Source organism: Micromonospora sp. NPDC048830 (assembly GCF_043198215.1).
Lineage (GTDB): Bacteria > Actinomycetota > Actinomycetes > Mycobacteriales > Micromonosporaceae > Micromonospora.
On record NZ_JBICUP010000029.1, the window covers coordinates 1 to 56,845 of the forward strand.

49 protein-coding genes and 3 pseudogenes are annotated in these 56,845 nt (G+C 73.4%); 19 read left to right on the forward strand and 33 right to left on the reverse strand.

Going from position 1 to position 56,845, the window contains the following annotated elements:
• Positions 1-88 precede the first annotated feature (88 nt).
• Complete coding sequence (locus ACGFIZ_RS22805) at positions 89-952, forward strand: hypothetical protein (RefSeq protein WP_393422235.1); 864 nt, start codon at positions 89-91, stop codon at positions 950-952.
• Positions 953-1,041: 89 nt separating this feature from the next.
• On the opposite strand, the gene ACGFIZ_RS22810 is transcribed toward ACGFIZ_RS22805, so the two are convergent.
• From ACGFIZ_RS22810 to ACGFIZ_RS22825, 4 genes are all read right to left on the reverse strand, one after another.
• Positions 1,042-1,359 carry an STAS domain-containing protein gene (locus tag ACGFIZ_RS22810; RefSeq protein ID WP_393422237.1) on the reverse strand — a complete coding sequence of 106 codons (318 nt, stop codon included), beginning with the start codon at positions 1,357-1,359 and terminating at the stop codon, positions 1,042-1,044.
• Positions 1,356-1,781: an ATP-binding protein gene (locus ACGFIZ_RS22815; protein WP_393422239.1), complete on the reverse strand. Its 426-nt coding sequence runs from the start codon at positions 1,779-1,781 to the stop codon at positions 1,356-1,358. Before ACGFIZ_RS22815 ends, ACGFIZ_RS22810 begins: the two co-directional genes overlap by 4 nt.
• 99 nt (positions 1,782-1,880) lie before the next feature.
• Positions 1,881-2,759: a DMT family transporter gene (locus tag ACGFIZ_RS22820; protein ID WP_393422241.1), complete on the reverse strand. Its 879-nt coding sequence runs from the start codon at positions 2,757-2,759 to the stop codon at positions 1,881-1,883.
• A gap of 155 nt (positions 2,760-2,914) precedes the next feature.
• Positions 2,915-3,619: a phosphatase PAP2 family protein gene (locus ACGFIZ_RS22825; protein WP_393422243.1), complete on the reverse strand. Its 705-nt coding sequence runs from the start codon at positions 3,617-3,619 to the stop codon at positions 2,915-2,917.
• A 144-nt stretch (positions 3,620-3,763) separates the two neighbouring features.
• Between ACGFIZ_RS22825 and ACGFIZ_RS22830 the strand changes: the two genes are divergently transcribed.
• The gene (locus tag ACGFIZ_RS22830; RefSeq protein ID WP_393422245.1) at positions 3,764-6,460 is read left to right on the forward strand and encodes a wax ester/triacylglycerol synthase domain-containing protein; all 2,697 of its coding nucleotides are present in this window, start codon (positions 3,764-3,766) and stop codon (positions 6,458-6,460) included.
• Positions 6,451-7,200, forward strand: a complete 750-nt coding sequence (locus ACGFIZ_RS22835; protein WP_393422247.1) for an SDR family NAD(P)-dependent oxidoreductase — start codon at positions 6,451-6,453, stop codon at positions 7,198-7,200. Before ACGFIZ_RS22830 ends, ACGFIZ_RS22835 begins: the two co-directional genes overlap by 10 nt.
• A gap of 28 nt (positions 7,201-7,228) precedes the next feature.
• On the opposite strand, the gene hpnH is transcribed toward ACGFIZ_RS22835, so the two are convergent.
• The 11 genes and pseudogenes from hpnH to ACGFIZ_RS22890 all read right to left on the reverse strand — a co-directional run.
• A complete protein-coding gene (hpnH, locus tag ACGFIZ_RS22840) occupies positions 7,229-8,233 on the reverse strand; it encodes an adenosyl-hopene transferase HpnH (protein WP_393422249.1) in 1,005 nt (334 codons plus the stop codon).
• A complete protein-coding gene (ispH, locus tag ACGFIZ_RS22845) occupies positions 8,230-9,189 on the reverse strand; it encodes a 4-hydroxy-3-methylbut-2-enyl diphosphate reductase (protein WP_393422377.1) in 960 nt (319 codons plus the stop codon). The genes hpnH and ispH overlap by 4 nt, the downstream gene beginning before the upstream one ends.
• A gap of 51 nt (positions 9,190-9,240) precedes the next feature.
• Positions 9,241-9,738, reverse strand: a pseudogene (locus tag ACGFIZ_RS22850) (hypothetical protein); the annotation flags it as partial.
• A 41-nt stretch (positions 9,739-9,779) separates the two neighbouring features.
• On the reverse strand, positions 9,780-11,732 hold the full coding sequence (gene shc / locus ACGFIZ_RS22855) for a squalene--hopene cyclase (protein ID WP_393422251.1): 1,953 nt from the start codon (positions 11,730-11,732) through the stop codon (positions 9,780-9,782).
• On the reverse strand, positions 11,732-12,739 hold the full coding sequence (locus ACGFIZ_RS22860) for a polyprenyl synthetase family protein (RefSeq protein ID WP_393422253.1): 1,008 nt from the start codon (positions 12,737-12,739) through the stop codon (positions 11,732-11,734). Before ACGFIZ_RS22860 ends, shc begins: the two co-directional genes overlap by 1 nt.
• Positions 12,736-14,106: a hydroxysqualene dehydroxylase HpnE gene (hpnE, locus tag ACGFIZ_RS22865; protein WP_393422255.1), complete on the reverse strand. Its 1,371-nt coding sequence runs from the start codon at positions 14,104-14,106 to the stop codon at positions 12,736-12,738. The genes ACGFIZ_RS22860 and hpnE overlap by 4 nt, the downstream gene beginning before the upstream one ends.
• A complete protein-coding gene (gene hpnD, locus ACGFIZ_RS22870) occupies positions 14,103-14,969 on the reverse strand; it encodes a presqualene diphosphate synthase HpnD (protein ID WP_393422257.1) in 867 nt (288 codons plus the stop codon). Before hpnD ends, hpnE begins: the two co-directional genes overlap by 4 nt.
• Complete coding sequence (gene hpnC / locus ACGFIZ_RS22875; RefSeq protein ID WP_393422259.1) at positions 14,966-15,823, reverse strand: squalene synthase HpnC; 858 nt, start codon at positions 15,821-15,823, stop codon at positions 14,966-14,968. Before hpnC ends, hpnD begins: the two co-directional genes overlap by 4 nt.
• Positions 15,824-15,960: 137 nt before the next feature.
• On the reverse strand, positions 15,961-16,341 hold the full coding sequence (locus ACGFIZ_RS22880) for a DUF1622 domain-containing protein (protein ID WP_393422261.1): 381 nt from the start codon (positions 16,339-16,341) through the stop codon (positions 15,961-15,963).
• A gap of 261 nt (positions 16,342-16,602) precedes the next feature.
• Positions 16,603-18,843 (reverse strand): proprotein convertase P-domain-containing protein, encoded by a 2,241-nt coding sequence (locus ACGFIZ_RS22885; RefSeq protein ID WP_393422379.1) that lies wholly within the window; start codon positions 18,841-18,843, stop codon positions 16,603-16,605.
• Positions 18,764-18,952, reverse strand: a pseudogene (locus ACGFIZ_RS22890) (hypothetical protein); the annotation flags it as partial. The gene ACGFIZ_RS22885 and the pseudogene ACGFIZ_RS22890, both read right to left, overlap by 80 nt.
• 481 nt (positions 18,953-19,433) lie before the next feature.
• On the opposite strand from ACGFIZ_RS22890, the gene ACGFIZ_RS22895 reads away from it, so the two are divergent.
• Positions 19,434-21,026, forward strand: a complete 1,593-nt coding sequence (locus ACGFIZ_RS22895; protein ID WP_393422263.1) for a GMC family oxidoreductase — start codon at positions 19,434-19,436, stop codon at positions 21,024-21,026.
• A gap of 84 nt (positions 21,027-21,110) precedes the next feature.
• On the opposite strand, the gene ACGFIZ_RS22900 is transcribed toward ACGFIZ_RS22895, so the two are convergent.
• The 4 genes from ACGFIZ_RS22900 to ACGFIZ_RS22915 form a co-directional block, all read right to left on the reverse strand.
• Entirely contained in the window at positions 21,111-22,190 is a 1,080-nt protein-coding gene (locus ACGFIZ_RS22900; RefSeq protein WP_393422265.1) for an enolase C-terminal domain-like protein, read from the reverse strand.
• A 4-nt stretch (positions 22,191-22,194) separates the two neighbouring features.
• Positions 22,195-25,323, reverse strand: coding sequence for an FAD-binding and (Fe-S)-binding domain-containing protein (locus tag ACGFIZ_RS22905; protein ID WP_393422381.1), 3,129 nt, complete (start codon positions 25,321-25,323; stop codon positions 22,195-22,197).
• Positions 25,324-25,343: 20 nt separating this feature from the next.
• Entirely contained in the window at positions 25,344-27,110 is a 1,767-nt protein-coding gene (locus ACGFIZ_RS22910; protein ID WP_393422267.1) for a thiamine pyrophosphate-dependent enzyme, read from the reverse strand.
• A gap of 222 nt (positions 27,111-27,332) precedes the next feature.
• Positions 27,333-27,515 (reverse strand): hypothetical protein, encoded by a 183-nt coding sequence (locus ACGFIZ_RS22915; protein ID WP_393422269.1) that lies wholly within the window; start codon positions 27,513-27,515, stop codon positions 27,333-27,335.
• A gap of 236 nt (positions 27,516-27,751) precedes the next feature.
• Between ACGFIZ_RS22915 and ACGFIZ_RS22920 the strand changes: the two genes are divergently transcribed.
• The 3 genes from ACGFIZ_RS22920 (at position 27,752) to ACGFIZ_RS22930 (ending at position 31,386) form a co-directional block, all read left to right on the forward strand.
• The gene (locus ACGFIZ_RS22920; protein WP_393422271.1) at positions 27,752-29,038 is read left to right on the forward strand and encodes an erythromycin esterase family protein; all 1,287 of its coding nucleotides are present in this window, start codon (positions 27,752-27,754) and stop codon (positions 29,036-29,038) included.
• 23 nt (positions 29,039-29,061) lie between these two features.
• Positions 29,062-29,565: a GNAT family N-acetyltransferase gene (locus ACGFIZ_RS22925; RefSeq protein WP_393422273.1), complete on the forward strand. Its 504-nt coding sequence runs from the start codon at positions 29,062-29,064 to the stop codon at positions 29,563-29,565.
• A gap of 237 nt (positions 29,566-29,802) precedes the next feature.
• Positions 29,803-31,386: a metallophosphoesterase family protein gene (locus tag ACGFIZ_RS22930; RefSeq protein WP_393422275.1), complete on the forward strand. Its 1,584-nt coding sequence runs from the start codon at positions 29,803-29,805 to the stop codon at positions 31,384-31,386.
• Positions 31,387-31,794: 408 nt separating this feature from the next.
• Here ACGFIZ_RS22930 and ACGFIZ_RS22935 read toward each other — a convergent pair whose 3' ends face one another.
• The 6 genes from ACGFIZ_RS22935 to ACGFIZ_RS22960 form a co-directional block, all read right to left on the reverse strand.
• Positions 31,795-32,895: a sugar-binding protein gene (locus tag ACGFIZ_RS22935; protein ID WP_347668978.1), complete on the reverse strand. Its 1,101-nt coding sequence runs from the start codon at positions 32,893-32,895 to the stop codon at positions 31,795-31,797.
• 50 nt (positions 32,896-32,945) lie between these two features.
• Positions 32,946-34,247 (reverse strand): multiple monosaccharide ABC transporter permease, encoded by a 1,302-nt coding sequence (gene mmsB, locus ACGFIZ_RS22940; RefSeq protein ID WP_393422278.1) that lies wholly within the window; start codon positions 34,245-34,247, stop codon positions 32,946-32,948.
• Complete coding sequence (mmsA, locus tag ACGFIZ_RS22945) at positions 34,244-35,791, reverse strand: multiple monosaccharide ABC transporter ATP-binding protein (protein ID WP_393422280.1); 1,548 nt, start codon at positions 35,789-35,791, stop codon at positions 34,244-34,246. Before mmsA ends, mmsB begins: the two co-directional genes overlap by 4 nt.
• Before the next feature lie 317 nt (positions 35,792-36,108).
• Positions 36,109-36,360 carry a flavin reductase gene (locus tag ACGFIZ_RS22950; RefSeq protein WP_347668981.1) on the reverse strand — a complete coding sequence of 84 codons (252 nt, stop codon included), beginning with the start codon at positions 36,358-36,360 and terminating at the stop codon, positions 36,109-36,111.
• Positions 36,360-36,656 (reverse strand): hypothetical protein, encoded by a 297-nt coding sequence (locus ACGFIZ_RS22955; RefSeq protein WP_393422282.1) that lies wholly within the window; start codon positions 36,654-36,656, stop codon positions 36,360-36,362. Before ACGFIZ_RS22955 ends, ACGFIZ_RS22950 begins: the two co-directional genes overlap by 1 nt.
• Positions 36,653-36,841, reverse strand: coding sequence for a hypothetical protein (locus ACGFIZ_RS22960; protein WP_393422284.1), 189 nt, complete (start codon positions 36,839-36,841; stop codon positions 36,653-36,655). Before ACGFIZ_RS22960 ends, ACGFIZ_RS22955 begins: the two co-directional genes overlap by 4 nt.
• 234 nt (positions 36,842-37,075) lie before the next feature.
• Between ACGFIZ_RS22960 and ACGFIZ_RS22965 the strand changes: the two genes are divergently transcribed.
• The 3 genes from ACGFIZ_RS22965 to ACGFIZ_RS22975 all read left to right on the forward strand — a co-directional run bounded on the left by ACGFIZ_RS22965 (position 37,076) and on the right by ACGFIZ_RS22975 (position 39,608).
• The gene (locus ACGFIZ_RS22965) at positions 37,076-37,894 is read left to right on the forward strand and encodes a helix-turn-helix transcriptional regulator (RefSeq protein ID WP_393422286.1); all 819 of its coding nucleotides are present in this window, start codon (positions 37,076-37,078) and stop codon (positions 37,892-37,894) included.
• A complete protein-coding gene (locus ACGFIZ_RS22970) occupies positions 37,882-38,082 on the forward strand; it encodes a DUF397 domain-containing protein (protein WP_393422288.1) in 201 nt (66 codons plus the stop codon). Before ACGFIZ_RS22965 ends, ACGFIZ_RS22970 begins: the two co-directional genes overlap by 13 nt.
• Before the next feature lie 209 nt (positions 38,083-38,291).
• Complete coding sequence (locus tag ACGFIZ_RS22975; RefSeq protein ID WP_393422290.1) at positions 38,292-39,608, forward strand: MFS transporter; 1,317 nt, start codon at positions 38,292-38,294, stop codon at positions 39,606-39,608.
• A 39-nt stretch (positions 39,609-39,647) separates the two neighbouring features.
• Here ACGFIZ_RS22975 and ACGFIZ_RS22980 read toward each other — a convergent pair whose 3' ends face one another.
• The gene (locus ACGFIZ_RS22980) at positions 39,648-40,352 is read right to left on the reverse strand and encodes a VOC family protein (protein WP_393422292.1); all 705 of its coding nucleotides are present in this window, start codon (positions 40,350-40,352) and stop codon (positions 39,648-39,650) included.
• Entirely contained in the window at positions 40,352-40,675 is a 324-nt protein-coding gene (locus ACGFIZ_RS22985) for a hypothetical protein (protein WP_393422294.1), read from the reverse strand. Before ACGFIZ_RS22985 ends, ACGFIZ_RS22980 begins: the two co-directional genes overlap by 1 nt.
• A 244-nt stretch (positions 40,676-40,919) precedes the next feature.
• Between ACGFIZ_RS22985 and ACGFIZ_RS22990 the strand changes: the two genes are divergently transcribed.
• On the forward strand, positions 40,920-41,339 hold the full coding sequence (locus tag ACGFIZ_RS22990; RefSeq protein ID WP_393422296.1) for a cold-shock protein: 420 nt from the start codon (positions 40,920-40,922) through the stop codon (positions 41,337-41,339).
• Here the strand turns inward: ACGFIZ_RS22990 and ACGFIZ_RS22995 are convergent.
• Positions 41,329-41,820: a hypothetical protein gene (locus ACGFIZ_RS22995; RefSeq protein ID WP_393422298.1), complete on the reverse strand. Its 492-nt coding sequence runs from the start codon at positions 41,818-41,820 to the stop codon at positions 41,329-41,331. The two genes, ACGFIZ_RS22990 and ACGFIZ_RS22995, sit on opposite strands and share 11 nt — an antisense overlap.
• Before the next feature lie 16 nt (positions 41,821-41,836).
• Here ACGFIZ_RS22995 and ACGFIZ_RS23000 point away from each other — a divergent pair, with 16 nt between their 5' ends.
• Positions 41,837-43,540, forward strand: coding sequence for an FG-GAP-like repeat-containing protein (locus ACGFIZ_RS23000; protein WP_393422300.1), 1,704 nt, complete (start codon positions 41,837-41,839; stop codon positions 43,538-43,540).
• A gap of 160 nt (positions 43,541-43,700) precedes the next feature.
• Positions 43,701-44,141 (forward strand): VOC family protein, encoded by a 441-nt coding sequence (locus ACGFIZ_RS23005; protein ID WP_347668026.1) that lies wholly within the window; start codon positions 43,701-43,703, stop codon positions 44,139-44,141.
• A 340-nt stretch (positions 44,142-44,481) separates the two neighbouring features.
• Here the strand turns inward: ACGFIZ_RS23005 and ACGFIZ_RS23010 are convergent, their stop codons facing one another.
• The 4 genes from ACGFIZ_RS23010 to ACGFIZ_RS23025 all read right to left on the reverse strand — a co-directional run bounded on the left by ACGFIZ_RS23010 (position 44,482) and on the right by ACGFIZ_RS23025 (position 50,742).
• The gene (locus tag ACGFIZ_RS23010; protein ID WP_393422302.1) at positions 44,482-45,078 is read right to left on the reverse strand and encodes an aminoglycoside phosphotransferase family protein; all 597 of its coding nucleotides are present in this window, start codon (positions 45,076-45,078) and stop codon (positions 44,482-44,484) included.
• A 265-nt stretch (positions 45,079-45,343) separates the two neighbouring features.
• Positions 45,344-47,785, reverse strand: coding sequence for a glycoside hydrolase family 65 protein (locus ACGFIZ_RS23015; protein WP_393422304.1), 2,442 nt, complete (start codon positions 47,783-47,785; stop codon positions 45,344-45,346).
• Between the two features lie 133 nt (positions 47,786-47,918).
• Positions 47,919-49,802 (reverse strand): adenylyl cyclase, encoded by a 1,884-nt coding sequence (locus ACGFIZ_RS23020; protein ID WP_393422306.1) that lies wholly within the window; start codon positions 49,800-49,802, stop codon positions 47,919-47,921.
• A gap of 319 nt (positions 49,803-50,121) precedes the next feature.
• Entirely contained in the window at positions 50,122-50,742 is a 621-nt protein-coding gene (locus ACGFIZ_RS23025) for a TetR/AcrR family transcriptional regulator (protein ID WP_393422308.1), read from the reverse strand.
• A gap of 111 nt (positions 50,743-50,853) precedes the next feature.
• On the opposite strand from ACGFIZ_RS23025, the gene ACGFIZ_RS23030 reads away from it, so the two are divergent.
• The 6 genes from ACGFIZ_RS23030 (at position 50,854) to ACGFIZ_RS23055 (ending at position 56,376) form a co-directional block, all read left to right on the forward strand.
• Positions 50,854-51,318 (forward strand): MarR family transcriptional regulator, encoded by a 465-nt coding sequence (locus ACGFIZ_RS23030; RefSeq protein WP_347668034.1) that lies wholly within the window; start codon positions 50,854-50,856, stop codon positions 51,316-51,318.
• Positions 51,315-52,955 carry an MDR family MFS transporter gene (locus ACGFIZ_RS23035; protein WP_393422311.1) on the forward strand — a complete coding sequence of 547 codons (1,641 nt, stop codon included), beginning with the start codon at positions 51,315-51,317 and terminating at the stop codon, positions 52,953-52,955. The genes ACGFIZ_RS23030 and ACGFIZ_RS23035 overlap by 4 nt, the downstream gene beginning before the upstream one ends.
• A gap of 500 nt (positions 52,956-53,455) precedes the next feature.
• Positions 53,456-54,049: a sugar O-acetyltransferase gene (locus ACGFIZ_RS23040; RefSeq protein ID WP_393422313.1), complete on the forward strand. Its 594-nt coding sequence runs from the start codon at positions 53,456-53,458 to the stop codon at positions 54,047-54,049.
• Positions 54,046-54,627, forward strand: a complete 582-nt coding sequence (locus tag ACGFIZ_RS23045; RefSeq protein ID WP_393422315.1) for a TetR/AcrR family transcriptional regulator — start codon at positions 54,046-54,048, stop codon at positions 54,625-54,627. The genes ACGFIZ_RS23040 and ACGFIZ_RS23045 overlap by 4 nt, the downstream gene beginning before the upstream one ends.
• Positions 54,628-54,704: 77 nt before the next feature.
• Positions 54,705-55,892 (forward strand): MFS transporter, encoded by a 1,188-nt coding sequence (locus tag ACGFIZ_RS23050; RefSeq protein WP_393422317.1) that lies wholly within the window; start codon positions 54,705-54,707, stop codon positions 55,890-55,892.
• 82 nt (positions 55,893-55,974) lie between these two features.
• Entirely contained in the window at positions 55,975-56,376 is a 402-nt protein-coding gene (locus ACGFIZ_RS23055) for a cell division protein CrgA (protein ID WP_393422319.1), read from the forward strand.
• Positions 56,377-56,634: 258 nt separating this feature from the next.
• Here ACGFIZ_RS23055 and ACGFIZ_RS23060 read toward each other — a convergent pair.
• Positions 56,635-56,751, reverse strand: a pseudogene (locus ACGFIZ_RS23060) (phosphotransferase); the annotation flags it as partial.
• Between the last annotated feature and the right edge of the window lie 94 nt (positions 56,752-56,845).

Below are 56,845 nucleotides of genomic sequence, written 5' to 3' on the forward strand. Positions count from 1 at the left end.
GCGGCGAATGGGCTATCCCTGACCTGCTCCGCAGGGGTTCCGTTTCCTCCCCACGGCTAAAGCCGGGGGTTTCCACGGAAGACATTCGATGAAGGACAATTTCACGAACGCGGTGGGCGACGCCGTCCGCTCGGTGCTGCTGTTCCTGCCCAAGGCGGTCGCGTTCCTCGCGATCCTGCTGGTCGGTTGGCTGATCGCCAAGGCCGTGCTCAGGCTCGTCGACAAGGTGCTCGAGCGGGTGCGCTTCGACCGGGCGGTCGAGCGTGGCGGCATCAAGACCGCCCTGGCCCGATCCCGTTACGACGCCAGCGACATCGTCGCCAGGCTGGCCTACTACGGGGTCCTGCTGGTCACCCTGCAGCTCGCCTTCGGCATCTGGGGCCCGAACCCGGTGTCCGACCTGATCCACGGCGTCGTCGCGTGGCTGCCCGGGGCGTTCGTCGCGATCGTCATCGTCGTGGTCGCCGCCGCCATCGCCAGGGCGGTCAGGGACGTCATCTCCAGCGCCCTCGGCGGCCTGTCCTACGGCCGGATCCTCGCCACCGGGGCCTCGGTGTTCATCCTCGGCCTGGGCGTCATCGCCGCCCTCAACCAGATCGGCGTGGCCACCACGGTCACCACCCCGGTGCTCATCGCCGTGCTCGCCACCGTCGGCGGCATCCTCGTCGTCGGCGTCGGCGGCGGCCTCGTCCGCCCCATGCAGAGCCGCTGGGAAGGCTGGCTCGCCCGCGCCGAGGAGGAGTCGCAGGCCATCGCCAGCCACGCCCGCGCCTACACCGCCGGCCGCCGCGACGCCGACGCCGCGATGACGGCCAGGCCGCCGGCCCAGCCCGTCGCCGGCGACCCTGTGCCGGCCATGCCGCAGGCCCGGCCGGCCGCCGACGAGTCCGTGGCGGCAAGCGACGAAGCCACCATGGTCATCCCGCCGGTCCGCCGCGGCGACTACCGCTGACCGGGCGCACGCGGCGACGACCGCCGGCCGGGCGGCTCGCTCCCAGCCAGCCGGGCGGCTCGCTCCCGGCCGGCCGGGCTGGCCGCGGGTCAGGCGGCCGTGCCGGCGGTCAGCACCTCGAACACCCCGATGACCTGCATCGTCCTGCGCGTGACGCCGCGCGGGTTGGTGGCCTGGAACGCGACGCCGCTGCTGTTCGCGGCCGTGCGGGCGTCCAGCAGCGCGCCGATGCCTGTGGAGTCGCAGAAGGTGACCCCGGCGAGGTCGACGACCAACCGCCCGGGCCGGCCCGCCGTGATCGTCTGCGTCACGCTGTCGTACAGCGTCTCGACCGTGGCCAGGTCCAACTCGCCGGCGAGGACCAACCGCACCGCCCCGTCGGCGTCGACGTGCCGGGCGACCTTCACCGCCGCTCCCCCCTCGCGCTGCCCGGCGAGCGCACGGGCCCGCCGGGGTACGGGCGCAACTCGACCCAGACCCGCTTGCCGCCCTCGTGATCATGCACGCCCCACCGCGCCGACAGGGCCTCGATCACCGCGATGCCCCGCCCCCCGACGCCGTCGGGGTCACGGCGACGGGGCACGACTGAGGAGCCGTCCGCGACCGAGAGCACGACCCTCCCCTCGTGGGCCTCGGCGGTGAGCTCCACGCAACCGCCCCCGTGGCGTACCGCGTTGGTGACGAGCTCGCTGGTCACCACCGCCGCGGCATCGAGCCACTCCTCGTCCCGGAAACCCCAGCCCTCGAGCAGGGCGGTCACCGCCCGACGTGCCGCACCGGGCGCGTGGATGCCGAGGGGCAGGTCGAGGTGGGCGGTCAGCTCGCTCATGGCCGACGAGATCCTGTTCTGCTGGCGGGTACTGACAGCCGCGAGTCCGCGATGCCATCGACGCGGTGGGACACTACCCGTCCGGCCACGTCGAGAAACCTACCCGTCGGTGGCGAGGGGCGCCCGCCGGGCGAGCAGGAAGACCGCGACGGCCACGACCGCGAGCCCGAGCACCTGGCCCACCGCGGCCCCGGCGCCGGTCATGATCCGCTCGTCCAGCCAGAACAGCCCGACCGCGATGGACACCAACGGGTCGGCGACGGTGATGGTCGCCAGGGCGGGCGCGCCCATCGGGCCGGCCTGGTAGGCGTTCTGGCTCAGCAGCACGCCGAACGGGCCGAGCACGGCGATGGCGTAGGTCTGCCACTGCCCGAACACCGACAGTGGGCTCGCCGCGAGGTGGAAGCCGAGGCTGCTGATCAGCCCGGCCGTCACGCCGTAGCAGACGCCGGCCGCGAGGGCCAGCGGCAGCGGGCGCCACCGGCGCTCCAGCCGCACCGCGGCCAGCAGGCACAGCCCCACCGAGACCACCACCGCGACGTTGAGCAGCAGGGCCGAGCCGACGGAGTCGAACCCCTGCCCCTGGCTACGGGTGGGCCGCGTGGCCGCCAGGAAGGCGGCGAGCCCGAGCAGGCACAGCGTCGACTCCAGCAGCAGCGGCGGGTCGGGCCGGTGGTGCTCGGCTGCGGCGAACACCAGGACGTACCAGATCAGCCCGGTCACCAGCAGGGGCTGCACCAGGATCAGCGGCGCCAGGCTCAGGGCCGCGACCTGCAGGGCGAACGCCGCCGCGGCCAGCACGACCGACCAGCGCCAGATCGGTACGCGGAACAGCCGCACCAGCAGCCGCGGCTGCCCGGCCCGTTCCTCCGGCACCTGGCGGGAGGCGCGGTACTGCAGCACCGAGCACGTGCCGAACGCGGCGGCGGCGGCCAGGGCGAGCGTCGCGCCGGCCGCCAGCTGACCCGTGTCGTTCACCGGTGCACCGCCGGGATGCCCCGTCCCTCAGGGCGGGGAGGAACGGCGGACGCCTCGTCAACCACGATCGTCCCGGCGGCCATACCGTCTCCTTGCGGTGTCGCGTGCGGGCCGGGCCTACCCGGCCCGACCGGGGGTAAACGCCGGTCGGCGCTTCAGGGCGGCCGCCGATCGAGGCGGCGCGGCAGCGGGAGGGTGCGCCACGGCAGCCGCAGGAGCAGCCGCGCGATCAGCAGCCCCAGCAGGTATCCGCCGATGCTGTCGGTGAGCCAGTGGTAGTTCAGGTGCGTGGCGCCGGTGAAGGCCAGCGGGCCGGGCAGCCACTGCAGCAGGCGGCGCGGCGCCGCCGCCAGATACGGTGCGAGCAGCACCGCCAGCACCGTGTAGTAGACGACGGCGTTGCTCACATGCCCGGACGGGTAGTACTCCTCCCAGCCGTCGCCGAACATGCGCGCCGACCCGTGGTGCGGGGCGCCCCGGGACGTCCACCGCTTCAGGCCGACGATCAGCAGCGTGCTCACGATCGGGGCCAGGCCGGACAGGACGATCGGGCGCACGGTGCGGTGCCGCCAGGCCAGCCAGCCGGAGACCAGCACGGTGACCGTGGTGAGCGGTCCGCCCTGACCGAACCCGTCGAGGATGCGCATCACCACGTACACCGGCGGCGGGCGGTGCGCGTCGCACCAGTCCCGCACGGCGATGTCCAGGCGCAGCAGCGGCGGCGACCAGGCCAGCGCCGCGGTGAGCGCGGCGAACGCGGCGACCAGCAGGGCGTCGAACCACCACCCGGCCGGGACGGGCGTCAGCACGGGTACGCCGAGCGGGCGGGGCCGCCGCGCCCCTGGTCGCCCCGTTGCCATGACGCCTCCCGGCAGTGCCGCCCGGCGGGCACCTGATGTCCGAAGATATCCCATCTATCCGTAAAGGAGTCGTTAAGCTGGTGAACGCCCTGGAGGGGCGACTCCCGGCGTCCCTCCCCCACCCACCGCCTGGGAGCGCCCGAGATGCCAGCGACCCCCGCGCCACCCCCGGCCGCCCAGCCGGGGTCCCGCGGGAGCCACCGGGAGGAGGCGCGGACGGGGGCGCCGGGCGGGGCCGCCGAGCCGCTGCCCCGGCGGGTGCTGGTCGTCTCGGCCGACATCGGCGGCGGGCACGACGCCACGGGGCGGGCGCTGGCCGAACGCGCCCGCACGCTGTGGCCGGGCAGCCGGGTGGGCTGGGTGGACACCCTCGACGTCATGGGCCCGGGGGTCGGCCGGCTGTTCCGGCGCACCTACGTCACCAACGTCGACGCGACGCCCTGGCTGTACGAGTTCTTCTGGGCGGCGATCTGGCGGTACCCCTGGTTCGCGACCGCCTCCAAGTGGTTCACCGGCGCCTGGGCCGGCCGGGGACTGGCACCGGTGGTCGAGGCGTTCGACCCGGATCTGATCGTCTCCACGTACCCGCTGGGCAGCGCCGGGTTGGCCTGGCTGCGCCGGCGTCGCGGCCTCGGCGTACCGCTCGGGGCGTGGGTCTGCGACTTCGCGCCGCACCCGTCCTGGGTCTACTCCGAGCTGGACCTGGACGTGCTGGTCCATCCGGCGGCGCTGCCGGTGGCGGCGGTCGCGGCACCGGGCGCGCGGCTGGGGGTGGCGGCGCCTCCGGTGCTCGACCGGTTCCGCCCCGGCGACCGGGCCGAGGCCGCCAGGCGCTGCGGTCTCGACCCGACCCGGCCGGCGGTGGTGGTCGCCTGCGGCTCGTACGGCTTCGGTCACGTGGAGGAGGCCATCGGCGCGCTCGTCGGCATCGGGGACGCGGTGCAGGTGGTGGCCGTGTGCGGGCGCAACGAGCGGCTGGTGGCGCGGCTGGCGGCGCTGGACGTTCCGCCCGGCCGGCTGCAGGTCCGGCACTGGGTCGACGACATGCCCACCCTGCTGCGGGCCGCCAGCCTGGTGGTGACCAACGCGGGCGGAGCCACGGCGCTCGAGGCGTGGGCCACCGGGACGCCGATCGTGATGTACCGGCCGATCGCCGCGCACGGCGTGGCCAACGCGGCGCTGATGAGCGCGGCCGGGCTGGCCGAGACGGCCCGCAGCCCGCAGGCCCTCGTCGCCTGCGTCCGCAGCCAGCTCTTCGGCCGGCAGCCCCCGGTCGCGCCCGCGTCCCATCCGCGCCTGCCGGACCTCGGGCTGCCCGCGCTGGCCGCCGCGCGGTCCCCGGCGGCCGACGACGCGGGCGCGGAACCTCGCCGGACGACCGCCCGGCCGGCCAGCTGGCCGCTGCGACCGCAGGACGCGTTCTTCCTGCACGTGCAGTCCGACACGGTCGCCCAGCAGATCGGCACGGTCATGGAGCTCGGGCCCCGGCCGGACGGCCGCCCGGTCGGCGCGGCCGACCTCACGGCGTTGCTGGCCCGGCGGCTGCCCGTGATCGCCAGCCTGCGCCGCCGCCTGGTCGACCGGGGGCGGTGGCGGCGGCCCGGCTGGGTGCTCGAGCGGTACGTCGATCCCGCCGAGCACGTCGAGGAGGTCCGGGTCGCGCCGGGCGACGACGGCGACGCCGCGCTGGACCGGTTCTGGTCCGAACCGCTGGCCGTCGACCGGCCGCCCTGGCGGATGCTCCTGGTCGGCGGCCTTCCCGGCGGGCGGACCCGGGTGGCCGTCAAACTGCACCACTGCCTCGGCGACGGGCTGGCCGCGATCGGCGTCCTGACCCGGCTGCTGGACCGTCCGGACGTCGCCGGGCCGGCGGCGCCCGCCGGGACGGGACGCGGGCCGGTGGCCGGGACCGGGCCGGTGGCCGGGACCGGGCCGGTGGCCGGGACCGGGCCGGTGGCCGGGACCGGGCCGGTGGCCGGGACCGGGCCGGTGCCCGTCGCCGCCGCGCCGCGGGGCGGGCCGCCGCTGCGGCTCGGCCTGGTCGCGCGCGGCCTGGCCCGGCTGGCCACGCAGGGGCCGGCGCCGGCCACCGGTTTCAACCGTCCGCTGCGCTCGCCGCGCCGCCGGCTGGTCACCGTGACCCTGCCGGCCGCCGAGGTGCTCCGCGCGGCGCGGGCCTGCCGGGCGCACGCCAGCGAGCTGATGCTCGCCCTCACCGCCGGGGCGCTGGACGTCCTCGACCCCCACGGGGCGCCGCCGCGGCTGCGGGCGATGTTCGCCGTCTCCGACAACCCGCGACAGCGGGCGCCCACCCAGGGCAACTGGACGGGTGCGGTCACCCTCGACCTCCCGCTGGGCCGGTTCCCGGCGCGGGGCCGGGTCGCGGCCGTCCAGCAGTCGCTGCGCGCCGCGCTGGGCAGCGGCGAGGCCGAGGCGGCCGGCGTGGTGATGCGGGCGATGGGCGTGCTACCCGCGCCGCTGCACCGGGCGCTGGCCCGGCGCGTCTACACCGACCGGCACCTCAACGTCGTCGTCTCCTACGTGTCGACGCCGTGGCAGTCGCGGCTGCTCGCCAGCGCCCCGCTGCTGAGGGCCACACCGGTCGTCGCGCTCGCCCGGGGCGTACCCGTCGGGGTGGGGGTGCTGCGGTGCGGGGACAACATCGACGTCGGGGTGCTGCTGGACGACCCGCTCGCCGAGGCCGGCGCGGCGTTCGTCGACGCGGTGCGCGCCGGGCTCGCCGAGCTGCTCGACGACGCCCCCGGGAGCGCGGCGGCGGACGGCGAACCCGCCCGGCGGCGCAGGGGCCCGGTCCCGCCAGGGGTGTCGCGGTGCGCCTGACCGGCGCGGTGGTCCTGGTCACCGGCGCGTCGTCGGGCATCGGGGCGGCCGTGGTGCGGCGGCTCGCCCGCGCGGGCAGCCAGGTCGTGGCGGCCGGCCGGGACCGGGAGCGCCTGGCCCGGCTGGCCGCCGAAACCGGCGCCGCCACGCTGCTGACCGACCTGGCCCGGCCCGGCGCGGGGCGGGACCTGGCCGAGCGGGTCCTGGCCCGGCACACCCGGGTGGACGTCCTGGTCAACAACGCCGGCGTCGGCTGGGCCGGCCCGTTCGGCGGCATGGCCGCCGCGGTCGCCGACGAACTGCTCGCGGTGAACCTGCACGCGCCGATCGAGCTGACCCGGGCGGTGCTGCCCGGGATGTGCCACCGGGGCGGTCACCTCGTGTTCGTGGGCTCGATCGCCGGCCGGCTCGGGGTGGGCGGCGAGGCCGTCTACGCGGCCGGCAAGGCCGGCCTCGACGTCTTCGCGCAGAGCCTGCGGCTGGAGCTGGCCCACCGCCGGGTCGGCGTCAGCGTGGTGGTTCCCGGGGTGGTCGACACGCCGTTCTTCGCCCGCCGGGGACAGCCGTACCGGCGCCGCCGGCCCCGTCCGCTGCCGCCGGAGCGGGTGGCCGACGCGCTGGCCGACGCGATCGTGCGGGACCGGGCCGAGGTCTACGTGCCGGGCTGGTTGCGCCTGCCGGTGGCGGTGCGGGCGCTGCTGCCGGGGGCGTACCGGCGCCTGGCCGCCCGGTTCGGCTGACGCGGCGCGGCTCCGGCGCGGCGGGGCGTCAGGTGTCGCGCGCCGCCCGCAGCGACTGGCGCAGCGAGGACATGGTCGCCAGCACGGCCGTCGGCTCGTACCCGCAGTGCGCCATGCAGTTCGCGCAGCGCGCGTCCCGGCCGCGGCCGTAGCTGTCCCAGTCGGTCGAGTCCAGCAGCTCGCGGTAGCTGGCCGCGTACCCGTCGGCCATCAGGTAGCAGGGCCGCTGCCAGCCCAGCAGGGAGTACGACGGGATGGCCCAGGCGGTGCAGGGGAAGTCGACCTTCCCCTCGAGGAAGTCCAGGAACAGCGGCGAGTGGTTGAGCCGCCAGCGGCGGCGCCGGCCCCCGGCGAACGCCTTGCGGAACAGCTCCCGCGTCTCCGTGACGCCGAGGAAGTGCTCCTGGTCCGGCGCCTTCTCGTAGGCGTACGCCGGGGAGAGCATCATCTCGTCCACCCGCAGCTCGTCGTTGAGGTAGTCGAGCACCTCGATCACGGTCTGCGGGGTGTCGGTGTTGAAGAAGGTGGTGTTGGTGGTGACCCGGAAGCCGCGCCGCTTGGCCTCCCGCACGGCGGCCACCGCCGCGTCGAAGACGCCGTCCTTGCACACCGCCGCGTCGTGCCGCTCCCGCAGGCCGTCGATGTGCACCGTGAACGCGAAGTACGGCGACGGGCGGAACTTGTCGATGTGCTTCGGCAGCAGGACGGCGTTGGTGCACAGGAAGACGAACTTCCTGCGCCGCACCAGCTCGGCGACGAGGGTGTGGATCTCCGGGTGCATGAGCGGCTCGCCGCCGGCGATGGAGACCATCGGCGACCCGCACTCCTGTACGGCGGCCAGGGCCTGCGCCACCGGCATCCGGCGCTTGAGCAGGTGCGCCGGCTGTTGGATCTTGCCGCAGCCCGCGCACTTCAGGTTGCAGGCGAACAGCGGCTCCAGCTCCAGCAGCAGCGGGAACCGCGTCCGGCCGCGCATCTTCTGTGCCACCAGGTAGCTCGCGATCCGCAGGCTCTGGCGCAGCGGCATGCTCATGGCTGCCGTACCTCCTTCGGAAGGGTGAAAGCGACGTCCTCGACGGTCGTGGTGTGCTCGCTCACCTCCCTCGCCCCGAGTGCGCCGAGCGCGGCGACGACCTCGTCGACCAGCGCGGGCGGCGCCGAGGCCCCGGCGGAGACCCCGATCGTGGTGACGCCGGCCAGCCAGCGCAGGTCCACCCGGCTCACGTCGTCGACCAGGTACGCCCGCGCGCCGGCCCGCTCGGCGACCTCCACCAGCCGCCGGGAGTTCGAGGAGTTGTCGGAGCCGAGCACCAGGACGACGTCGGCGCGCCCGGCGACCTCGGCGACGGCGCGCTGCCGGTTGGTGGTGGCGTAGCAGATGTCGTCCGAGCCGGGGCCGGCCAGGTCCGGGAACCGGCGGCGCAGCGCCTCGACGATCCCCGCCGCCTCGTCCGTGGCCAGGGTCGTCTGCACCAGGTACGACACCCGATCCGGGTCGTCGACCTGCACCGTCTCGGCCGCGGCCGGGTCGGACACCAGGCGGATCCGCCCGGGTGCCTCGCCGAGCGTGCCGTCGGTCTCCTCGTGACCGGGGTGCCCGATCAGCAGCACGGTGTCGCCCCGGCCGGCGAACCGGCGCGCCTCGGCGTGGACCTTCGTCACCAGCGGGCAGGTGGCGTCGATCACCGGCAGCCCACGGTCGGCGGCCTCCCGGCGTACCGCGGGTGCCACGCCGTGCGCGGAGAAGACGGTGAGGGCCCCGTCCGGAACCTCGTCGAGGTCGTCGACGAAGACCGCGCCGCGGGCCCGCAGGTCGGCCACGACCCGGGCGTTGTGCACGATCTGCTTGCGGACGTACACCGGGGGGCCGTGGCGGTGCAGGGCCTGCTCCACCACCGCGATCGCCCGCTCGACCCCCGCGCAGAAGGACCGGGGCGAGGCCAGCAGGACCCGCCGCAGGCCGCTGCCTGCCGCCGCCCACTCGGTCAGCGCCGCCGCCACGACCGGCAGCACCGCCAGCGCGGCGCGGACCCGGCGCAGCGTCGCCGGCCGGTACAGCGGCCCGGCGGCGGTGTCGGCGACCACGCGTACGCAGGCCGTGGGCCGGTCGGCGCACCCGGCCAGCAGCCAGGCCGACTCGCAGTCGGCGACCAGCGCGCCGGTCGCGGCCAGCCGGGCCCGGGTCGCGCCGTCGACCAGCCGGTCGGTGCTGAGCACGGGGCCGACGTGCACCCGCAGCCCGCGGCGGCGCAGGGCGGCGGCGAGCACGGCGGCGTCCGGCATCCGGACCGCACCCGCGGGGCCGTCGGGAGCCAGTGGATCGGCGCGCACCTCGCTGGCCACCACGACGTCGCCGGACGCCAGCCCGGGGGCCAGCCCGCCGCCGATGCCGGCGACGGCGACCGGGGTGCCGTCGCCCGGCCGGTGCGCGGCGGCGGACCGGGCGCGGCGTGGCCTGACGCCGGTGCGCCGCAGCGCCGGCCGGCCGCGCGGATCGTCGGCCAGTCCGCGCCGCAGCGCCGACGCCTCCGAGCGCATCGGTGCGTACAGCGTCCAGGACGGATGGTCCTCCGCTGCGTTCACGCCAACGCCTCGGCGTCGGGGCCGGCGGCGCGGGCGTCCAGGATGCGGCCGAGCGCGCTGATCGGGAAGACCAGCCGGTACAGGCCGTAGTTGATGTAGAAGTCGCCGGGGAAGCCCGTCCCGGTGTACTGGGGTTCGTCCCAGCCGCCGTCGGCGCGCTGCGTGGCGACCAGCCAGGCCACCCCGCGGGACGCCGGCTCCCCCGCGCCGTGGCCGGCGGCGTGCAGGGCGAGCAGCGCCCAGGCGGTCTGCGAGGCGGTGGACTCGCCGCGGCCGACCCAGGCCGGGTCCCGGTAGGAGCGCAGGTCCTCGCCCCACCCGCCGTCGGGGTTCTGGTGCGCGAGCAGCCAGTCGACGGCCCGGCGGATCGCCGGGTGGCCGGGCCGCAGACCGGCAGCCACCAGCGCGGGCACCACGGCCCCCGTGCCGTAGACGTGGTTGGCCCCCCAGCGACCGAACCAGGACCCGTCCGGCTCCTGCGCCCGCAGCAGCCAGGCCACGGCGCGGCGTACCGGCACCGTGTCGGCGAAGTGCTCCGCCGCCAGCGCCTCGACGATGTGCGCGGTCACGTCGGCGCTCGGCGGGTCGATGACCTCGCCGAAGTCGCAGAACGGCAGGTCGGCGAGCACCGCCCGGGTGTTGTCGGCGTCGAACGCGGCCCAGCCGCCGTCGCGGCACTGCATGCCGAGCAGCCAGCGGGTGGCGCGCAGCACGGCGGCGTCGGCCGGCACGTCGGTACGCCGCAACGCCATGATCACCTCGGCGGTGTCGTCGGTGTCGGCGTACCCGTCGTTGTCGAACTCGAACGCCCAGCCGCCGACCGGGGTGTGCGGCCGGCGTACGGCCCAGTCGCCGCGGACCTGGATCTCCTCGTCGAGCAGCCACGCGCCGGCCCGGACCAGGGCGGGGTGCCCGGCCGGCAGCCCCGCGTCGGACAGCGCGGTGACGGCCAGCGCGGTGTCCCAGACCGGCGACTGGCACGCCTCCAGCCAGCGCACCGGACCGTCCGGGGTCTGTTGGCGCACCGTGAACCGCTCCAGTCCGGCCAGGCCGGCCCGCAGGACCGGGTGGTCCAGCGGGTAGCCGAGCAGGTGCAGCGCCATCAGCGAGTACACCCACGGCGGCTGGATCCCGCCCCAGGACCCGTCGGCCTCCTGACGGGCCACGATCCACTCGGCGGCCCGGCGCAACGCGTTGCGGCGCAGCGGGCCGCGGGCGACCCGCTCGTAGCCGGCGGCGAGCCGGTCGAGACGGTGCAGCACGCCGGCCCGGGTGCGCAGCCGGGGCGGCCGGGGCGGCGCGGCCGCGACGCGCAGCTCGTCGACGGTGAAGCCGAGGTCGCGCACCGGGCGCAGCGCGCGGACGACGGACAGCGGGACGATGGTCTGCCGGGCCCAGCAGGCGAAGTCGTAGACGTTGAACGGCATCCAGGACGGCAGCAGCACCAGCTCGGGGGGCACGGCGGGCAGCCGGTGCCAGGGCCAGTGGCCGAACAGGGCCAGCCAGAAGCGGGTGAACACCCGGCTGGCGGCCAGCCCGCCGTGGGCGCGGACGAACGCGGCGGCCGACGCCATGTGCGGCGCGTCGGGCGCGTCACCGGCCAGCCGCAGCGCCAGGTACGCCTCGACGGTGGTGGACAGGTCGCCCGGGCCGCCGTGGAAGGTGGCCCACGCGCCGTCGGGCCGCTGCTGGGAGCGGATCCAGCGCGCGGACTCGGCGGTCTGCTCGGCGGTCCGGATGCCCAGGAACTGCCGCAGCAGCAGGTCCTCGGCGTCCATGGTGACGTTGGTGGCCAGGTCCCCCTTCCACCAGCCGGCGGCGTCCTGCAGGCCGAGCAGGTGGTCGCGGGCGCGGCGCAGCGCCGCCCGGGCGGCGTCGGACGGGGTCACGGCGGCGGGCGGGGCCTCGACGACGGACCCGGCCGGCTTCGGCGAGAGCAGGTCGGTCATCAGTGATCCCGTCCGGTGATGAAGGTGGCGATGTCCGCGAGTTCCCGGCGTACGTGCTCGGGCAGGTCCAGTTCGGCCAGCTCCGCCCGGGCCCGCTCGGTCTCCCGCGCCGCCCGCCGCCGCGTCCAGTCGCGGGCCCCGCTCGCCTCGACCAGCCCGGTCGCGCGGGCCACGTCGTCGTCGGTCGGCGGCGCCGGTGACCGGTACAGCTCCGCCAGGTCCTGGGCGGCGCTGCCGCCGCCGGTCAGCGCCCGCACGACGGGGATGCTGCGTTTGCGGGCCCGCAGGTCGGCGCCGACGGGTTTGCCGGTGCGCCGCGGGTCGCCCCAGATGCCGAGCAGGTCGTCGACGAGCTGGAAGGCCAGCCCGAGGTGGAAGCCGAACCGGGACAGCCCGTCGACCAGCCCCGGCGGCCCGCCGCACAGCAGCGCCCCGAGCGCGCACGAGCCGGCCAGCAGCGCGGCCGTCTTGTTGCCGGCCATGCCGAGGCACTCGTCGAGCGTGACGTCGTCGCGGCGTTCGAATTCCAGGTCGGCGGCCTGCCCGCAGATCAGGGCCCGCACGTCGACGGCGAGCCGGCGCACCGCCGCGCCGCCGCCGGGAGCCTCGGCGAGCGCCTCGTGGGCCAGCCCGATCAGGGCGTCCCCGGCGAGGACGGCCGGGCCGACCCCGAACACGGTCCAGGCGGTGGGTCGGTGGCGGCGCTCGGTGTCGCCGTCCATCACGTCGTCGTGCAGCAGCGAGAAGTTGTGCGCCAGTTCCACCGCGGCGGCGGCCGGCACGCCGGCCCCGGGTTCGGCGCCGGTGGCCTGGGCCGACAACAGCGCCAGCGCCGGACGCAGTCCCTTGCCCTGGCAGGCCGCCGGTGTGCCGTCGGCGTTCCAGTAGCCCAGCTGGTAGCCGGCGACGAGGCGGTTGGCCGGGTCCAGCCGGTCCAGCAGCGCCCGGATGGCCGGTTCCACGTGGGTGGCGACCAGGGTGGTGCTGTCGCTGCGGGCGATGGTCATCGTGCGGCCTCCGTGTGGTGTCGGGGCCGGGACGCGAGCTGGCGGGCGACGACGTCGGCGGCCTGCTGGCCGCTGCGCACCGCGCCCTCCATCGTGTCCGGCCAGCCCGTGTCGGTCCATGCGCCGGCGAGTACCAGCCCGGGCAGGCCGGTGGCCGTGGCCGGCCGGTACGCCCGGGTGCCGGGCGCCTGCCGGAAGGTGGCCCGCGGCTCCCGGGTGACGAACGCGTCGCGTAGCGGGGTGTGCCGCGCGGCGGGGAACAGCGCGGCGAGCGCCGCGCGTTGGGTCGCCACCAGCTCGGCGGTGGGCCGCTCGAGCTCGGCGTCGGCGGCGGACAGGGACACCACCACGTACTGGCCGTCCTCCGGGTCCGGCCGCGTGAAGATCCACTGCGCCGGGGACTCCACGGCGGCGGCCATGGTCAGCCCGGTGATCGGGCGGGTGTAGCGCAGGTGCACGTTGACGATCGGCGCGGCGCCGAGGCGGTGCCAGTCGCGGGCGGCGGGCGCGGCGGCCGGCGGGACCAGCGCGGCTGCGACCTGGTGCGGCACGGCCAGGACGACGGCGTCGGCGGCGATCTCGCCGGCGTCGGTGCCGACGCGGAAGCCGACGGGTTCGGGGTGGATCCACCGGACGCGGGCGCGGGTGTGCACCCGGGCGCCGAGCCGGTCCAGCAGCCGTCGGGCCGGGGCGGCGTGCAGGTCGGTCAGCGGGACCAATGGCCGTCCGATGTCGCCGGCGTCCGCGGCCTCCAGCAGCCCGGTGCGGAACACCCGGGCGGCCAGCGCCAGGGACGCCCGGGCGCTGGGCAGGTTCAGCGCGGCCACCGTCACCAGGTCCCAGAACCGACGCACGGCGCGGGCGTCCTGGCCGTGGTCGGCGAGCCAGTCGCCGAAGCTGCGCGCGTCGGTCTCGGGCAGGTCGGGGTCGACGTGCCGCAGCGCGGCGGCGGCCCGCAGGGCGGCGAGCCGCTGCGCGGGGGCGAGCGGCCGGTAGCCGGCCAGCGCGGGCAGCAGGTGCGCCGGCGCCGGCAGGCGGCGGCGGGTCAGCAGGTGCGGGGGCCGCCCCGGCAGCAGCACCGGCACCGCGAACCGCGGCTGCACCCGGGTGCCGGCGGTGGTGCCGAGCCGGTCCAGGAGGCCGCGGTAGGCGTCGTAGCAGCGGAGGAAGACGTGTTGGCCGGTGTCGACGGTCAGCCCGTCGCGGCGGAAGGAGTAGGTCGCTCCGCCGAGTTCCGGGCGGCTCTCCAGCAGCGTCACCGGCAGGCGCAGGTCGGCCAGGCGGATCGCGGCGGCAATGCCGGCCAGGCCACCGCCGATGACGCACACGCTGCCGGCTCCGCCCGGCGGCGGGCCCGGGGCGCTCATCCGGTGCGCCCGACGAGGGCGCGTGCGGCGACCCAGGCCTTCTCCCGCCCGGGCAGCGACACCCGGCGGTGGGTGACGGCGAGGGGGTCCGCCGCGATCCGGTCGAGCAGCCGGCGGTAGATGCCGGCCATCGCGGCGGTGCAGGCCGCGCTGCGCCGGTCCAGCAGGGGCAGCAGCCGCAGCCCGGTGTCGTACCACTGCGCGGCCCGGCGCGCCTCGAAGCGCACGAGCGCGATCAGCCGGTCGGGCGGGTCGGCGAACCGGGTGCCGTCGAGCCGGAGGGCACACCCGAACCGGTCCAGGTCCTCGGCCGGCAGGTAGGTCCGCCCGGCGGCCCGGTCCTCGAGCAGGTCGCGCAGGATGTTGGTCAGTTGCAGCGCCACGCCCAGCGCGTCGGCCAGGGGCTGGGCCCGGCCGGGGTCGACGGCGCCGAACACGCCGAGGGACAGCCGGCCGATGGACCCGGCCACGCATCGGCAGTACCAGTGCAGTTCGTCGAAGGTGGCGTACGCGCGGCCGGTCACGTCGGCGGCGCACCCGTCGACGAGTTCGTCGAACGCCGCGAGCGGGATCGGCATCCGGGCGGCGGCGTCGGCGAGCGCGGTGAGCACCGGGTCCCGGCCGTCGCCGGGCAGCACGTGCAGCTCGGTGCGGGTCCGCTCCAGGCGGTCGAGCTTCTCGTCCGGCGGCAGGGTGCCGTCGCCGATGTCGTCGATGCGCCGGGCGGTGGCGTAGATGGCCGAGAGGGCGCGGCGCTTCGCCGGTGGCAGCAGCCGGATGCCGTACGCGAAGTTGGCGGCCCGGCTGCGGGTGATCTGCTCGCAGCGCCGGTAGGCCGTGTCGACGTCGCAGGTCGCGGTCATCCGGCGCTCCTCACGGTGGCGGACAGCCAGCACAGCAGGACGCGCCGGCCCCGGGGGCGGACGGTGGTCCGCAGCGGGTCGTGGTCGGCCGCGGCCAGCGCGTCGAGGGTGGCCCTGCCGCCGGCCAGGTAGCCGCCCACCGCGAGCCGCGCCCAGCCGTGCAGGGCCGAGACGAGCGGGGCGCCGGCGTCGAGCCACGCCCGGGCCCGCTCCGCGGAGAACTCGACCAGTTCCCGGAGCTGGCGCCCGGCCGTGGGGCGGGCGAGGTCGGCCTCGGTGACGCCGAACCGGGCCATGTCCTCCGCCGGCAGGTAGACCCGGCCGCGGCGGTGGTCCTCGGCCACGTCCTGCAGGTGCTCGACGATCTGCAGCGCCGTGCACACCCGGTCGGACAGCGCGATCCGCGCCGGGCTGTCCTGCCCGAAGACGCGCAGGACCAGTTCGCCGACGGGGTTGGCCGACAGGGTGCAGTACTCGACCAGCTGGTCGAAGGTGGCGTAGCGGGTCACCCGCTGGTCGGCCCGGTTCGCCTCGACCAGCCGGACGAGCGCGTCGAGGGGCAGCCGGCACTCGGCCACGGTGGGGACGAGGACGCGGACCGCCGGGTGGGTCACCCGGCGGCCGGCGTAGAGCAGGCGCAGCTCGGCCTCGACCTCGTCGAGGGCGGCGAGCCGGTCGGTCGGGGCGGGCAGGGCCTCGTCGCCGAGGTCGTCGACCTGACGGGCGTAGGCGTAGAGCGCGAGCAGGTGGCGGCGGTACCGGCGGGGCAGGATCCGCAACGCGACCGGGAAGTTCTCCCGTGTCCGGGCCTGCTCGACCCGGCGCGCCGGAACGACGGCCGCGCTGTGGCTCATGTGCGTTTCCTTCCTGCCGGGCACGGGGCCGCCGGTGTCTGCTCGTCCGGGCACCCCCAGAACCAGCGCGAATTCACCTTAACCAGCCTGTTCCGCTGCAATTCTGCGATTCGCGCCAAATCCCCTGACCCGGGCGGTCAGCGCGGCGGCCCCGCCCTGGTGTCCGCCGGTGCGGGCCTCCTCGGCTGCCACGGCCAGCGCCCGTCGAGTTCAACCTCGAGCGAGAAGCTGAGGAAGGTCCGCACCAGGACGATCAACGCCAGCACGCCGACGCTGCGGAAGCTCGGGGCGACCGCCACGGTCCGGATGATGTCGCCGCCGACGAGCAGCTCCAGGCCGAGCAGGATGGCCCGGCCCACGGCCTGCCGGTACGGACGGTAGAGGTCCATGACCCGGCGGGTACGCCAGCAGCGGTAGAGGAAAAGAGCGGAGGCGCCGGTGACGCCGACGGCGATGACCAGTACGCCCGTGAGATCCAACAGCGTCCCGACGCGCTCGATGAACCCCCTGGTCGGCACGCTGTCGCCTCCGGCCCGCGCTGTCGCCCGGCCCGACCCGTTCCTGGGCCGGTTCTCCTCCACCATCGCGTACCGCCGCCGGGCGCGGGCGGCGTTCCGGGCTTCCCGCGGAAACCGGGCCGGCGGGGAGGCGACTGGTGGCCCGGCGCCGGCCCCGCACGGCGAGGCGAGGCGAGGCGAGGCGAGGCGGAGGTGCCACGGCAGAGGCCGGGGCCCCGACGTCAGACCGGGGCCCCGGCTGGTCGGTCCGCGGGCGGCGGATCAGAGGTTGAGCGTCCAGCTGTTGATGTAGCCGGTGTCCGCGGTGGCCGCGTCCTGGACCCGCAGGGTCCAGGTGCCGTTGCGGGCCTCCGAGGAGAGGTCGACCGTGTACGTCTGGTTGATGTTGTCGGTGCCGCCGCCGGCCCGGTTGTGCAGGACGTACGCGCTGCCGTCCGGGGCGACCAGGGTGACCACCAGGTCACCGATGTAGGTGTGCACGATGTCCACCGCGACGGTGCTGGTCGCCGAGGCGTTGCCGGAGCAGCCGCTGATGGCGATGGTGCTGTTCACCGTGCTGTTGTCCGGGATCGTCACGTCGGTGCCGTTGGTGCCGGTGCAGCCGGGCGTGCCGTCGCCGGTCAGGTTCAGCGTCCAGCTGTTGATGTAGCCGGTGTCCCCGCCGGCGGCGTCCTGGACCCGCAGCTTCCAGGTGCCGTTGGCGACCTCGCTGGACAGGTTCACCGTGAACGTCTGGTTGATGTTGTCGGCGGCGCCGCCGGCCCGGTTGTGCAGGACGTACCCGGTGCCGTCCGGCGCGACCAGGGTGACCACCAGGTCACCGATGTAGGTGTGCACGATGTCCACCGCGACGGTGCTGGTCGCCGAGGCGTTGCCGGAGCAGCCCGAGATGGTGATCGAGCTCTCCACGGTGGTGTTGTCGGGGATGGTGACGTCCGTGCCGTTGGTCTGCGAGCAGCCGGGCGGGCCGTTGACCGTCAGCGTGTACGACGTGGTGTTGGTGGTCACGGTGCCCCGACCGGTGATGGTCACCGCGTAGGTGCCCGGGGCGGTGCTGCCGGTGGTGCTGATCGTCAGGGCGGCCGAACTGCCGGAGGTGACCGACGACGGGCTGAAGGTCGCGGTCGCGCCGGTGGGCAGGCCGCTGGCGCTGAGGCTCACCGTCTGCGGGCTGCCGATGGTGGTGGTGGTGCCGACCGTCGCGGTGACGGAGCTGCCCGGGTTGACCGAGCCGGAGTTCGGCGACACGCTGATCGAGAAGTCCTGCGTCGGCGGGACGATGTTGCCGACGTAGAGCAGCTTGTTCGGCGAGCCGGTGCCGGGGCTGGTCACGACGCCGTTGGTGGCGTCGTTGACGAGCTTGTCGCGCACCTGCTGCGGCGTGTACGACGGGCTGGCGGTGAGCACCAGGGCCGCCGCGCCGGCGACGTGCGGGCTGGCCATCGACGTGCCGCTGATGGTGTTGGTGGCGCTGTCGCTGGTGTACCAGGCCGAGGTGATCCCCGAGCCCGGCGCGAAGATGTCCAGGCAGGTGCCGATGTTGGAGTAGCTGGCCCGGGCGTCGTTGCTCTCGGTGGCCCCGACGGTGATCGCGTTGGGGGTGCTGGCCGGGGACTTGCCGCAGGCGTCCGAGGCGGTCTCGTTGCCGGCGGCGACGGCGTAGCTCACGCCGTCGGCGATCGACCTGGTCACCGCGTCGTTGGTGGCCTGGTCGAAGCCGCCGCCGAGGCTCATGTTCGCCACCGCGGGCTGGCCGGCGGCGTGGTCGCCGGTGACCCAGTCGATGCCGGCGATGACCTGGGCGTAGGTGCCGCTGCCGCCGCAGTCGAGCACCCGGACGCCGACCAGGTTGACGGTCTTGGCCACGCCGTAGCTGGTGCCGCCGACCGTGCCGGCCACGTGGGTGCCGTGCCCGTTGCAGTCGTCCGCGGCGCCGCCGTCGATGGCGTCGAAGCCGCTCACCGCGCGACCGCCGAAGTCGCTGTGCGAGAAGCGGATGCCGGTGTCGATGATGTACGCCTTCACGCCCGAGCCGGTGTTCGGGTAGGTGTAGGAGCTGTTCAGGGGCAGGTTGCGCTGGTCGATCCGGTCCAGGCCCCAGGACGGCGTCGGCGACTGCGTGCCGGCGAGCGTCACGGTGTGGTTCTGCTGGACGTACTTCACCGACGGGTCGGCCGCCAGCCGCCTGGCCTGCGCCGCCGACATCCGCGCCTCGAAGCCGCGCAGGGCGTTCTGGTACGTCCGCTCGACCGTGCCGCCGTGCCGACCGACCAGCGTCCTGGCGTTGGCGGCGACGGCGCTGCCGGCCACGCCGTCGTCGAGCACCACGATGTACGAGTCGGTGACCGCGGTCGGGCCGCCGGCGCGGAGGATCTGCCCCTCGGCGGGCGTGGCGAAGGCGGGCGTGGCGAAGGCGTGCGTGGCGAAGGCGGGCGTGGCGAAGGCGGGCGTGGCGAAGGCGGGCGTGGCGAACGCCGCGGCGGCGACGGTCGCGGCGGCCACGGCCGCGACCCGCCAGTGGCGCCCGGATGATCGTGCGAGCCTCATCTACCCTGTCTCCCTCTGTTACCTGATCGTGCGCGCATGGCGCATCAATCGATGAGTGTTGCAACAGTGAGGCGATCCTAGGCCGACGTCGGTCGATTGTAGAGATATATGATTCTCGATCGATTTACCGTATGCTGGGCAGTTCCATCAATCCCCGTCGCAGTCTCCACCGGAAGCCGGGGGCAAAGGTTTCGGGCGGTTGACAGTCTCGAAACGATCGACCGCGGAGGGATTTGTCCCGCAGCCGATCGTGCCGCCGCGCCCGCCCGACCCGCGGGTCGAGCTTTTGCGCGTACAGGCGGCATTTCGAGTGACGCCGGCAGATATGCCGCGCCGCCCAACCCATCCGCCCTCTCGGGAAATAGCCGACCAGCCACGCGGAAAGGCGAAGAAGACGGACGACATCCCAGAAAAGCGCCCGTTCACGGGAGCCGACGGGCTGGACGGGGACCGGCTCGCCGCGCCGCGGCAGGCCCACCTTCTCCGATAGGTGACCGACGAACTACGGTGTGTGCGGCGTTCGTGCCCGTGGACGGGAGTGCCTTGTGGAGGAGTTCGACTACATCGTGGTCGGTGCGGGCTCGGCCGGGTGCGTGCTGGCCAACCGGTTGACCGAGGACCGCCGCACCCGGGTGCTGCTGATCGAGGCCGGCGGTTGGGACCGCAGCCCGTTCGTCCGTGTCCCCAAGGGTTTCAGCCGCCTGATGGACGACCGGCGCACCGCCTGGCACTACCCCGCGCAGGCCGGGCCGGCGCACGAGGAGGTCTGGCAGCGCGGCCGGCTGGTCGGCGGGTCGAGCTCGATCAACGGCATGGTGTACGGCCGCGGTGACCGCCCCGACTGGGACGAGCTGGAGCGCCGCGGCAACCCCGGCTGGGGGTGGGACACGATGCTGCCGATCTTCAAGCGGCTGGAGGACAACCCGCTCGGCGCCGCCGACGTGCGCGGGGCCGGCGGACCGCTGCGGCTGTCCACCGCGACCGGCACCGACGAGCTGTGCGAGGACGCGATCGCCGCCGGGGAGCAGCTGGGCTGGCGCCGGGCGGACGACCTGAACGGCGGCGACGACGAGCGGATCGGCTACGTCATGGCGACCATCCGCGACGGGCGCCGCAGCAGCGCGGCCGACGCCTTCCTGCACCCGGTCCGGGACCGGCCCAACCTGACCGTCGCCGTGGACACCCTCGTGCTGCGGATCCTCGTGGACGGCGGCCGGGCCGTCGGGGTACGCGCCCGGCGGCAGGGGCGGACGGTCGACTACGCGGCCGCCGCCGAGGTCGTCCTCGCCGCCGGCGCGCTCGCCACCCCGCAGTTGCTGCAGCTCTCCGGCATCGGGCCGGCCGACACGCTGCGCCGCGCCGGGGTGGAGGTGCTGCTCGACCGCCCCCGGGTGGGCGCCGGGCTACGGGAGCACCGGGCGGTGCCGACGCAGTTCCGGCTGGCCGCCAGGGGCGGCTACAACCACGTGCTGGGCCGCCCGCTCGGCCAGGCGCGGGCCGCGCTGCGCTACCTGCTGACCCGCCGCGGGCTGCTCGCCCTGCCGGTGCACGACGTCGGGGCGTACGTCCGGTCCGGTCCGCAGGCCGAGCGTCCCGACACGACGCTGCTGGTCGCGCCGTTCTCGGCGGCCCCACAGCGTCCGGGACGCGCGCTGGAGCTGGAGACCGAGCCGGGGCTGATGGCCCTGGCCACGGTGACCCGGCCGGACAGCGAGGGCAGCCTGGCCATCACGTCCGCGGACCCGGAGGCGCCGCCGCGCATCGTCGCCAACTACTTCGACACCGCGCACGACCGGCGGGTCATGGTGGCCGCCCTCCGCCGGGTGCGGGAGCTGTTCGCCACCGGGCCGATCGCGAAGCGGATCTCGGCGGAGACCCTGCCCGGGCCCGAGGTGCAGGACGACGACGAGATCGTCGACGCGGCGGTACGGCTCGGCTACTGCGGCTACCACGCGGTCGGCACCTGCGCGATGGGCCCGGACGACGAGTCGGTGGTGGACCCGCGGCTGCGGGTGCGGGGCGTGGACGGGCTGCGGGTCGTCGACGCCTCCGTGCTGCCGGTGCTGGTCTCCGCTTACCTCAACGCCCCGGTGATGGCGCTCGCCTGGCGGGCCGCCGACCTGATCCGCGCGGCCTGATCCCGGCCCGGTCTGGTGCCGGGGGCGCCGCGAGGGCGCCTTCGTGCACCACTCCGCCGCCGACACCCACGTGCGGGCGGCGGCTCAGCGCACCCGGTACGCCTCGGCCTCGGCCGCGCGCAGCTCCAGCCCGTTGCCCGGCCGGTCCAGCGGCACGGGCGCGGCGCCCCCCGTCGCCGGCACCGCCCCGTCGAACAGCATCGACTCGATGCGGACGTGGTCGTGGAACCACTCCAGGTGCCGCAGGTTCGGCGTCGCGGCGGCGACCGCCAGGTGCTGGTGCGGGGCGCAGTGCGCGGAGACCTCCAGCCCGGCCGCCGCGGCCACCGCCGCCGCCCGGAGGAACTCGGTGATCCCGCCGCAGCGGGTGACGTCGATCTGGAGGCAGTCGACGTACGGGGCCATCCGGTGGAAGTACGCCAGGTCGAAGCCGTACTCGCCGGCCGTCACGTCGGGCAGCACCTGGTCGCGGACCAGCCCGAGGCCGGCGAGGTCGTCGGAGCTGACCGGCTCCTCGTACCAGCGCACGTCGAGGTCGGCGGCGGCCCGGGCCACCCGGATCGCCTGTTTGCGCTGGTAGGCGCCGTTGGCGTCGACGTACAGCTCGGCGGCGTCGCCGATCGTGCGCCGCGCCGCGGCCATCCGGGCCAGGTCGCGCGGCACCTCCGTCCCGCAGGACCCACCAATCTTGATCTTGATGCGGGGGATGCCCTGGTCGTGCACCCAGGCGGACAGCTGCCCGTGCTGCCGCTGCGCGTCGTACGTGGTGAACCCGCCGCTGCCGTACACCGGGACCCGCCGGCGGGCCGTGCCGAGCAGTCGGGCCAGCGGAAGCCCGTGCCGGCGGGCCTTGAGGTCCCACACGGCGCAGTCGGCGGCCGACAGCGCGAGGCCGGCGATCCCGGGCCGGCCGGCGTTGCGCAGCCGCCGCCGCATGCTGGACCAGGCGGCGGGCACGTCGTCCGGGTCGAGGTCGGTGACCACGGGGGCGAGCAGCTCCGTCACGACCGGGACGACGGCGGCCGGCCCGTACGTCCAGCCGATCCCGTCGTGCCCGTCGGCCTGCGCACGGACCAGCACCATGATGGTGTCGGTCCAGGCGAGGGTGCCGTCGCCCTCCGGCGCGTCGGTCGGCACCCGGTACGCGGCGGCGCTCAACCGCACGGCGTCACCGGCCCGACGCCGCACGCCGCCGTCCGCCGCGCCAGCGGGCGGCCAGCGCGGCGACGGGCGCGAGCGCGGTCGCGCCGACGAGGCCGGCGGCGAGCAGCCGCGCGGCCCGGGACGGCGGCTCGGGGCGTTCGGCCCACCGCCGTTCGGGTCGGCCGGTCACCGGCTCGCCGCGCAGGCCGGCGCGGAGCAGTTCGGCGAGGTGGATCGCCGTGCGACCGCCGGCGGCGCCCTGCTCGACCTGGGTCCGGCAGCTGAACCCGTCGGCGAGGACGACGTCGGTGTCGGCGGCGTCGCGTACGGCCGGCAGCAGCACGCGTTCGGCGCACGCCTCGGAGACCTCGTAGTGCCCCTGTTCGAAGCCGAAGTTGCCGGCCAGGCCGCAGCAGCCGGAGTCGAGGAACTCGGCGCGCACCCCGGCGGCCCGCAGCACCTCCTGGTCGGCGGCGGTGCCGAGGATCGCGTGCTGGTGGCAGTGGGTCTGGATCAGCGCGTGCGCCGGCGGGGCGGGCGGCCGCCAGCCGGGGGTGTGGTCGCGCAGCAGCTCGGCCAGGGTGACGGTCTGCTCCCGCAGCTTGTCGACGTCCCGGTCGTCGGGGAACAGCTCGCGGGCGTCGCTGCGGAAGACGGCCGTGCAGCTCGGCTCCAGCCCCACCACCGGTGTGCCGGCGCGCAGGAAGGGGCGCAGCACCGTCAGGGTGCGCCGCAGCACCCGCTTGGCCGTGCCGAGCTGTCCGGTGGAGATCCAGGTCAGCCCGCAGCAGACCGGTTGGGCCGGGACGCGGACCCGCCAGCCGGCCGCCTCCAACACCTCGACCGCCGCCCGGGCGACGCCGGGGTGGAAGTGGTTGGTGAACGTGTCCGGCCACAGCAGCACCTCGCCGCGCGCCCCGGTCCCGCCCGGCGTGCGACGGGCGAACCAGCGCTGGAAGGACTCGGTGGCGAAGAGCGGGATGTCCCGGCGCCGGTCGATCCCGCCGGCCGCCTTGGCGATCCGGCTCAGCCCGGGCGCGTGCGCCAGGGCGTTGACCGCCCGCGGCGCGTACGCGGCGGCCACGGCCGCCGCCGGCAGCCAGCCCATGGAGTAGTGCGCGCGGGGGCGCAGCCGGCCCCGGTAGTGGTGGGACAGGAACTCCGCCTTGTAGGTGGCCATGTCGACGTTGACCGGACAGTCGGCCTTGCAGCCCTTGCATGCCAGGCAGAGGTCCAGGGCGTCGTGCACGGCCTCGGAGCGCCAGCCGTCGCCGATGACGCCGCCCCGGGCGGTGCCGTCGAGCATCTCGAACAGCAGCCGGGCGCGCCCGCGGGTGGCGTGCTTCTCCTCCCGGGTGACCATGTAGGACGGGCACATCACCCCGCCGTGCTCCCGCCGGCACCTGCCGACGCCCACGCAGCGCAGCACGGCCCGGCCGAAACTGCCGGAGTCGTCGGGATAGCGGAAATGCGTGTCCACGTCACCGTGGTTGTAGTCGACGCCGAGCCGCAGGTGGCTGTCCAGCGGGTACGGGGCGGCCAGCTTACCCGGGTTCATCCGGTCGTCGGGGTCGAAGATGGCCTTGAACTGCCCGAACGCGCGGATCAGCCGGTCGCCGTACATCTTCGCCAGCAGTTCGCCGCGGGCCTGCCCGTCGCCGTGCTCGCCGGAGAAGGAACCGCCGTAGGAGACCACCAGGTCCGCGGCGCGCTCGACGAAGGAGCGGAACTGGCGTACGCCCTCGGCCGTCGTCAGCTGGAACGGGATGCGGGTGTGCACGCAGCCCTGCCCGAAGTGCCCGTACAGCGACGCCTGCTCGAAGCCGTACTCGTGGAGGAGGCGGTCGAGGTCGCGCAGGTAGTCGCCGAGCCGCTCCGGGGCGACCGCCGAGTCCTCCCAGCCCTCCCAGGTGTCGGGCTCGCCGGGCACCCGGGCGGTGGCCCCGAGCCCGGACTCGCGGACCGCCCACATCTGCTCCTCGTCCACCCCGCCGTCGAACCGGTGCACCGTCGGCCCGCCGTCGCCGCGCAGGGCGGCGAGCATCCGGTCGGCGGCGGCGTCCGCCTCGGCGAGGGTGTCGCCGCCGAACTGCACCATCAGCCAGCCGCCGCCGGGGGGCAGCTTGTGCAGTGCCTCCGGGTGCAGGTGCTTGCGCTTCTCGAAGTTGATCAGTTTGTCGTCCAGGCCCTCCAGGGCGATCGGGCCGTACGGCAGGATCCGGGGGACGTCGTCGCCGGCCGCGGCGATGTCGGGGTACGACAGGAACACCAGCGACTTGGCCGGCACCACCGGCACCAGCCTCAGCCGCGCCCGCAGCACGGTGACCAGCGTGCCCTCGGAGCCGACGAGCGCCTGCGCGAGGTGGAAGTTCTTCTCCGGCAGCAGGCTGTCGAGGTTGTAGCCGGAGACCCGGCGCGGAATGTGGGGGTAGCGACCGCGGATCTGGTCGGCGTACTCGTCGCGCAGCGCCCGCAGCCGGCGGTACAGGTCAGCCTCGCGGCCGCCGCGCCGCTGGATCTCCGCGTACCGCTCGTCGGTGGTCTCGCCTACCCACATGCGGGTGCCGTCGTAGAGCAGCACCTCCAACTCCACGACGTTGTCGACGACCTTGCCGGCGCGCTGCGCGGTCGACCCGCACGAGTTGTTGCCGATCATCCCGCCGATCGTGCAGTTCTCGTGGGTGGACGGGCGCGGGCCGAACTCCAGCCCGTGGGGGGCCAGCAGCTCGTTGAGGGTGTCGAGCACGATCCCCGGCTCGACGAGGCAGGTGCGCGCCCGCTGGTCGACCTCCAACAGCCGGTGGCAGTACTTCGACCAGTCGATCACCACCGCGACGTTGGTGACCTGCCCGCCGAGGCTGGTGCCGCCGCCGCGGGACAGCACGGGCGCCCCGTGCCGCCGGCAGACGGCCACGGCGGCCGCGCCCGCGTCGGGCGTACGGGGCACCACCAGGCCGAGCGGCACCTGCCGGTAGTTGGAGCCACCGGTGGCGTACGCCGCCCGGGAGCCGGCGTCGAAGCGGACCTCCCCGTCGACCTCGGCGCGCAGGTCGGCGGCCAGCGCCGCAAGGTCGACGTCGCGCGCCGGCTCGGGTGGCCGCAGGACCGGATCGGGCAGCGACACCCGGCTCGCGGTCGAGACCGCCCCGCGCACCGGACCACCGTCGCGGCGGCTCACGACCGCAGCTCGTTGATCTTGTCGCGGGCGACGGATGCCAGGGTGGCGACCTTGTGCGGCTGGCCGCGCAGGAACGCCTCGGTGAAGTGCTGCGCCTGCTCGTACCGGACCTTGCCGGGCATGGGCGGCTCGTTCGGGTTGACGTCGCAGTCCACCAGCGCCGGACCGGGGTGCGCCAGTGCCTCGCGGATCGCGTTCGGCAGCGCCTTCGGGTCGGTGACCTTGGCGCCGTAGCCGCCGCAGGCCCGCGCCCACGCGGCGAAGTCGGCCTCGGGCTGGCGGTGCCGCACGGCGTACTCGGGGTAGCCGAGGACGATCTGCTCCCAGAGGATCTGCCCGTACGAGTTGTTGTTGTTGACGACGACCTTGATCGGCAGTTCGTGCCGCACGGCGGTGAGGAACTCGGCCATCAGCATGGCGAACCCGCCGTCGCCGACGAAGGCGATGACCTGCCGGCCCGGGTACGCCCGCTGCATGGCGATCGCGTACGGCAGGCCCGGGGCCATGGTGGCCAGGTTGCCGGAGAGGTAGAACTCGCGGCCGCCGCGGATGGTCCAGTGCCGGGCCGCCCAGGTGGCGATGGTGCCGGAGTCGCACGTCAGGATGGCGTCGGAGGTGGCCGCCGCGTCCACGCAGCTCATCAGGTACTGCGGGGCGATCGGGTGGCGGCCCGGGTCCTGCAACGAGACCATCTCCGTGCGCCAGGCGCCGTGCGCGCGCTGGTACTTCTCCAGGAACGACCGGTCCGATCGGCTCTGGAGCATCGGCAGGAGCTGCTGCAACGCCAGCCGGGCGTCGGCGGTCACCGCCGCGTCCACCGGCAGTCGCAGGCCGACCAGGCTGGGGTCGACGTCGATCTGCACCACCCGCGCCTGGCCGGGAGAGGGCAGGTACTTCCCGTACGGGAAGGACGTGCCGACCATCAGGAGGGTGTCGCACTCCTCCATCAGCTCCTCGCTCGGCCGGGTGCCGAGCAGGCCGAGGCCACCGGTGGTGAGCGGGTGGTCGTCGGGCACCACCATCTTGCCGGGCAGCGTCTTGACGACGGGGCTGGCCAGCTTCTCGGCCACGGCGAGCACCTCGTCGCGGGCGCCGCGCGCGCCGACGCCGACCAGCATGGCGACCTTCCTGCCGGCGTTGAGCACCTGCGCCGCCCGGGCCAGGTCGTCCTGGGCCGCCGGCGTCGGGGGCTGCGACAGCACCGGGCTGCTCATCGGCGGCTCCCCCGGGCTCACGTGCCGGTAGGGGTCCTGACCGGCCGCGGCGACCTGGACGTCGTTGGGAAAGCTGAGGTGCGACACGGTCCGCTTGGCCAGGGCGTTGCGGACGGCGATGTCGACCACCCCGGGCACCTGCTGCGGGTTGGTCACCATCAGGTTGTAGTCGGCCACGTCGTGGTACAGCAGCGGGGTGTGCACCTCCTGCTGGTAGCGCGACCCGAGCACCGAGGTCTCCTGCATGCCGGTGATCGCCAGCACGGGCGTGTGGTCGAGCTTGGCGTCGTACAGGCCGTTGAGCAGGTGGATGGCCCCGGGGCCGGACGTCGCGACGCAGACGCCGAGCCGGCCGGTGGCCTTGGCGTAGCCGGTGGCCATGAAGGCGGCCGCCTCCTCGTGGTGCACCAGCACGAAGGTCAGCTTCTCCCGCTGCCGGCGGAAGCCCTCCATCAGGCCGTTGATGCCGTCCCCGGGCAGCCCGAAGACGGTGTCGACGCCCCAGTCCACCAGTCTCCGGGCCAGGCTCTCCCCCACGATCTCCTGCACGTCAGCCTCCTGATCCCGGCGTTCCGCCCGCCTCGGTCCGTCCCGGCCGGCCTCGCAGCCGCACCGGTTCCGAAGGGCGGCAGGCAGATCCTATTAGCGGCAAAAGTCCGGATAGGCCGTTCGGCCGGACACCCGCACGATCGTGGCGACGCCGGCCCGCTGCCCGCCCCCCGCGGCCCTCGGACCGAACCCGACCCGTCACCCGCCACCCAGAGCACGCCGTCAGCCACGCCGGGTCGCCCGCAGCACCAGGAAGCCGACGGCGGCCCCCGCCGCCGCCGCGACGAGGCTGCGCACGGTGACCACCGAGCGCAGCTTCGTGAGTCCCTGTCGGGGATCGACCATCGCCCCGGCCACGTTGCCGGCCGCGCTGACGGCCATGTCGCCGATCCGGCCCCTGTTCATCGCTGCGCCGCCTTCCGCCCGCCCGCTGGACGTCGGCGGCTACCCACCCGGCAGCGATGCAAACGGGCGGCACGGCCGGCGTCACCCGGTGTGCGCGGTCGACCGCCCCGCATGGCGGCACCGCTGCCGGGTAAGCCACCCCGTGTCGACCCGACCGGGCCCGCCGCGCGTGCGCGTGGGGCCGCCCGACCGACCTCGGCGACACGGACCGGCAGCCGACGTACCGGGAGTGAGCGATGGGACGCTACGACGACGAGGTGACCGGGCTCGCGGCGCCGCTGGCCGACCCCGGTGACCTGGACGTGCTGTTGGACCGGGTGGGCGACGCCCGCGTGGTCATGCTGGGCGAGGCGAGCCACGGCACGCACGAGTTCTACACCTGGCGGGCGGCGATCAGCCGACGGCTGATCGAGGAGAAGGGCTTCTCGTTCGTCGCGGTCGAGGGCGACTGGCCGGACTGCGACCGGGTCGACCGCAGCGTACGCTGCCTGGCCGGCGCGCCCGACGACCCACGCGAGGCCCTGGCCACGTTCGAGCGGTGGCCGACGTGGATGTGGGCCAACGAGGAGGTCGTCGACTTCACCCGCTGGCTGCGCGTGCACAACAGCCGGGTGGACGAGCCCGCCCGCGCGGGCTTCCACGGGCTGGACGTGTACTCGCTGTGGGAGTCGCTGCGCGAGATCCTCGTCCACCTGCGCGAGCACGACCCGGAGCAGGTGCCGGCGGCGCTCGCCGCCTACCGCTGCTTCCAGCCCTACTCCGAGGACGCGCAGCAGTACGCGCTGGCGACCCGGCTGGTGCCGAACAACTGCGAGAACGAGGTCGTCGACCTCCTCGTCGCGCTGCGCGAGCGGGCCGCGGCCGACGGCGCCGGGTTCTTCGGCGCGTGGCAGAACGCGGAGGTCGTCGCCGGCGCCGAGCGCTACTACCGGACGATGGTGCGCGGCGGCCGGGAGTCCTGGAACGTCCGCGACCGGCACATGGACGACACCCTCGACCGGCTCCTGGCGCACTACGGGCCCGGCGCGAAGGGGATCGTCTGGGCGCACAACACGCACGTCGGCGACGCGCGGGCCACCGACATGGCCGACGCGGGCGAGGTCAACATCGGCCAGCTCGCCCGGGAACGGTACGGCGCGGAGCAGGTCGTGCTGGTCGGCTTCGGCACCCACCACGGCACCGTGGTCGCCGGCGACGCCTGGGGCGCGCCGGTGGAGGTGATGCCGGTGCCGCCGGGCCGGCGACACTCCCTGGAGGAGGTGCTGCACGGCGCCGCGCCGGCGCAGGCCCTGTTCGTCTTCCCCCGCGACGGCCGACCCGACCTGCTCACCGACGAGCTCGACCACCGGGCGATCGGCGTGGTCTACCACCCCGAGCGGGAACGCTGGGGCAACTACGTGCCCACCGTGCTCGGCGAGCGGTACGACGCCTTCTGCTGGGTCGACGAGTCCCAGGCCGTGCGGCCGTTGCGCGTGCGCCCCGCGAGCCTCGCCGAGCCGGAGACGTACCCGTCGGGCGTCTGACCCCGGACCCGTAGCCTGCGGGAATGCGTACGCAGGGGATCACCGTGGTGCCGATGGCCGACTGGCACGCCGAGGCCGTCCTCGACATCTACCGGCAGGGCATCGCCGGCGGCGACGCCACCTTCGAGACCAGCCCGCCGAGCTGGGAGGACTTCACCGCCCGCCGGCTGCCGGGCCACCGCCACGTCGCCGTCGACGACCGGGACCGGGTGCTGGGCTGGGTCGCCTGCGCCGCCGTGTCCGACCGCGGCGTCTACGCGGGAGTCGTCGAGCACTCCGTCTACGTCCGTCCCGACGCGCAGGGGCGAGGCATCGGCCGGACGCTGCTGCGGGCGCTGATCGCGTCCACCGAGGCGGCCGGCATCTGGACCATCCAGTCCGGCGTCTTCCCCGAGAACACCGCCAGCATCGCCCTGCACCACGCCTGCGGGTTCCGTACCGTCGGCGTCCGCCACCGCCTCGGCCGGCACCACGGCAGGTGGCGCGACGTAGTGCTGCTCGAACGCCGCAGCCCCACCGTGGGCTGACACACCAGACGGTCTGGCGCCGGCGTACGAGCGCAGGGCACGCCGCCAGGCCAGCGTGGCCAGCACCACCGCGCCGGCCGCCACCGCCGGGGCCAGCAGCAACAGGTACGCGTCGAGCCGGCCCAGCAGCGCCGCGGGCGATCGTGGGCACCAACGGCGCCCCTCCATCCGGGTCGGCACTCCCGGCCGCGCCACTCGGGCCCCCGCGGCGGATCCGGCGGCCCGCATACTCACTGCGTGACGTTGCTGTGCGAGCCGTACCTGCTCGATCCGGGGCCCGACGGGGTCCACGTACTGTGGCACACCGAGCAGGCCGGCAGGTGCCAGGTCGCGCTGGTCGGCGCCGGGGTGCCGGGGCTGACCGAACGGCAGGCGCACGCCGCCGCCACCGGCCCCGCCGACGCGGGCCCGGGGTGGCGGCGGTTCCGCGCCGAGACCCGCCCGCTGTCGCGTACCCGGGAGGACGCCGGGTCGTCGGTGCCGGGCCGGACGTACGCCGGGGTGACCCGCCGCCCGGTGTACCGGCACCTGGCCCTGATCGGCGGGCTACCGGCCGGGCGCAGCCCGTACCGGGTCGTGTCGGTCGACGACGACGGCCGCGCGAGCGTCACCGCCGCCCACAGCCTCGCCCCGGCCGTCCCGCCCGGGCGGCCGGTCCGGCTGCTGCTGACCAGCGACCACCAGCTCATGCCGATGGTCCCCGCGAACCTGACCAAGGTCGGCGAGACCGCCGGCACCGCGCTCGACGGGGTGCTGATGGCCGGGGACATGGTCAACGTCCCGGACCGGGCCAGCGACTGGTTCGACAGCGCCCGCCGGCCGGCGTTCTTCACCAGCTTCGCCGGCCGGGCCGACGGCCGCTGGCCGGGCGCGCCGATCCTGCCGAACACCCCGCTCTACCCGGCCATCGGCAACCACGAGGTGATGGGACGCTGGTCGCAGACCGCGTCGCTGGAGGAGCAGTTCAACGATCCGCAGCCCGGCGCCTGGGACGTCACCACGTACGAGGAGCTGTTCCCGGTGCCGCGCAGCGACGCGGGCGGGCCGCGCTGGTGGTCGCGGACCATCGGCGACGTCCACCTGATCGCCCTGTTCGCCACGACGATCTGGCGTACGCCCAAGCTCACCGGGCGGGGCAGGTTCCAGGAGGCCGCCGGGGACGTCGACCGGCCGGAGCGCTGGGGGCACGGCCAGTTCATCTTCGAGCCGGTCGCCCGCGGCTCGGCCCAGTACCGCTGGCTCGCCGCCGAACTGGCCTCCCCCGCGGCGCGGGCGGCCCGGTACCGGGTGGTGATGTTCCACCACCCGAGCCACGGGCTCGGTCACCACTCCGCCCCGCCGTTCACCGATCCGGTGCCGACGATCGGGCCCGACGGGATCACCTACCACTACCCGCAGGCCGACGACCACATCCTGCGCGACGTCGAGCCGCTGCTCGACTCCGCCGGGGTCCACCTGGTCCTCAACGGACACTCGCACGTGTGGAACCGGTTCCGCAACGCGGCCGGCGTGCACTGGCTGGAGACGTCCAACGTCGGCAACAGCTACGGCGCCTACGACGTGACGTCCGGCCGGTCGCGCGAACTGCCGGACGGGTACGTCCAGCAGGGCGACCCGGGCGGCCTGGCCCCGATCGTGCCCACCGTCGCGCCGCTGGCCGGGCCCGACGGCGCCGTCCTGCCGTACGTGGCGAGCAACGACATCACCGCCTTCACGCTGCTGGACACCGCCGACGGGATGGTCCGCTCGTACCGCTTCGACACCGTCGACCCCGACGCCGAGGTGGTCCTGTTCGACGAGTTCCCTCTCGCCGGGCCGTGACCCACGCCGCTCCCGGAAGGGATACGGGCCCATGCCGCGCCGCACGCGGCGCCGCATGGGCCCGGTCACCGTGTCAGACCCCGGGCCAGGAGATCGGGCCGGTGCCGAGGTAGTCCGGGTTGACCATACCGGTCTCTCCGCCCTCCTCCGGGCAGTCGGCCCCCTTGCACGTCTTCAGGGTGGGCCCATCGTGGCTGCTCAGACCTCCTGGGATCTGCCTGGCGGGCCGTCGCGTCGCCGCGGAAGATCCGCCCACGGGTTGAGTCTCGGATCAGCCTGCGGGCTGGCCTCCGCTCAGACCGGCGGCGGACGACGGGCCGGCGCGGGTCGCCCGTACTCGACGACGAGGGGTCCCGGAGCGGGTGCTCCGGGACCCCTCGGCCGTCAGCGGCTAGCCCGCGGCGGCGCTCACTTGGTGAGCGGCGCGAGCTTCGGGTCGTTGGCGTACGCCTCGGCCGCGTTCGCCTTGGTGACGGCGAGCGGCGGCAGCAGGTACGTGTCGACGACCTTGACGCCGTTGTTGTACGACTTGGTGTCGTTCACCTCGGGGGTGTTGCCGGCCTGCAGGGCCTTGACCATGGCGATGGTCTGCTTCACCAGGTTCCGGGTGTCCTTGTTGATGGTCATGTACTGCTCGCCCGCCATGATCGACTTGACCGACTCGACCTCGGAGTCCTGGCCGGTCACGACCGGAATCGGCTTGCCGGCACCCTTGATCGAGGTGATGATCGCGCGGGCGAGGGTGTCGTTCGGGGACAGCACCCCGTCCAGTTCCTTGTTGCCGTACGTCGAGGTCAGCAGCTGGTCCATCCGGGCCTGCGCGCCCTCGGCCTTCCAACCCTGGATGGCGGTCTGCTTGACGTCGGTCTGCTTCGAGGCGACGACCACGTTGCCCTTGTCGATCTCGGGCTTGAGGACGTCCATCGCGCCGTTGAAGAAGACGCCGGCGTTGTTGTCGTCCGGCGAGCCGGAGAACAGCTCGATGTTGTACGGGCCGTTCGGCTTCTTGGCCTTCATGCCGTCCAGCAGGGCCTGGCCCTGGAGCTGGCCGACCTTGAAGTTGTCGAACGCGACGTAGTAGTCGAGGTCGGGGGTGTTCAGGATGAGCCGGTCGTAGGCGATGACCTTCGCGCCGGCCGCGTGGGCCGCGGCGACCTGGGTCGACAGCTGCGCGGCGTCGGTCGCGCCGATGACGATGACCTTGGCGCCCTTGGTGACCATGGCGGTGATCTGCGCCTGCTGGTCGGCGACCGTCGTCGACGCGCCCGCGTACTGCACGTCGCTGGAGAAGCCGGCCTCCTTCAGGCCGTTGACGAACAGGTCACCGGCGAGGACCCAGTTCTCGGAGGTCTTCGACGGCAGGGCCACACCGATCAGGGCGTTGGCCGCGAAGCCCTTGCTGTCGCCGCCGGAGCTGCCGGACTCCTCGTCGCGGCCCGAGCCGCAGGCGGTCAGAGCGAGCGCGGCGATGGCGCCGATCGCCACCGACTTACCGAGCAGTTTGCGCATGGGGAGTGCTGCCCTTCTACGGAGTGATACGGGGGTTTGTTCGGTACCCGTCAGCCGGCGGACACCGTGGTCGGGGCGCGCTTCTCCCCCGCGGTGGCGGAGGAGGTGGGCGTGCCGGAACCGTCTCGGCGGAACGAGCGGGTGATGCTGCCGATGACGGAGAAACGTCCCTGGCGCTTGTTGTAGACGTCGAGCGCGACGGCCAGCAACAGGACCAGGCCCTTGATGATCTGGACGCGGTCGGTGCCGACGCCCAGCAGTTGCAGGCCGTTGTTGAGCACGGCCATGACCAGACCACCGACGATGGAGCCGCTGATGGTCCCGATGCCGCCGGAGACGGCCGCGCCGCCGATGAAGACCGCGGCGATCGCGTCCAGTTCCCAGCCGTTGCCGTCCTGCGGGCCGGACGCCGCCGATCGGGCCACGAAGATCATGCCGGCCAGCGCGGCCAGGACGGACATGTTCATCATGACCAGGAAGTTGACCCGCCTGAGCTTCACGCCGGACAGCTCGGCCGCCCGGGAGTTGCCGCCCACCGCGTAGATGTGCCGGCCGCCGGCCGTGTTGCGGGTGTAGAAGGAGTACGCGAGGACCAACGCCACCAGGATGATGCCGGAGACGGGAAAGCTGGTGCCGACCCGGCCGCTGGCGAAGCGCAGCGAGACGAACACGATCACGCCGACCATCACGGCCATCCGCAGGATCGCGATCCACATCGGGGCCGCGTCGGCGTGCATCTCGTGGCGGGTCCGGCGCGCCTGGAACTCCCGCCAGACCACGGCCGCGCAGGCGGCCAGGCCCAGCAGCAGCGTCAGGTTGTTGTAGCCGGTGTCCGGCCCGGTCTCGGGCAGGAACCCGGAACCGATCACCCGGAAGCCCTCGGGCACCGGAATCGTGTTCGCGTTGCCGATGAACTGGTTGCCGCCCCGGAACAGCAGCATGCCCGCCAGGGTGACGATGAACGCCGGCACCCCCATGTAGGCGACCCAGAAGCCCTGCCAGGCGCCGATCACCGCGCCGATCGCCAGGCCGAAGAGGATGGCCACGGGCCACGGCAGCGACCACTCGAACATCGACTTGGCCACCAGGATGCCGGCGAACGCGGCGACCGAGCCGACCGACAAATCGATGTGCCCGGCGACGATCACCATCAGCATGCCGATGGCCAGGATGAGGATGTACGAGTTCTGCTGGAACAGCGCGATCAGGTTGTCCGATCGCAGGGTCAGACCGTCGGTCAGGATCTGGAACAGGACGACGATCGCCACCAGCGTGAAGATCATCCCGAACTGGCGGGCGTTGGAGGTGGTGCCTCCGAACAGGTTCTTCTGAAGGTCCTTGATCCGGCTCATCGTGTCTGCATCTTCTTCGTCGAGGTCATGTGCTTCATGAGGGTCTCCGGGTCCGCCTCGGACCGGGCGATCTCGCCCGTGATGGTGCCTTCGAACACGGTGTAGATGCGGTCGCAGAGCCCGATGAGCTCGGGCAGCTCCGAGGAGATGACGACGACGCCCTTCCCCTGGTCGGCGAGCCGCTGGATGATGCCGTAGATCTCGTACTTGGCGCCCACGTCGATGCCGCGCGTCGGCTCGTCGAGGATCAGCAGGTCCGGGTCCGTGAACATCCACTTCGCGAGGACGACCTTCTGCTGGTTGCCGCCGGAGAGCTTGGCGACGCCCTCGTCGACCGTGGGGGTTTTGGTCCGCAGCTCCCTGCGGTAGGCCTCGGCGGCCTTGTACTCCTTGACCTCGTCGAGGACGCCGTGACGCGAGATCTTGGACAGCTTGGCGGCCACCGTGGACGTCTTGATGTCGTCGAGCAGGTTCAGGCCGATCGCCTTGCGGTCCTCGCTGACGTACGCGAGCCCGTGGGCGATCGCGTCCGCCACCGACTTCAGCACGACCTCCTTGCCGTCCTTGACGATCGTGCCCGACTCGTACACGCCGTAGGAGCGGCCGAAGACGCTCATCGCCAGCTCGGTGCGGCCCGCGCCCATCAGGCCGGCGAAGCCGACGATCTCGCCGCGGCGTACGGCGAAGCTCGCGTTCTTGCAGACCTGACGCTCGGCCGAGATCGGGTGCCGGACGTTCCAGTCGCGGACCTCGAAGAAGACGTCGCCGATCTTCGGCGTGTGGTCCGGGAAGCGGCTGCTCAGCTCGCGGCCGACCATCCCGCGCACGATCCGGTCCTCGTCGACGCCGTCCGCCCTGACGTTCAGGGTCTCGACCGTACGGCCGTCGCGCAGGATGGTGATCTGGTCGGCGATCGCCTCGATCTCGTTCAGCTTGTGCGAGATCATGATGGAGGTGATGCCCTTGGACCGGAAGCCGCGCAGCAGGTCCAGCAGGTGCCGGGAGTCGGTCTCGTTCAGCGCGGCGGTCGGCTCGTCGAGGATGAGCAGCTTCACGTCCTTGGCGAACGCCTTGGCGATCTCCACCAGCTGCTGCTTGCCGACGCCGATGTCCTTGACCAGGGTGTCCGGGTCCTCCCGCAGGCCGACCCGCGCCATCAGGTCGTGCGCCATGCGGTTGGCCGCCTTCCAGTCGATCGCGCCGCGCCTGCGCGGCTCGTTGCCGAGGAAGATGTTCTCGGTGATCGACATGTGCGGGATGAGCGCGAGCTCCTGGTGGATGATGACGATGCCCGCGTGCTCGCTCGCCCGGATGTCGGAGAACCGGGTCTCCGCGCCCTGGTAGATGATCTGGCCCTCGTACGTGCCGTACGGGTAGACGCCACTGAGGACCTTCATCAGGGTGGACTTGCCGGCGCCGTTCTCGCCGCAGATCGCGTGGATCTCGCCCTCGCGCACCACGAGGTTGACGTCGGCGAGGGCCTTGACCCCGGGAAACTCCTTGGTGATGGCGCGCATCTCCAGGAGGATCGGCACGTCGCTCATGGTTCGCACCACCTCGCCACCGTCATCGGTGCCTCCGAAGGGGATGACCTTCACTGGTTTTGTTGCCGACGGCAACGTATTGCCAACCGGTGGACATCCGCAAGCCATCGACGGGTAAACCAGGTAACAATCCGGCAATGTCGGCGACACCGCAGGTGCGCCAGCCTCCCACCCGGCCCCCCGCACCGCACCCCGGCGCGCCGACGCTCACCGGCGGGCCGCACCGGTCGGACCGTCCAGTGCGGATGCGCCCCTCCCCCGGTCGGACACATCCCCTACGGCATCCTAGGAGGCTAGTGGGTATCGGGTGGACGGGCTCAGCCCCGGGCGCGGGCCCAGGTGAGGAAGCGGTCGGTCAGGTCCGGTGGCACGGCCTGGTCGTGGAGTTGGGCGAACTGGTCGCGGGCCTCGGCCATGAGGGTGCCCAGGTAGACGAGGAGCGCGGTGCGGTTGCCCCGGTACTCGCTGAGCAGGGACAGTCGGGCGGGTTGGCAGGGCCATTCGGCGCCGCAGTTGCGGCATCGCCACAGCGGGCGCATGGGCGTGTGCGGGACCGTCGGCCGGGCCATCAGCGCAGCCTCCGTGCGGTGGCGCGTGCCTCTTCGTCGGTCAGGGGCAGGAACCACAGGAAGCGTTTGACGATCTCGGGCGGTTCGGGGCCTTCGGGTCGGCCGCGCAGGTCGCGGATGGCCTGCGGCACCAGGATGCTGAAGCCGGGCAGGAGCGCCCGACGCAGGGCGGCGTCGATCGGCAGGTCCGTCCACGTCGGGCACGGCCAGGGCTGTGCGCACGCCACGCAGATCCAGTGCGGGCCGGCCGCGTAATGGGCGGCGAAGACGACGACGGTCAGCGGATGCGCCGTCACGAGTGCCGCCCGCCGTTCGCCCGCCGCTCCTGCCCGGGGGTGACCCGGCCGGCGCGGCCGGGGTCGTTGGTCGGGAAGACGTCGGTCGACTGCGTCATCCAGCCCGGCAGGTTCCTGCCGCGCTGCCGTTTGGGTAGCGACGGCAGGGCCTTCATCCGGCACCGGAACAAGCGGATACGCATCATCGACCTCCTCGGATAGCTGGAACCGGGGCCGCCCCGCAAGGGGGAAAGCCAGGGCGGCCCCGGGACGGAGTCCGCCCCAGCAATTTCTCGGCGTGGAGCGGGTCCGCATGCGTGACAGTCTGGTTAGGACACGACTACTGTCGGAACGCGCGCGTCGCATCCGCGCAGGTCGGAAGGGTGGATGGGCGCCTCCGAAAGTCTCGCCGGCACAATCGAGCAGGAATTGGGGAATTGATGGGGACCGCCAGCGACTACGTGCTCAACGAACTTCGGCTGCTCCGGGCGTCGCTCGGATTGAGTCAGGAGGAATTCGGCCGGACCATCGACTACTCCGGCTCCCATGTCAGCTCTGTCGAGACGGGCGGGCGCCCGCCGACGAGGGAGTACATGGAGGCCGTCGACCGCGCGCACGACCCCGCGTATCAGCCCGGCCGGGAGGGCCGGTTCATGCGGATGCTGCGCGACCTGGCCAAGCTGGACGTGACGCCGATCTGGCTGCGCGAGTGGATCGGGTTCGAGCGCGAGGCGACCACCCTGCGGTGGTTCGAGCTGGCGTACGTCCCGGGCCTGCTCCAGACCGAGCGGTACGCCCGCGCCACCCTGGCCGGCGGGCGGTTCGACGCCGACGAGGTCGAGCGGATCGTGGCGTCCCGGCTGGAGCGCCAGGCGATCCTGGCCCGGGAGCAGCCACCGCAGTTCATCGCCGTGCTGGACGAGGGCATCCTGCGCCGGCCGGTGCTCGACCAGCCGGGGCTCATGGCGGAGCAGTGCGAGCACCTGCTCGCCCTGGCGGCCAGGGAGCACATCCAGGTGCACGTCGTGCCGGTCGACGCGGGGATGTACCTCGGGCTGGGCGGCCAGTTCATCATCGCCGACCTCCCCGACGGCGCACGGGTGGCCTATGCCGACAACCAGCTCGATGCGCAGATCGTCGATACCCCCGTGGATGTCGCTAGACTCGCAAGGACGTGGGAGATCGTGCGGAACGAGGCGCTCCCCCGCCGGCAGTCAATCGAGCTGATCAAGGAAGTGACGAAGTCATGGACGTGCTGACCCCTCAGTGGCGGAAGTCGACGAAGTCCGGCGGCAACGGCGGGGCCTGCGTCGAGGTGGCCGACAACCTGCCGGGCGTGGTGCTGGTGCGCGACACGAAGGACCGCGACGGCGGCACCCTCCACTTCGGTCCGCGCTCGTGGCGCGCGTTCGTCGACCTGGCCAAGGAAATCGGCCCGGTGGGCTGACCTGCCCGGAACGCGGGAAGCCCCTCAGCGCGAAGCCGAGGGGCTTTCCTCGTGTCGACAAGATTCTCGGCCAACCATCTTCCCCGGTCTATGTCCACGGGTTAGTGTCCCGTCACCGCGCAGCGACGGCGGAAGCGACTACAGGGTACGCGGCGGCGTGCCCCGGACGGGTCGTGCCACTGGTTCCGTGACCTGATCGGAGACTGGCCGTGGGCACTACTGGCGCCGCCCCGGTCGACCCCACCCCCGACACGGCGCCTGGCGCCGCGCCGGTCGGCCCGGCCGCCCTGGCGGATCCGGTACGGCCGGTGCGGGCGGGCTGGGTCGCCCTGCTCGCCGCGGCCAACCTGGGCGTCTGGATGGCGTTCTTCGCGCCCGTCCAGATCCTCCTGCCCCGGCAGGTCGAGTTGATCGACGCCGCGCACAAGGAGGCCCTACTCGGCTGGGTGACCGGGCTGGGCGCGCTCGTCGCGATCGTGGCGAACCCGCTCGCCGGCGCGCTGTCCGACCGGACCGTGGCCCGACGCGGGCGGCTGCGGATCCTCACCGGCCGCCGGCACGTGTGGACGTTGGGCGGTGCCGTACTCGCGGCGTTCTCGCTGGTCCTGCTCGGCGGGCAGCAGGGCATCCTGGGCGTGGCGATCGGCTGGGTGTGTGTCCAGGTCTGCCTCAACGCGATGCTGGCGTCGCTGACCGCAGCCGTGCCCGACCGGGTCCCCGTGGCGCAGCGGGGCGCGGTCTCCGGCTGGATCGGGATGCCGCAGGCGGTCGCCGGCGTGGCCGGTGCCTCGCTGGTCATCGGGCTGGTGCAGGACGACAACGCCGGCGGCTACCTCGTGCTGGCGGGGGCCCTGGTGCTGCTCGCGCTGCCGTTCACCACACTGACCGAGGACCACCCGCTACCGGTGGAACACCGGCCGCCGAGCGCCCGGCTGCTGCGCGGGGTGTGGCGGACCTTCCGCGACCACCCGGACTTCACGTGGGCCTTCATCACCCGTTTCCTGGTCCAGTTGGGCACCGCCCTGGCCACCCTCTACCTGCTGTACTTCCTCGAGGACCAGGTGCACCGGCCCCACCCGGAGCAGGACATCGTGGTCCTGCTCCTGCTGAACATGCTCAGTGTCGGGCTGTCGGCGGTGCTCGTCGGCCGGCTGTCCGACCGCACCGGTCGCCGCAAGATCTTCGTCATCGGGGCCGGGATGCTGCTCGGCACGGCCGCGCTGCTGCTGGCCGCCCTGCCGACCTGGCCCGTGGTGGTGACCGCGGCGGTCGTGCTGGGCATCGGTTACGGCGCCTACATGGCCGTCGACGCGGCGTTGATCACCCAGGTGCTGCCGCGCGCCACCGACCGCGCCAAGGATCTCGGCGTGATCAACATCGCCAACGCCGCACCCCAGGTCCTCGGCCCGGCGCTCGCCGCACCGATCGTGGTCTCCCCCGGCGGATACCCGCTGCTCTTCTCGGTGACCGGCGCGGTGACCCTGCTCAGCGGCCTGCTGGTGACCCGGATCCGACAGGTGCCCTGACGACCCGCACCGGCCGGTCGCCCGGCCGACTCCGATCGGTCAGCTCCTTCTCACGCAGAACTCGTTGCCGTCGGGATCGGCCAGCACGACGGTGCCGTCCGCACCGACCTCGAGCCGAGTGGCCCCGAGGGAGATCAGCCGGTCGACCTCCGCCTGCTGGTCGCCACCGGCCGGGACGAGATCGAAGCGCTGCCGGTTCCGCCCCTGTTTCGGGGCCACGGGCGGGCCTCCCCACGCGACCTTCGTGCCGCCGTGCGGTGACTGGACCGCGGTCTCCTGGTCCTGGTCCCACACCAGCGGCCAGCCCAGCGCCTCGCTCCAGAAGAGGCCGACCTCCCGGGTGCCGTCGCAGGCAAGCTCCCCGAGGAAGCCGCACCCGGCGAGGAAGCCGTTGCCCGCCTCGATCACGCAGAACTCGTTGCCCTCCGGGTCGGCCAGGACGACGTGCCCCTCCTCGGGGCGCTGCCCGACGTCGAGGTGGTTGGCGCCGAGCCCGAGCGCCTTCGCCACCGTGTGCTGCTGGTCGGCGGGGCTGGCGCTGGTCAGGTGCAGGTGCATGCGGTTCAGCCCCACCTTCTCCGCGCGGCTCGGGACGAACCGGAGGCCGAGCTGGGTGTCATCGCCGGGCACGAGAGCACCATCGGCGTCGTCGACGACCTCCCGGCCGAGCACCCCGGCCCAGAACCGCGCCAGGCGCGCCGCGTCGTGCGCATCGAAGGTCACCGTCAGTCGTCGCGAGAGCATCACCACACCGTAGGCACAGGCCAGCACGACAACAATGCCATTAGCCGGGCCGGACGCGTCGCGAGCGGCGCGGGACGCGTGTCGACAGCCGACCCCTGCCCTGCGTCGGCGGCGAGCGTTCCGTCCCGGTCGAGCAGTGCGTGTACGGCGTCGTGGACGTCGACCACCGCCTCGGCCGCCTCGGCGTCGGTCAGACCTGGGTTGCGGTCGCGCAGCGCCTGCCATGCCGCAGCCAGGAACCGGTCCGGGTCCACCACGACGACGTCGCGTCGGGTCCGAATGCTGATCGTCATGCCCGCCTTCGGTGCCTCGGCGCCCGCCATATCAGGAGCGTAGACCTGAGGCTCCGCGCCGGCGGCCGTCGCCGCCGCAGTTCGGGCGAACGGCCGGGAGGAGCGATCGCGGGCGCGCTGCACGCGCGGTTCGGGATCTCCCGGCCGGCCGCTGCGCAGCGCCTGCGGGGCCGCGCCCCATCAGTGGCGGACGAGCGCGCCGGTCACCCGGTTGTGCAGAGTCCCGTATGGTCTGTTTGGCACCAGCGGCCGAAGGTATGGCGGGGAGGGTCGAATGGCCGAGGGCAGGGTTGTGTCGTTCGATCCCGAGGAGGGATACGGATACATCGCCCCCGATCACGGCGGTCCAGACCTGTTCGTGCATCACTCCAGCATCGAGACGAACGGCCGTCGGACCCTGGAACAGGGGCAGCGGGTGTCGTTCGCGGTCGAGTCGGGTGCGGATGGTCCATGCGCGGTCAGAGTGACTCCGGTCGGCGGGGACCCGCAGGAGCCTTCGGTGGATGACAGCCGGCGGGTCCGCCGCGCCCGGTTGACGGTCGTGGCCGTCGCGTTCGCGCTGGCGTTGCTCGTACTTGTTGTGGCGTACACGCTCCTTGCCGCATCGGCCGGCTGGTGGCTGCCTGGCTGGTGGCCATGGGCGGTCGGCGGGCTGATAGGGGCCGCCTACGGCGCAGGGAAACTCAACAGGTGAGCGATCGGCGCGACTCCTGCCATCGGTGTCCGGTACCGGCTGGCGGCGGGGCCGGCCGCGACCCGAAGCCGTCCTCGTGAAGCCCTGGGCCCCACTCCCGATGCGCCTCACAGGTGGCGCAGGCGGTGCCGAAGTCGGCTTTGCCGGCGTGGCGGGCGTGGCCTTTGACCGGCCGGATCGGGATGGCCGAGCCGCCCGGGCAGGTCACCGTGGCGTCGCGGAGGTTGATGTCGAAGCGGTGCTTGGTGAACTTCCCGGTGGGCGCATCCGGTGGCTGGACCTTGGTCTTGGCGTCGATCCCGGCGCTGTCGAGCCGCTGGAGGACCTCGCCGTCGCCGTAGGCCGCGTCGCCGTAGACGGCGGCGGTGTCGTCGGCGGCGGCGGTCGGGCCGGTGAGGTCGGCGATCAGCCCGGCGGCCGGTTCGGCTAGAGCTCTACTATCACAGGACACTGTCGAATGCCCTACGGAAGGGGCGTCCATGTCTCCTCGGCGAAAAGTGCAGGTTGTATGGCTCACCTCGGTCGTCGCAGCGCTGTCGCTGGCCGCGGTCGGTGTCGCGGTAATCCCGGACGCGGTCGCCGTGCCGGCCCCGTGCCACCCCGACGCCGACGGGTGGCCGGCCTGCGCGGCCACGGAGAAGCAACTCTCCGCAGCGGCAGGCACCGAGCGCGGCCTTGCGTTGAGCAACCTGGACATCCGCCTGATGCCGCTCGGCGACTCGATCACCTACGGCGTGGAGAGTTCCGACCGCAACGGCTACCGCGACGAGTTGTACGACTACCTCAAGGGCAACGCGCGGAACGTCGACTTCGTCGGAACGGCGAAGACCGGGTCGATGAGCGACAACGACCACGAGGGCCACCCCGGCGACCGGATCGACGAGATCACGGCAATCGCCGACTGCAGCGTGCCGCGCTATCAGCCGAACGTCATCACGCTGCACGCCGGCACCAACGACATCGGCCAGAACTTCGCGCTGTCGTCCGCGCCCACCCGGCTCAAGGAGCTGATCAACCAGACGCTGGCCGATTCACCACGGGCCACGGTGCTGGTCGCCCAGCTCAACCCGGTCGGCAAGACCGGGTTGCAGTCGCGCATCGACGCGTACAACGCGGCACTGCCCGCCGTGGTGCGGGACCTGCAGGACAAGGGCAAGCGCGTGCTCCTGGTGGACATGAGCAGGGTGCTGATCACCGATGGTCTGCAGAACGACGTCCACCCGAACGACGAGGGCTACGCCAAGATGGCCGCCGCCTGGTACGAAAGCGTGCTCGATGCGAACCATCGGGGCTGGATCCAGGCGCCGCTGCCGGAGAACGCCCCCACCGCCTGCTCCCCCGGAGACTCCGACGACACGGCACTCGGTACGGGGTGGCGCAAGCTGGGCGAGATCGCCTCCGGATACGGCGGCACCCCCGGCCGTACGATCATCGCCGAGCTGAACGGCGACAAGCGGGCCGACTACCTGCAGGTCTATTCGGACGGCCGCTTCCGGGCCTCGGTGAACACGGTCGGCACGCCCGGGCAGCCCCACTGGGTCAACGTGGGCAGGTACGCCCCCGCAGGGCAGACGGCGGTCCACGGCGACGAGGTGCGGTTCGCCGACCTCAACGGGGACGGGCGCGACGACTACCTCGTGGTCAGTTCCACCAGCGAGGTGCGGGCATACCTCAACGTCAAGGGTTCGGGTGACACGCTCGCGTTCGTCCCCTGGGGGATCGTCTTCCGCGTCGATTCATTCAACCGGAACAACCTGCGCTTCGCGGACGTCACCGGAGACGGGCGTGACGACCTGCTGCGGGTCGGCGCGAAGGGCGCGGTGCACGTGTACCGGAACATGTGGGACCGCGCCACCGAACGCCGGGCTGGCAAGCCACAGCCGCCGGCCTGGCGGCTGTGGCTCACCTGGGCCGGCGGCACCCGGGGCTCGTCGGTGGAAGCGGTCCGGTTCGCCGACGCCGACGGTGACGGGCGGGCCGACTACCTCCAGGTCAGCGTCGAGGGCGCGGTGCACGCCTTCCTCAACCGCGGCGGCGGGGGCAACGGCGGCTTCCAGGCCCGCTACGACTGGGCCAACGAATCCGGCTACCCCCGCCCGTACATCCAGTTCGCCGACATCAGCGGCGACGGCAAGGCCGACTACCTGGTGGTCTACCAGGGCGGCGCGGTCCGCGCCTGGCTGAACCGCGGCGGCAACTAGTTACTAGCTGGTGTTGAACGATGGCCGCCGCCGGTGTGGGGCAGCCGCGTCACGAGATTTCCCGCGGAAAGTGGTGCACAGTCTGTCGAGAACGGCCTGGCGGCTCCGTCTCAGGAGTGGCCACGGCCACCGTGGCCGTACAGGTCTGAGGAGACCCTGCATGACGATCCAGCGGATGGACAACGTCCTCATCGTTGTCGACGATCTCGACGCTGTTGTTGCCTTCTTCGTCGAACTTGGCATGGAACTCGAGGGCAAGGGGCCAATCGAGGGACGTTGGGTCGAGCGTGTCATCGGAATCGACGACGTCCGACAGGACGTCGCGATGCTGCGGACCCCGGACGGCCACGGCCGGATCGAGCTGGCGATGTTCCACACGCCGAAGGCGATCAGCGCCGAGCCGAAGGATGCACCGGCGAACACGCTGGGCATTCGTCGCATCATGTTCGCCGTCGACGACATCGACGACGTCGTTGCCCGCCTGCGTACCCACGGCGCCGAACTCGTCGGCGAGCTGGCGCAGTACGAGGACAGCTATCGGCTCTGCTACGTCCGCGGCCCGGAGGGCATCGTCGTCGGACTGGCCGAACAGCTCAGCTGAAGTCTGCCGAAGAGACCGAGCAGGCACTGCGGGCCGCGGGCCGGGCCGCTCGCGGCGCCGATCCGGCTGCGCGGTCAGGCAACGACGATCCGGGCAAGACGGAGGGAGCCCGAAAAGGGATCGACGGCGGATCAGGCCGATGGCAGCATGGCTGCGGCCTGGCTGGCGGCCGGTGGGACCGTATCGAGCCACTCATCATCGCTACCTTGTGCGCCCGCAACATCGACACCACTGTCTATGACGACGACTGACCGGTGGATATAAAGTCGGTCCGTCGGCGACCACCCGTTGTCGGACGGGCCCCCAACGCCTCGGCCCGGACGCCCAGTTCGTTCCCTCTTCAGGCGTAGCGCGCGAAGAGGGCCTGGAGGTATCCCTCCAGCCGCCTGGCCAGCAGGGCAGGAGTCAGATCGGCACGGCCCACCTCGCGCCACGGGACGGCGACCTTCTCGGCGTCCGGAGCGAAGGCCAAGGCGTCCAGCAGACGCCAGTAGAGATGGGCGGCGCGATCTTCGGCCAGCGTCCCTCCTGCCGCAACGTAGCGGTCGGCGAAGTGCATGCCCGCGGAAACCCCGTGCAGCAGAGCCAGGGCCGTCGAGCAGTGGGCCACGTCCAGGTCGGCCGGCCCCCAGGAGGTCTCCACCCAGTCGACGACGCCGCTGATCCGCAGACCGTCGCCGTCGCCCGTGAAAAGGACGTTGCCGGGATGGAAGTCCCGGTGCAGGAAGCAGGCCCGGTACTCCGGGGGCTCGCGGCGGATCACGTTCACAGCCCGTTGCCACAGTTCAGGCTGATCGGTGTCTTCGGGCGGGCTCACCCGCTCGGGAGAGGTCCACACCTGATACGCGCGCGGCCGTGCCTCGGCGGTCACCGGCAGCCGGTGGATGCGCAGCAACTGGTGGGCCAGCAGTTCGGCACGCCGGTCCGCCCCCCTCATCGCCCAGGCGCACGGCCCCGGGCAACAGGGACATCAGCAAGGACGGATGGTCGCAGTACTGCGCTGTCGCGTCCACGGCCACCAGCCTGGCCGGCGTTCTGCCTCGGACAGCCCCTTCTCCACCCAGGCACGCGTCGCACCCCAACCCTGGTCCTCAAGATTGGTACCGATGTGGTCGGCCCCCTCGTCCGCAACCATGGAGGCAGGCTATCGATCTCATCGCCGGAGGCACTGGCCCCACCCAAACGGATGACCCCCTGCGTCCTCACTGTCGGTCGTGCGGGGTGACGGTGACGGTGTCACCGGGCGCAAGCAGCAACGACCTGTCCCAGACGGCGACCGGCACGGCCTGGTCGGCGCCCCCGGCGGCGGAGATGCGTACCCGTTCGCGGTCGACGTCGAGGGTGATCACCAGGTTGCGGTACCGGAGGACGCAGCCGAGTCGGTCGAGCGCCTCCGGCAGCAGCGGGCAGAGCCGCAGCACGTTGTCGCGGACCTCCAGGCCGGTGTAGCAGCGTTGCAGGATGTCCAGCGTCCCGGCGCTGGCGCCGAGGTGGATGCCCTCCCGCGTCGAGCTGTGCTCGGGGCTGGCGAGGTCGGTGCCGAGCGCGGTCTGCAGCATCTCCAGGGACCGCCGCCGGTCGGTGCGGGCCAGCACCCAGGCGTGGGCGATGCGGCTGAGGGTGGAGCCGTGGGTCGTGCGGGACAGGTAGTGGTCGACGGTGGCGGGGATCCGGGCGGGGTCGAAGTCGTAGCCGAGGCGGCGCACGAGGCCGGTGAGTTCGTCGGCGCTGAACAGGTACAGCAGCATCAGCACGTCGGCCTGCTTCGAGATCTTGTACCGGTTCGGGTCGTCGCCCTCGGCCTGCAGCAGCGACCCCAGCAGCCGCAGGTCGCCGTACCGGCGCCGGTACCGCTGCCAGTCCAGCTCCGCCAGGTCGCCGTACCGCTCGAACTGGGCGAGGACGCCGTCGTCGAGGAAGGTCAGCCGCAGCCGCCGGCTGATGTGCGCCCACCGGCCGCGCTCGTCGTCGGCGACGGTCATCTCCCGCCAGGCGGCCGCGCCGTGGTGCCGGCACCGGATCGCGTACGCCTCCTCGGCGCGGGCCAGCACCCAGGAGACCATGACGTTGACGTACGCGCAGTTGTCCAGCCCCTGGCCGGGGCGGCCCGGGTAGCCGTCGTGGTACTCGTCGGGCCCCAGCACTCCCCTGACGTCGTAGCGGTCGTCGGCCGGGTCGTACGTGGCCAGGCCGGCCCAGAACCGCGCCGTCTCCACCAGCAGCTCGACCCCGGTGGCGGCGAGGAAGGCCAGGTCGGCCGTCGTCTCCCAGTACCGCCACACGCAGTAGGCCACCGCCAGGCTGACGTGCTGCTGGCGCCCCGTCCGGTCGTCGACCCACTCCCCGGTGACCGGGGAGCGGGCTCGGCTGGGGCTCTCGTCCCGTCCGCTGCTGCCGCTCTGCCACGGGAACAGGGCGCCGGCCATCCCGGCGGCGCTCGCCTGGCGCCGCGCCGCCGTCAGCCTCCGGTGCCGGTACTCCAGCAGCGCCCGGGTCAGCTCCGGCAGCCGCAGGTTCAGGTACGGGTAGACGAACAGTTCGTCCCAGAAGATGTGCCCGTGGTAGCCCTCGCCGTGCAGCCCGCGCGCCGGCACCCCGGCGTCCAGGTCGATCGTGTACGGCGACAGCGTCTGCAGGAGGTGGAAGGTGTGCACCCGCACCGGCAGCTGCCACCCGTGTTCCTCCCCGATGTCGAGCCGGAACCGCTCCCACAGTCGGGCCCACGCGGCGACGTGCTCGGCGAGCAGCCCCTCGAACTCCGGGGCGTACCCCAGTTCCTCCCGCGCCGCGGCCAGCGGCTCGTAGACCGCCCGGTCGCGGTCGGCGAAGACCGCGACGGTCTTCGCCGCCGACACCCGGTCCCCGGGCGCCACGTCGACCCCGAACACCTGCGCCACGTCGTCCGGCCCGGTCTCCGTCCTCTGTGCGGCAGGCGGCCGCGGCGCGCCGGCCAGGCCGATCGTGGTACGGGCGACCAGGGCGACCCGCTGCCGCGAGCCGGTCGTCGCCGCGGTCAACCAGAGGGTGTACGGGTCGTCCGCCCCGCCGGCGACGTCGGTGAGGTGTCGACCGCAGGTCCCGGCCTCCGGCGGCGCGTTCGCGTTGACCACTCCCCCGTCGATGGCCGACCTGATCTCCAGCCGGCCCGACCAGTTCTCGGGGACGATGATCGTCTCCAGGGCGGCCAGGTGGGGGTTCGCCATCGACACCAGGCGTCGCTGGCGGATCCTGGTCCTGCGCCGCTGACGGTCGACCACCAGCAGTTCCCGCAGGTACACCCCGCGGCGCAGGTCCAACACGCGGTGCTCGTGTTCCCGCCGCGCCCGGTCCGGCGCCAACCAGTCTCCGCCGGCCGGGCGGAACGTCAACGGCAGCCAGTTCGGCAGGTTGACGATGCTGTCCTCGCCGTCCGGCCGGTGCGGGTCGGTGAACCGGTTGTGGAAGCCGGCCAGGTAGGTGCCCGGGTAGTGGACCCCGTCGGACCATGCCTCCGGGGGCGCTCCCCGGGTCGCCAGGTACCCGTTGCCGAGGGTCAGCATCGTCTCGCGCGTCGCCTCACCCGCCGGGTCGCCGTCGGCGTACGTCAACGCCCAGCCGCCCGGCAGTTTCCCGGCGCACAGCTCACAGCCCGGGTCCACGCCCACCGGCACTCCACGCTCCCCTCCGCCGTCGCCCCGGGAGAGGCGTGTTGCCCGTTCCGGGCACGCCAAACCCGGGGCCGGAGCTGGAGGGCTGCGGCCCCGGGCCCGCGTCGGCGCTGCGGGGGTGCGGTCGGCGCTATGGCGCTGGGTACTGCCCGACGTACACCGGCGCCCCGATCCTGGTCGTGTCGGCCGGGTCGCCCACACCGTTGACCACGTGGTCGATGGTGCCGGCGCTGAGGTTGACCGTCATGACGTGGTGCAGCCTGACGCCGGGGGCCTCGGGGACCTCGAAGCCGTTCTCGGTGTGGATGGTCGGGTTGTTCTGGTTGAAGACGTACACGCCGCCGCCGTGCAGGGTGTGCCTGCGCACGTGGTCGCCGACCTTGTAACCGGCGTAGCCCTCGACGTCGCCGTTCATCCAGTCCGCCTGGGTCGGCGGGTCGTACGGCAGTTCGTTCTGGTAGAGGATCGTCGCGCCGTCGTCGCCGTTCCAGACGGTGTTGTACCGCTGGAAGTGCTCGACGAACAGGCCGGTCGCCGTCACGTGGTCGCCGTTGATCACGACGCCGTAGCGGCCGGTGTTGGTGTTCCAGCGTTCGGTGTCGGTGAAGCCCTCGACGCCGTGGTCGCCGCGCCACACCCAGGTGTGGTCGATGAGCACGTTGTCGCTGTTGACCTCGAGCGCGGTGTCGGTCCGGCCGACGTGCGGCCCGCCGACGCGGAAGTACACGTCGGACAGGGTGGTCGGGTTGTCCGCCGAGCCGGGGCGTTCGCCGTGGCGCCTGCCCACCCGCAGCAGGACGGGCGACTCCTGCGGTCCGGCGTCGATCGTGACGCCGGCGACGACGACGCCGGGGACGTCGGCGACGACGAGCGGGGTGGCGCCGTCGACGGCGGTGAGCGTGGCGTGCCCGAGGCCGAGGACGACCGTGTCGGGGCGCTTGACCTCGATGCTGCGGGCGATGTCGTACACGCCGGGGGTGAGCAGCAGGTGTCGGCCGCGCGCGAGCTGCGCGTTGATGGCCCGCACGGAGTCCGACGGCTTCGCGACGAAGAAGTCGCTGATCGGCAGGGTGCGGCCGGGCGTCATGCCGTCGGCCCACGAGACGCCGCGGGTGTTCGTCCGCGCGGCGGGCACGCGTACGTGGTAGTCGCCCCGCTCGTCGACGTACAGGTACGGCTTCTCCCGGCTGACGGGGGTGGTGTCGAGCGTGGTGTAGGGCGGGTTCGGGAAGCCGGCATCGTCCGGGGCGCCGACGACGCCGGAGAAGACCTGGTTCCACACCCCGTTGGACCAGCCGGCGACCTGGCTGTTGCGGGTCAGCCACTGCTGCTGCGATCCGTTGACGACGAACGGCAGCCGCGAGTCGGCGATGAAGCCGCCGCTGGCGTACTGCGGGCCGGCGGTGCAGTAGTCCATCAGCGACAGGTTGCCGCCGCTGACGTCGAGGCGGCGCATGGAGACCGCCTGGGAGACGGCCCAGAAGTTCGCCGAGGCGCGACAGCCGTCCTGGCCGGCCGCGTCGATGTTGATGGACAGGTTGGACAGGGTGCGCCAGAAGTTGACGAGCGCGAGGCAGTTGCTCGTGCCGCCGCCGGTCAGGCAGCGGTTGTAGACCTCGACCTTGCCGTTGACCACGACGTCGGTGGGCGCGGCCCCCAGGCCGGCGATCTCGGTGTAGTACCCGACCCTGAGCTGGAGCGGCTGCTCGGCCGAGCCGTACGTCCCGGGCTTGAAGAAGTAGGCGTGGCGTCGCGTACCCATCTCGTTGTCGACCTGCGCGGCGTGCGCCGCGTCGAGGGTCGCCTGGATCTCGCCGACGGGCATGGCGGGATCGAAGACGGTGACGTTCGGCCCGAGGTCCACGATCCCGCCGTCGGGCGGGGACGCGGCTGCGGACAGTCCTGGTGTCGCGAGGGCGGTCGTCAGCGCGAGGCCGAGCGCGACGGCCAGGCCGGGTCGGCGGCGGGGCGGCCCGGTCGGGGTGCCTTCGCCCCCAGGGGTCGGCGTCGTCATGCGGCTCGTCCTTTCCGCTGGCCGGGCAGCGCTGCCCGCGAGGGGTCTTCGGTGTGGAAGCCGGTTACGGGGATGCCGCGCGGGGCGCTGCTCCGACGGGCGCCCGGGCGCCCTGCCGTGCCGGTGTGGTTCGCGATCGTCATCGACCTGCCTACTCCGGGGACGGGCGACCGGATGCCGCGGGCTGGGTGCAGAGAGCGCTCTCACACCGCGGCGGCTATCCGGCCGACGGAAAAGTGGCTTGGGACGTTTCTACCCTCTGAATCGATCCCGCGCTATGGCTGGCGGCCCCGATTCTGCGACACGGGCGATGCGCGCGTCAGGCCGGCGCGGCGGCGGTCGACCGGTCGCCGTCGGGCGCGGGTGCCACGGTGGCGAGTGCGGTGCGTACCGCGTCGCGCAGCGGGCCCTCGGGGTGGTCGGTCCAGTGCTGGACGGCGACGCGGAACGTGGTCAGGAAGGCCGCCGCCAGGACCCGCGACCGCAGGGCCGCGTCGGGGCCGGTGAGCCGGTGCGCGATCTCGGCGGCCAGTTCGCGCTCGATGGTGGCGTACGCGGCGATCTGGTGGGCGACGAGGCTGGGATGGGCGCGCAGCCTGCGGCGTCGGGCGAACCAGGACGGGTCGGTGTCGGCGTAGGTCTCGGCGACGAGGTCCTCGGCGGCGCGGGTGAGCACGGCCCACGGCGGTTGGTCGGCGCGCTGGTCGCGGATGAGTTCGAGGAGCCGGCGCAGCCGGACCGCGTCGCCGTAGACGATGGCCTCCTCCTTGCCCGAGAAGTAGTTCGAGAAGGTGCGGCGGGAGACGTTGGCGGCGTCGGCGATCGCCTCGACGGTCACCCGGTCGGGCCCGTGCTCCGCGGCGAGGCGCAGTGCCGCCTCGTGCAGCGCCAGCCGGGTGGCCGCCTTCTTGCGCTCGCGCAGCCCCATCGTCTCGTCCACGGAACCGAGGCTACCCAACCGTGATCTACTTCTCAACGGGAAAACTTGCCCAACGCGCAAGATCCTTGGATTCTTGCTTGAGGCAACCATTCGGTGGACAGGGAGGCATGCGTGGAACCCGCTCACGAACTCGGCGCCCGGCTGCACGAACTGACCACGACCGTGCGACTGATCAAGCAGCGGTACGCCGACGCCCGGTCCGGTATGCCGCTGAGCATGGTGAGCCTGCTCCGGCGCATCGACGGCCTGGGCGACGGATGCCACGCCCGCGAACTGGCCCTGCGCGCCGGGCTCGACCCGTCGACGGTCAGCCGGGTCGTGGCCGGCCTCGTGGCACACGGCCTGGTCGAACGCCGGACCGACCCGACCGACAAGCGCGCCAGTGTCCTGGCGGTCACCCCCGCCGGCCGGGCCGTCCTGGCCGACACCGACGACTGGTACGGCCAGGTCCTCGATCGCGCGCTGGCCCGCTGGACCCCGGCGGAGGTGACGGCGCTGGCGGCCGCGCTCGGCCGATTCACCCACGACATCAAAGACGCACTCGGACACCACGACACCTTGGAGGCGGCGCGATGAGCGCACCCACCACCACGACCGGCGCGGAGCCGATGACCCATCGGCAGACCCTGGAGGCGCTCAGCGGTCTGCTGCTGGTGCTCTTCGTCGCGATGCTGAGCAGCACGGTCGTCTCGATCGCCCTGCCGAAGATCATCGGAGCGCTCAACGGCTCGCAGACCCAGTACACCTGGGTGGTCACCGCGACCCTGCTCACCGCCACCGCGACCACCCCGATCTGGGGCAAGCTCGCCGACCTGTTCAACAAGAAGATCCTGATCCAGGCCGCCATCGTGGTGTTCCTGGTCGGCTCGATCGTCTCCGGCTTCGCCCAGAGCGCCGGGCAGCTCATCGCCGCCCGCGCGTTCCAGGGCATCGGCGTCGGCGGCCTGCAGGCCCTGGTCCAGGTCGCCATCGCGGCGATGATCCCGCCGCGCGAGCGCGGCCGGTACAACGGCTACCTCGGCGGGGTCATGGCCCTCGCCACCGTCGGCGGCCCACTGCTCGGCGGCCTCATCGTCGACACCTCCTGGCTCGGCTGGCGCTGGTGCTTCTTCGTCGGCGTGCCCGTCGCCGTGGTCGCGCTGATCCTGCTCCAGGTCACCCTGCACCTGCCCACCGCGCGTCGCGAGAACGTGCGGATCGACTACTGGGGGGCGAGCCTGATCGCCGCCGGCGTCAGCCTGCTGCTGATCTGGATCTCCTTCGTCGACGACTCCTTCGCGTGGCTGTCCTGGCAGAGCGCGGCGATGGTGGGCGGCTCCCTGGCGCTGCTGGCGCTGGCCGTCACGGTCGAGGCGCGGCACGCCGAGCCGATCGTTCCGCTCGGCATCATCCGCGAGCGCACCACCGCCCTGGCCATCCTGGCCAGCCTCGCCGTCGGCATGGCCATGTTCGGCGGTTCCGTCTTCCTCGGCCAGTACTTCCAGGTCGGGCGCGGCTACACCCCCACCGAGGCCGGGCTGCTCACCATCCCGATGATGGCCGGCGTCCTCGTCTCCTCCATCGTCTCCGGCCGGCTCATCACCAGGACCGGCAGGATCAAGCCCTACATCGTCGCGGGCACGGTCGTCCTGGTCGCCGGCTTCGCCGTCCTCGGCACCATCGACCACGAGACCCCGCTGTGGTTCCTCGGCGTGGCCATGTTCCTCGTCGGCGCCGGCGTCGGCATGTCCATGCAGAACCTCGTCCTCGCCGTGCAGAACACCGTCGCGCTCAAGGACATCGGCGCCGCCAGCTCCAGCGTCGCGTTCTTCCGCTCGCTGGGCGGCACCATCGGCGTCTCGGTGCTCGGCGCCGTCCTCGCCCGGCGGGTCACCGACCAGATCACCCACGACCTGACCGCCGCCGGCATCCCCGCCGCCGGGGGCGGGGGCAACAGCACCCTGAACCTGGCCGCGCTGCCCGAGCCGATCCGGGAGATCGTCCGCGCCGCCTACGGCGACGCCACCGGCCACATCTTCCTCATCTCGGCCGCCATCGGCGTGGTCGGCGTGCTCGCCGCCCTCCTGCTGCGCCCGGTGACGCTGCGGTCCAGCCTCGACCTGGCCGACACCGCCCGCTCGGTGGCGGTCGCCGCCGACGCCATCGACGGCGCGCCCGCCTTCGACGAGGTGCCCGCCGACGCCGGGCGCCACCGGGCGTCGACCCGGCACTGAGGTCCGGGTACGACCCGGGCCGTGGTTGGCGTACCGGCCTGTTGCGCTTCGGCCGCCGGCAGCGATGTCCATACAAGCCCCGCGGCCACAGGCGGGTGCAGGAACACCACCGGAAGTGGCCGGCGGCGGGGCGGTCCCCCAAGTGCCCCGCCGCCGGCCAGGCAACCGTGACGGCGGGTGCGAGGCGCAGCAGCCACGGCGGCACCGACCACCGGGGCAGGCGGGAGCGGCAGGTCAGGGCGGCCGCGGCACAGTCCGCGGGTCCTCTGGAGCTGCCCGCAGGAACGGGGCAGCCTCGCCGATACGCGGCAAGGCCCGCGGACACGGCCGGGGCACCCGGACGGCCTCCGCGCGGACGCACAGACGGGGCAGCTCCACAGCGCCGCTGTCGGAGTCCCCGCGGCCGGGCCGACGCGCCCGAGCACGCCCGCTCACGCGCCGGCGGCGTCCCGGAGCAGCATCGTTGCGTACGGTCGTACATACAGCGTACGATCGTACGCATGACGGCGTTCGATCTTGCCGAGGGCGACCTTCGGACCATGCGGGAGCGCATGCTCGCCGGCGATCTCTACCGGGGCGCCGACCCGGAGCTGGAAGCGGAGATGCGCCAGGCGGCGGTACTGACGAAGGCGTTCAACGACAGCGACCCGCGCGACTCCGCGGGACGGCGGGCGCTGCTCGAGCAGCTGCTGGGCTCGGTGGGCGCCGAGGTGGAGATCCGCCCGCCCATCCATGTCGACTACGGCAGCCACATCCACGTCGGCGCCCGGACGTTCATCAACTTCGGGCTGACGGCGCTGGACGTCGCGCAGATCGTCATCGGCGAGGACGTGCTGCTGGGTCCGAACGTGCAGTTGCTGACGCCGACGCATCCGGTCGACCCGGAACCGCGCCGGGCCAAGTGGGAGGCGGCCCTGCCGATCACGATCGGCGACAACGTGTGGATCGGTGGCATGGCGGTGATCTGCCCCGGTGTCACCATCGGCGACAACTCGGTGGTCGGCGCCGGCGCGGTCGTCACCAGGGACGTACCCGCGGATGTCGTCGTCGCCGGCAACCCCGCGCGCGTCCTCCGGCCGGTCCACGGCGGATGACCGCCGGAGAGCCCGCCGCCGGGAAGCGCCGCCGCCGCTACGAGCCGGACCGGCGCCAGCGGCTCGTGGAGGTCACGCTGGACGTGATCGCCGAGCTCGGCGTCGCCGGCACGACCCACCGGCGGGTGGCCGCCGCCGCCGACGTGCCGCTGGGCTCGGTGTCCTACCACTTCGCCAGCCTCCAGGATCTGCTGGTATCGGCCTTCACGCACCTGGCGGAGACGGCGGCGGCCGCCTTCGACGCCCAGATGGCGGCGATCCGGCCGGGAGTCGAGGCGCGCGAGAGAGTCGTCGAGGCGATGCTGGCGGACCTGGCCGACAACCAGCGCAGTGCCGTCCTGGCCTACGAGCTCTACGCCGCGGCGGCACGCGACCCGCGATTCCGCGTGATCACGCAGAGGTGGATGGACAGCACACGCCGCTCGCTGCGGCGACATTTCGATGCCGAGACGGCGGAGGCGCTCGACGCGCTGATGGAAGGACTGATCCTGCACGCGACGCTGTCCACCCGGCCGGTCGACCCACAGAAGATCATGGACGCTGTCCGCCGCTTCGTGCCCGGGGCGTACCCGGGGTGACCGGCAACAGCGCCACCGGACGGGAAGGGTCGCCGCCCTCGACCGCGGCGGTTGCCGTCGCGTGTGCGCCCACGCGGGTGGCCACCGCTGCCGTGTACGTCGCGTTCGTCACCAGCGGCTTCACCTTTGCGACCTGGGCCGCCCGCATCCCGAGCGTCAAGTCGCAGCTGCAGTTGGACGCGCGGCAACTGGGACTGCTGTTACTCGCCCTTCCCGTCGGGTCGATCGTGTCGCTGCTGCTCGCCGGAGCGTGCGTGGCGCGTACCGGCCCGCGCCTCGCCGTGGCGGCGGCCAGCCTGACCAGCGCGGCCGCGCTCTGCCTCGCCGGATTCGGCGCCCACGGCGGGGTTGCCGTCACGGCCGCGGGACTCGGGCTCCTCGGGCTGAGCACCGGCGTCTGGGACGTGGCGATGAACGCCGAGGCCGCCGCCGTGGAGCAGCAGGCCGGCAGGTCGATGGTGCCCCGGTTCCACGCCTCCCTGAGCGGAGGGACGGTCCTCGGCGCGGGTGTCGCGGCGGCCTGCGCGGGTCTGCACGTCCCCGTCGCCGCCCACCTGGCCGCCGTCGCGATCCTCGTCGCCGTGGCGGTGCCGCTGTCGACCCGCGGATACCTGACCACAGGCCCTCGGGCAGCCGGCCACGTCCCGGTACGTGACGCCCTACGGACGTGGGCCGAGCCCCGCACCGTCGCGCTCGGCGTGTTCGTGCTGAGCATGGCCTTCTCCGAGGGCACCGGCAACGACTGGCTCGCCACCGCCATGGTCGAAGGGCATTCCACGTCGGTGGCCGCAGGCTCGCTGAGCTTCGCCGTCTTCGTCGCCGCGATGACCGTCGGTCGGTGGTTCGGGCCCTCCCTCGTCGACCGGCACGGCCCCCGACGCGTCGTCCGCGCCAGCGTGCTCCTCGCCATGGTCGGACTCGCCACCACGATCACCGGCCCGCATCTGCTTCTGGCTCTGGTCGGTGTCGTCGCGTGGGGGCTCGGCACCGCGTTGGGTTTTCCGCTCGGCATCAGCGCGGCGGCCGAGGATCCGGCCCGCGCGGCCGTCCGCGTCGGCGTGGTGTCCTCCATCGGTTACACCGCCTTCCTGGCCGGGCCTCCGCTTCTCGGCCTCCTCGCCGACCACGTCGGCGTGCTGCGTTCGTTGTCCGTCACCCTGGCCGTGACCGCCGGCGGCCTGCTGTTCACCGGTGGCTTCCGAGCGGACGGCGTGGATACCGGCCCGGCCGACTCCCCCGCCCCAGCCGCGGCCACGAACACGTGACACCGGGTCTTCCGGCGCCGCTTCGCGGCGGCCGACGTCGGCGGTTCCGTGAGCAGCGAACGCTCAACTACGATCCGGTGCCATGACCACGGATCGCGACGAAGAGGTCATCGCCGCCTACGCGGCCGGTGAGGACGTCGGGCACATGGCGTGGCGCCTCGGCATCCCGGCGGACGAGATCCGCCGGATCGTCGTGAGGGAGACGGGCGGCGGCGCCCGGCCCGCCGGTGGCCCACCCGGCGCCGTGCGTCCGGGTTGGACACCGCTGGCCGTGGCCGGGATCGTCCTGGTGGTACTCGGTCTCGTCGGCGGGTTGGCCGGCGTCCTCTGGCTCGCCGTCTACTACCTCTCCGGGGCCGAGTACCCGGTGTCGTCCCTGGGACAGGGGAACGTCGCAGTGGGCGTCGGTGGGAGCTGCGCCGGATCCGTCCCGATGCTGATCGGCATGGTCCTGCTTCTGGTGGCCCGCACCCGGCGAGGATGACGAGGAACAAGGAATCGGCGGGCCGGTCGACGAGCCCGACACCGCCGGCGCCCCAGCGCGTGGCAGCCCAGCGGCCAGTCCCACGCCCAGCCCGGCGCGAGCCGCCTCACGCTGCCGGTCGTCGGCGGTCGCGAGGCGCTCGGCTTCTGACGCGCGCCGCCGGTCCGGACGGCTGAGGAGCGTCCGGACCGGCTCAGTGCTCGCCGGCGTCAGCCAGGATCGCGTGGAGCCGCGTCAGGCACTCCCTGACGAAGGACGGCGCGGCAGCCGCACGAGCAGATCCTCGCCCAGCCGGTACATGGTGTCGTCCGTGCCCGCCCCGGCGGGCGAAACGGGGAGGTCGGCCCACTCCGGTCGCTGTTCCTCCAGCAACATTCCGCGCCTGCAATGCTCGTCCGTTCGGGCACACCGTGACGCCGAGCGTCGCGTGTATCCGCCCCGCTTCGAGGCTGTCCACCGAGGACAGTAG

Coding starts and splice junctions, on each gene's coding strand:
- ACGFIZ_RS22965 (WP_393422286.1), top strand. CDS start 37,076: ATGGGGACCGCCAGCGACTACGTGCTCAACGAACTTCGGCTGCTCCGG.
- ACGFIZ_RS22925 (WP_393422273.1), top strand. CDS start 29,062: ATGCGTACGCAGGGGATCACCGTGGTGCCGATGGCCGACTGGCACGCC.
- ACGFIZ_RS23020 (WP_393422306.1), bottom strand. CDS start 49,802: ATGACGACGCCGACCCCTGGGGGCGAAGGCACCCCGACCGGGCCGCCC.
- ACGFIZ_RS23005 (WP_347668026.1), top strand. CDS start 43,701: ATGACGATCCAGCGGATGGACAACGTCCTCATCGTTGTCGACGATCTC.
- hpnD (WP_393422257.1), bottom strand. CDS start 14,969: ATGACCGCGACCTGCGACGTCGACACGGCCTACCGGCGCTGCGAGCAG.
- ACGFIZ_RS22960 (WP_393422284.1), bottom strand. CDS start 36,841: ATGATGCGTATCCGCTTGTTCCGGTGCCGGATGAAGGCCCTGCCGTCG.
- mmsA (WP_393422280.1), bottom strand. CDS start 35,791: ATGAGCGACGTGCCGATCCTCCTGGAGATGCGCGCCATCACCAAGGAG.
- ACGFIZ_RS22950 (WP_347668981.1), bottom strand. CDS start 36,360: ATGGCCCGGCCGACGGTCCCGCACACGCCCATGCGCCCGCTGTGGCGA.
- ACGFIZ_RS22980 (WP_393422292.1), bottom strand. CDS start 40,352: ATGCTCTCGCGACGACTGACGGTGACCTTCGATGCGCACGACGCGGCG.
- ACGFIZ_RS23035 (WP_393422311.1), top strand. CDS start 51,315: ATGAGCGCACCCACCACCACGACCGGCGCGGAGCCGATGACCCATCGG.
- ACGFIZ_RS22935 (WP_347668978.1), bottom strand. CDS start 32,895: ATGCGCAAACTGCTCGGTAAGTCGGTGGCGATCGGCGCCATCGCCGCG.
- mmsB (WP_393422278.1), bottom strand. CDS start 34,247: ATGAGCCGGATCAAGGACCTTCAGAAGAACCTGTTCGGAGGCACCACC.
- hpnC (WP_393422259.1), bottom strand. CDS start 15,823: ATGAGCCACAGCGCGGCCGTCGTTCCGGCGCGCCGGGTCGAGCAGGCC.
- ACGFIZ_RS22995 (WP_393422298.1), bottom strand. CDS start 41,820: ATGGACGCCCCTTCCGTAGGGCATTCGACAGTGTCCTGTGATAGTAGA.
- ACGFIZ_RS22825 (WP_393422243.1), bottom strand. CDS start 3,619: ATGGCAACGGGGCGACCAGGGGCGCGGCGGCCCCGCCCGCTCGGCGTA.
- ACGFIZ_RS22805 (WP_393422235.1), top strand. CDS start 89: ATGAAGGACAATTTCACGAACGCGGTGGGCGACGCCGTCCGCTCGGTG.
- hpnH (WP_393422249.1), bottom strand. CDS start 8,233: ATGAGCATGCCGCTGCGCCAGAGCCTGCGGATCGCGAGCTACCTGGTG.
- ACGFIZ_RS22970 (WP_393422288.1), top strand. CDS start 37,882: ATGGACGTGCTGACCCCTCAGTGGCGGAAGTCGACGAAGTCCGGCGGC.
- ACGFIZ_RS22815 (WP_393422239.1), bottom strand. CDS start 1,781: ATGAGCGAGCTGACCGCCCACCTCGACCTGCCCCTCGGCATCCACGCG.
- ACGFIZ_RS22920 (WP_393422271.1), top strand. CDS start 27,752: ATGGGACGCTACGACGACGAGGTGACCGGGCTCGCGGCGCCGCTGGCC.
- ACGFIZ_RS23010 (WP_393422302.1), bottom strand. CDS start 45,078: ATGAGGGGGGCGGACCGGCGTGCCGAACTGCTGGCCCACCAGTTGCTG.
- ACGFIZ_RS23055 (WP_393422319.1), top strand. CDS start 55,975: ATGACCACGGATCGCGACGAAGAGGTCATCGCCGCCTACGCGGCCGGT.
- ACGFIZ_RS22860 (WP_393422253.1), bottom strand. CDS start 12,739: ATGACCATCGCCCGCAGCGACAGCACCACCCTGGTCGCCACCCACGTG.
- ACGFIZ_RS22830 (WP_393422245.1), top strand. CDS start 3,764: ATGCCAGCGACCCCCGCGCCACCCCCGGCCGCCCAGCCGGGGTCCCGC.
- ACGFIZ_RS22985 (WP_393422294.1), bottom strand. CDS start 40,675: ATGGCGGGCGCCGAGGCACCGAAGGCGGGCATGACGATCAGCATTCGG.
- ACGFIZ_RS22915 (WP_393422269.1), bottom strand. CDS start 27,515: ATGAACAGGGGCCGGATCGGCGACATGGCCGTCAGCGCGGCCGGCAAC.
- ACGFIZ_RS23045 (WP_393422315.1), top strand. CDS start 54,046: ATGACCGCCGGAGAGCCCGCCGCCGGGAAGCGCCGCCGCCGCTACGAG.
- shc (WP_393422251.1), bottom strand. CDS start 11,732: ATGACCGACCTGCTCTCGCCGAAGCCGGCCGGGTCCGTCGTCGAGGCC.
- hpnE (WP_393422255.1), bottom strand. CDS start 14,106: ATGAGCGCCCCGGGCCCGCCGCCGGGCGGAGCCGGCAGCGTGTGCGTC.
- ACGFIZ_RS23040 (WP_393422313.1), top strand. CDS start 53,456: ATGACGGCGTTCGATCTTGCCGAGGGCGACCTTCGGACCATGCGGGAG.
- ACGFIZ_RS22990 (WP_393422296.1), top strand. CDS start 40,920: ATGGCCGAGGGCAGGGTTGTGTCGTTCGATCCCGAGGAGGGATACGGA.